This window comes from Sphaerochaeta halotolerans, assembly GCF_003429665.1.
GTDB classification, from domain to species: Bacteria; Spirochaetota; Spirochaetia; order Sphaerochaetales; family Sphaerochaetaceae; genus Sphaerochaeta; species Sphaerochaeta halotolerans.
This window is the reverse complement of sequence record NZ_QUWK01000005.1, coordinates 57,672-115,342: the sequence shown is the minus strand read 5'-3', so window position 1 is coordinate 115,342 and position 57,671 is coordinate 57,672. Positions and strand designations below refer to the sequence as shown.

Here is a 57,671-nt window from a genome sequence, read left to right as displayed (position 1 = left end):
CCAATTCCTGCTGGATGGACTTCAGTTCTTCACGTAAGAAATATTCTCTTTGATTCTTCTCAATCTTCTGGTTCACCCGGGCTTGGATTTTTGCCTGCACCTGGGCGATATTTTGTTCGTTCTTGATAAATACCAAGACCTTTTCGATACGTCGCCGTACCACCAGGGTTTCAAGAATTTCCTGTTGTTGTTTGCGTTCAACATTCAAGATACTGGCAATGAAATCAGCCAATTTTCCCGGATGATCGATATTGACCATGTTCAACCGCATCTCTTCACTGAAGAGTTGGTTGTTCTTGGTCAGTTGTTTCATTTCTGTGAGCAGAAGACGCGTCCATGCGCGCAACTCTTCTTGCTCGTCCTCGATATCTTCAAGGTACTGAACCTCTGCGACCAGATAGGGCCCGCTCGGGTAGTACTGTTTGGTCTCAAACCGCTTCAGCGTTGAGATGAAGATACTGATTCCTCCATCGGGGAGTTTGATTTTCTTAACGATTTTGGCAACTGTCCCTATCGTATAGAGATTTTTCTCTGAGTACTCTTCTTCGTCATTGTCTTCTTTGACAAGCAAAAGTCCAAGGAAACCACCGTGCTTGATAGCCTGATTGACGATTTCGACATCTTGGTTGTCGGTAATCATCAACGGGGTGAATAGTCCTGGGAAAACCGGATTTCCAGTAACCGGGAGTATAAAAAGATTATTGGGAAGCAGTTGCTCAATCGGCATCAGTTCCTGTTCTGACATAGCGCCTCCAATATAGCAAATGTGTTCAGACGAGTGTGTAATTCGTCTGAATCAAAGGTACTCAATCTTTTTCTCAAAGGAAAGTCACTACTTTTGTTTTGCCATCCATTTTACCCCGAGGTAACAGAGAGGGGTGTCAAAGAGGGCAAAGAGTACCTTGAAAAGCCAATAGGGGATGATCAGAGAAAACACATAGGCAGCGGTAAATTTGGGTGTAAGATGGTAAAATGCGATGAACATGAAAATGACCGTATCGATGAATTGGCTGGTCATGGTACTCAAATTATTCCTGAGCCAAAGCATTTTCCCTTTGCTCAGCTTCTTAAATTGCAGGAAGATTGAGATGTCAATTGTCTGACTGATGGCAAAACTGATGAGGCTCGCTAAGCTCATACGCATGCTCATACCGAAAATCTGTTGGTACTGACTCTGCAAATCCCATGTCTCATGTGGCTTTACTTGTACAAAAATACCTGTTACCACAAACAGGATGATTAGCATGATAATGGAGTATCTTACGAAGAGGGAAGCATGTTGGTGACCTTTCACCTCTCCTATGATATCCGTAACCAAGAAGAGTACAGGCATGAAAAAGATGCCTACAGAAACTCGTACCCCAATGAGACTGATGATTTTGCTTCCAACTGTGTTGACTAGAATCATTCCTGTGATGTACAGGGCGAATAAAAAAAACTCTTTTTTGTCCAATGCTATTGTCTGTGTTTCCATGGGTTCCTCACTTAACGTTGCGCAAGTGTATCGGAAAGAATGCCCATGGGTCAAATCCCCATGAGAGGGAAATTACCGTGTAAAGTTGTTGCAATTTGTTGCACTCGTGCTATGATAAGGTGTGAACCATAGTTCCACATTAGAAGGAAGGATTGCATATGGAAAGTAAATTAATCGTCATCGCCATCGGGGGAAACTCCCTGATCGAGGACCCCAAGCATGTAACAGTAGCAGCCCAGTATGAGGCAGCACGTAAGACTGCCTCTCATATCGCGAAGTTGGTCAAGGCAGGCCACCGCGTTGTCATAGCGCATGGAAATGGACCACAAGTAGGTTTTATCCTGCTTCGTTCTGAATTCTCCCGCTCCATCCTCCATACCGTTCCTCTTGATAGCTGCGTTGCCGATACCCAGGGGTCAATTGGGTATCAGTTGCAAATGGCTTTGAAGAACGAATTCAACCGTATTCAAATGAATCCTCAGGTTGCTACCGTTGTCACGCAAGTAGAAGTATCGGATGACGATCCGTCATTCCAGAAACCGACCAAGCCAATTGGTTCCTTCATGAGCAAAGAAGATGCTCAATACCATATGGAGAAGGATGGTTGGATTTGCACAGAAGATGCAGGACGTGGCTACCGGCGTGTCGTTGCAAGCCCCAAACCAAAAGCCATTGTTGAGATTGACACTATTCGTACCATGCTGGAGAACCGCATTATTGTCATCGCGGGAGGTGGCGGTGGAATCCCAGTCGTGCGTGATGAGGATGGATATCTTTCTGGACGAGAAGCGGTCATCGACAAGGATCTGGCAGCAGCGCTGATGGCAAAGGAATTGAAGGCTGACCTATTCGTTATCTCTACTGCTGTGGAGAAAGTTTGTCTGAACTTCGGAAAACCCAACCAGAAGACACTCGACACTATTACTACCAAGGAAGCAGATCAGTACATCAGTGAAGGCCACTTCGCTCCTGGAAGTATGCTTCCCAAGGTGCAGGCAATCGTTGATTTTGTCCGTTCTACGGGCAATGAAGGGCTCATCACCGATCCAGAACATCTCTATGGTGCCCTATATGAGGGCAAGGGAACCAGGATTGTCCGCTAAGAAGCCCTATTTCAAAGACCGCCGCAGTGCTGTAATCAGTATTGCGGTGGTTGCATTTCTCCTAATACTTGCAGTCTTGGGCATTGACAACAACAATGTCAGACGGCTAAGCGGGTATCAGAAGCAGGCATCTCTTTCCCGAGCAACGGTAGAATCACAGATTTCCGAACGCTTCAGGTATGCAGCAACGCTTGCCTCATTGCTTGAGGAACGTGATTCCCTGCAACGTGTACTATCTGCTTTTGAGAATGCCGATACAGTTGAAAGACAGAGTGAGCTGTATCGTGAGCTGGAGAAGGAATTGGCAGTGTTGCAGAAGGAGCTCTATGCCGACCCTGCATACAACCTCTATTCGCCGTATTTCGAGAAGATGTATGAGATTGAACGTCAATTAATAGAATCGATAGCTGACTACAATCTCCAAGCAGATTTCTTTAACCGGCAAATCAAGGCATTCCCTGCCAATTTGGTTGCGAAAAGGCTTGCCCTAGTGGAACTATCGTCCTACGCTGTTTCGTCTGCTTTGAAAAGTCGACCCTGAGTAGAAGATTGGCAAGAGCAAGAGGATGATCCTCAGGTTATCCTGTACGAAGATTGCAGGAAGGATGAGTCTCCCCACTAAAAGAGTCACCATTACTAAGACTGAGAAGGAGAGTACCTTTGAGGTCTCTTTTTTATGAAAGAGAAAGGTGAATGCCGGAATGAAAAGCAACGGATGGACGAAGAGGATGTTTAGATTGTAGTAGGTCATGTCCATGTCTGAGAAACTCATCATAAACAGCAGGAGTGAACCCAAAACCGCCATAACAAACAGTATAAGAGCAAGGAGCAATCCTTTGAACTTGGGATGTTTTCTTCCGAGAGCCAAGAGAAGAACCCCAATGGCAAGTCCACTGAGTCCGTATGCCCAGTCATAGGATACTGGATTTTCAGGTACCGTAAACCTAATTCCAAGATCTTTCGTGTCCTGCAGAATTTCCTCAGTGATGGCAAGCTTCGTACCATCGGGATACGTGAAATCAAGTACCGACTGATGCAGTGCTTCAGGAAGATACATCTCATCATAGCGATTCAGTCTTTCGTCAATGGTCTTCCCCTGCAAGAAATCGAGCGCCCAAAAGATCAGGGGGTTGTGAATCATGTTCTGCATCGCAGAATCTCTCAATGTGGTGTCTGTAGGGCTGTTTTCTGCCCAGCTCTGGAAGGCTCCCCCCGTTGCAGCATTGATGATGTCACGAATACGCGTGGAACAGTTGTCATAGTAGAAATGATAGAGATACGTTGAATACTCACTTTGAATGTTCTTCTGCAAGAAGGAGATGAGAGCAAACTTTGCCTCCTTGGGGAAGGAGAGCTCGATCAACTTGACATCACGAACCTCATCGATTGCTTCTTGGATCCTCCAGGTAGCCTCACTCGCTACCACATAGTAGTACATTCTTCCTAAAGCAAAGTTAAGGTAGAAGTGTGGTTGATCAGGATCAAAAATGCCCCAATCATACATGACCTTGCTTCCCGATGGCTGTGTGATGACCAATGCACTATGGCCGAACCAAGCGTACAGTGGGTCTCCCGGCCCAATCGTGAGCAGGTGTATCGTTGTCTGGTCGATCCAGGCTTCCTGATTCGGAGCAAGTTCCTTGGAAAAATCGACACCAGACAACTCCTCGACACTGTCAAAGGGTTGTTCAATTTCCCTTGGATGGATGCTCAATGCCATAAGAGGAACCAGCAGCACCAGGAGTATGAGGCAGAGGATGATTCGTTTCACTCGACAAATATACCACAGAGTGCCGACTCTTCCAACCAGTTGATTTTTTACCTTGTTCACTCTACTCTTGCCGATGGAGGGCCCATGGAGCGCAATGTATCGTCTTTGGCCATTGTGTTGCACAGTCAACGGTACGGCCAGTTGAATAGGCGGCTGAAATTATTGACGGTGGACTTTGGTATTATCGATGTGTTGAGTTATGGAGCTCAGAAGTCTCTCAAATCGGTTAAGGCTGAAGTATTTACCGATGGGCAGTTTTTTTTGTACTACAATCCAGTCAAAAAGGACTATACGCTCAAGGATGTCACCGTCCTTGCTACCCACGATGAACTGAGGGAGTCCCTGCACCCTACCTATGCGGCCTTGTTTTTCTGTGAATTACTCCTGAGAGTGCATGGTGGGGAGAGTACTGATGAATATCGATTGCTCTCTCAGGCGTTGGACCATCTGAGCAGCATGCCCCAGAAGACAGACCTCGTTATTATCCAGTTCGTACATCAGCTTAGCGATTTGGTTGGATTGCGTGCAGACTTCTCGCGGTGCCCCATCTGTGACCGACCCTATGGAAGTAACGAGGTTGTGAGCTTTTCAACGAGTCTGCTTGCTCATTGCTGTGAAGCTTGTGCCAGTCTCGATGCAGATCTATTACTCCCTCCTGGAGCCCGCAGGTATCTTGAGGTGACCTCATCCATGGGCTTCGAACAGAGTCTGCAGGTTCCGCTCAGCGATGCTGCCACGCTACGGATCAAGCGATATCTTTTGCGGTACGCGCAGATGATTGGCCAGGGGGTGCTCAAAACACTTGCTTCTCCCATTTTGTGGGAGGCGTCAAGTACCTGAATGTGTATACTTATGTGAAAGGTTGTTATATATGGTTTGGAAAAAATCTCCTATTTTGTCTCAGGACATCCGCCGTCTACATGAGCAGTATGGCTTGGATGTCATTAGTTCCTCAATTCTTGCTAGACGAGGCTTGACCGGCCGAGAGCAGATTAAGTTTTATTTGGAGAGTGAGCTCTCCTATCTCCATAATCCGTTCCTTTTCGATGATATGGAAGAGGTGGTGGATCGAATCAATGAAGCGGTTACTGAAGGAGAGAAGGTCTGTGTATTCGGGGATCGTGATGTTGATGGCATCACCAGCACAGCTTTGTTGGTGCAGGAGCTTCGTGCTTTGTCACTGGATGTCAGCTATAAGCTTCCCGATGGTGATGAGCCGTATGGGCTTACCATGGAAGGTGTAGACCTTGTTTCGCAACAGAATGTCACTCTGATCATCACCGTGGATTGTGGTATTTCAAATTTTGATGAGATTGCGTACGCACATAGTCTGGGAATCGATACAATTGTCCTTGATCACCACATCAGTGGGGAGAGATTACCTCCCGCACTGGCCATCATTGACCCGAAAGTTCCCGGTAGTGAATATCCCTTCGAGCATCTTGCAGGATGTGGTGTTGTTGCAAAAGTAATCTGGGCACTTAGATTCAGCAAGACTGATTTCTACCGAGAGGAGTGTATCTTGTTGCATGCGCAGCCTGGCCATGACACCGTAATTATCCAGGCTGTGAGAATTGAGAACCTTCTGGTAGTAGATCGCGTGATCGAAGAGATCAATCCTGGTCTGATTGATGTGGGCAAGAGCAAAGCTCTTGCATTCCTCTCATCGGCTCTTCCCATTATGGTGCTCGATGCTGCAGCAGAACTTGCCCAGCTCCGGCTGGCCTTCGGCAAAAAAATAGATATCCATCTTGTTGATATGCGCAGTGAAATGGAAGCAGTCCTTCCGGTGGTAAAAGGGAAGGGGCTGTTTGCCCTTTCCAATATCAGCAGGGCTGTACGCTATTCACCCCATGGAAAGGATGAGTTGCAGGTTCTCTACACACTCTTCATCGCATACTGTATGAAGCGATATCCTTCCCTTGATGCTGAGTATGAATCGGTACTTGATTTGGTAGCCATAGGTACGGTTGCAGACTTAATGCCGATGGAGAATGAAAACCGTATTCTTGTGAAGCGTGGGCTCAAGGTACTTGCGCAAGGTCGCAGGAAGAACCTGCTTCCGCTTTTTTCCATGCAGAACCTGATGGGAAAACAGCTCTCAACGAGCGATATCTCATGGCAGATCAGCCCGGTAATCAATGCATCTGGAAGGATGGGGAAGCCGACGGTTGCTTTGGAAATGTTGCTTGCAGAAGATTTGTACGAAGCAGAATCCTTGGCAGGAGAATTGATCAAACTGAACAAGGAACGACAAAAACTAGGGGAAGATGCTTGGGAGCGGATGAAAAGCAGTGCACAAGAGAGCTTTGAAGCATCGGGAAGCAAGTTGGTCTTGGTTGAGGACAGCACCCTTTCAAGGGGCATTACTGGTTTGATGGCAAGTCGTTTGCTCAGGCAGTACAATGCGCCAGCCATCGTCCTTGCAACAGTGGATGAGACGAGGGTTTCCGCTTCGATGCGCAGCCCTGATCATTTTGATGCTCGTGAGTTCCTCTCTCGTTTCAGTGATCTATTTCAGGACTTTGGAGGGCATACCTGTGCAGGTGGGTTTTCTATGGATGTCGAACATCTTGTGGAATTCAAGAAGCGTGTCGCTGATGAGATCGATACCATGGATTGCATGATCGATGAGACAGAAGATGAATTGGTCATCGATGTAACGCTACCAGATATCTATATGACACCCAATATCATCAAGGTAGTGGAATTCTTTGAGCCGTATGGCGAAAAGAACCCCCCACTGGTGTTGATGATGGAGGGAGCCCAAATAGAGGATATCCAATTCATGAACAACAAGGGTGGTAGTGTTCAGCATGTTAAGTTGACCCTGGCATTCGGGCAGTACAAATGGCCGGCATTGTTCTGGCGTGCTGGAGACCGTGTGGGAAGTGATTTCGACAAGGGAGACCGTGTCAATGTTGCGTTTCGATTGGGAAGAAATTATTTTCGAAATCAGGAAAGTCTGCAATTGACCATTTTGGACTTGAAGCGAACCGAATAATCTCTTGGGTGTACTTGACATGTACTGTATATTTATTGCAATCTACTCTACGTCAAGCTGAACCCAGTAATCGGGAAGGGGGGTGATTTTATATATGGCATTTGTAAAAGTAGATGACAATGAACCTCTTGAGAAATCCATCAAGCGTTTCAAGCGCATGGTTGAGAAAGAGGGGATTATCCGCGAATGGAAAAAGCGGGAGTACTTTGAGAAGCCCTCCACTATCCTCAACAGGAAAAAGAAAGCGCTTGCGCGCAAGCAGATGAAGAAGGTGCGGAAACTGCACGGCTCAAAGAACTACTAGAACACCAAACCGTCGGCATGCCCGGCGGTTTTTTCATATGACTATCGCTAATGAAAGGTATCAATACCCCAGGGCAAGCCCTGGACTCAGGAGGCGTTGCCTCCTTTACCGCCCCAAGGGACGGGGTATTTCACCTTGCTTTCCCGGCACTCGTTCGGGAGAGGGGCCATCATGCTGATTCCTTTCCTCTCGCTCCGTTGGGGAATAAAAACCTATATCAATTATAGAATTCTTTTAATTCTTCCTATTCAGAAAGATTTTATGGGAAATTTTCTTTATCCGTCAAAAAATGTAAATTAAATTAGACAAAATGGTGGTTTCTGGTGTACAATTCTTCTAGTAGAAAGTCACGGGGAGACGCAACCCCGAAAAATACGCTATAGAGAGAGGAACGTACAACTATGCTAATTCTCATTTCTGACGCCTTTGATGATGTGCTGGCAGAGAAACTGACCACATTTGGAGAGGTCACAACAGACAAGAGCCGCCTTGGAGAGGCGCATGTTGTTCTGGTACGGAGCAAGACCAAATGTACCAAGGACTATATTGATCAGGCACCTAACCTGAAGGTTATCATTCGCGGTGGTGTCGGTATAGACAACATCGACAAGGCATATGCAGAGAGCAAGGGCATTGTGGTTCGGAATACCCCAAAATCATCAGCAATTGCGGTTGCTGAATTGGCTTTTGCACTGATGCTCAGCACCCCCTGCAACCTTGTAGCCTATCATAATGGAATGAAGAATGGGCAATGGCTCAAGAGTATGAAGAGAACCGAGCTCTACGGAAAAACACTCTGTCTATTTGGTATCGGTAATATTGCTCGCAAGGTTGCTGAACGTGCGAAAGCATTCGGTATGAACGTAGTAGCCTATGACAAGTATGTAAAGGACAGCGACGCAGCGGAGATGAAAAAAACTCCCGAGGAAGCAGTGAAGGATGCTGATTACATCTCTCTGCATCTTCCTCTTACCGATGAGACTGAGGGCATGGTCTGCAGAACATTGCTAGCCCATTGTTCCAAAAAGCCAGTCATCATCAATACTGGCCGTGCAGGCTGTGTTCAGGAGGATGATATGGTTTCCATGCTTGAAGATGGAACGGTCAGTTGGTATTGCACAGATGTCTGGCCAACCGATCCTCCTGCAGAGGACTATCCCATTCTCAAGGCTGAACGTGTGACCCTTACCCCGCATGTCGGGGCCAATAGTGTGGAGAATCTTGCCCGTATTGGTGATGAAGCCTATGAAATTCTGGATGGATTGAAGAAGGAAGGAGTAATCTGATGGAACGGAAGAAAAACTATTTTGCAGGTCCCTCGGTAATGCCTGTAGAGGTATTGGAGAAACTCAAGGAAGATATGGTCGATTTCAAGGGACAAGGATTGTCTATGATCGAGGCCAGTCACCGTGGTGGTATGTTTGAAGAGATGTACGACCAGTGTCTTGCTCTTTTCAGGGAACTGCTGGGCATCAGTGATGAGTATGATGTGTATTTCCTGGGTGGTGGAGCTACCCTGCAGTTCACCATGATCCCCATGAACTTCCTGCGTCCAGGAAGTGTTGCCGATTACATCCGAAGTGGTACCTGGTCAAACAAGGCAGCTGATGATGCCGAGAAGCTTGGAAAGGTCAATTACTATTATGATGGAAAGGCTAACAATTATTCCAGTCTTCCTGATCCTAAAACAGTGAAGCCGAGCGAGAATTCCAGTTATCTCTATCTCTGCTCCAATGAGACGATTGGAGGAATTGAGTGGCAGGATTTCCCCGATACTGGTTCCGTACCCTTGATCGGCGATATGTCCAGCGATATTTTCAGTCGTCCAATTCCTGTTGATTCGTTTTCTATGATCTATGGAGGGGTGCAGAAGAATCTTGGTCCTGCAGGCGCTACCTTTATTATCATGAAAAAGTCCCTGCTGGAAAAGCAGAATTCCAACCTCACCGCATATATGGACTACAAACTGCATAGCAAGAACAAAGGGTTGTACAATACCCCTCCTGTGTTCTCCATCTGGGCAGTGAAGCTGGTTCTTGAGTGGATCAAGGCTAACGGTGGAACAGAAGGTATGTTGAAGCGTGCCATTGAAAAGAGCAGTATCATCTATGATACCATTGACAACTCCTCCTTCTTCCGTAGCCCTGTAGACGCTGCATACCGCTCCAGAATGAATATCGTTTTCCGTCTGCCCAATGAGGAGCTGGAAGCTAAGTTCGTCGAAGAATCAAAGAAGGAAGGCATGCTTGGCCTCAAGGGCCACCGTTCCGTTGGTGGGCTTAGGGCTAGTATTTACAATGCACTTCCTGTCGAAGATGTTGTGGCTCTTGCCCAGTTCATGAAGGAATTCGAAAGGAAAAACGGGTGACAGCATGAAAGTGAAAATGGATGAGACGAACAAAGCGATAATTAGACAGTTGCGTGATGGTAGAAAACCTTTTAGTGCTATTGCTGAAGAGTTGAGCATCACCGAGAATACGGTCCGTGCCCGTGTCAATAAGTTGATTGAAGAAGGGGTACTGGAGATTTCCGGCTTGGTGAATCCGGAAGTAATACCTGGGTTGCAGGTGGTCATGATGGGGGTGAAGCTAAAAACCCTTGACTTGGAGAGAAAAGCCAAAGAGTTTTCAGGCCTCCGAGGGATCATCTCTGCTTCTGTGGTTACCGGTCGCTATGATTTGATCGTCCATTTGGTACTGAGTGAGGATGAAGGATTGAGTCTCCTGGATTTCTTCAAGACTGAACTTGATAAGATTTCAGAGATTTCAGAGGTGGAGACCTTTGTGGTCTATCAGTCACATAATCTGAGAATCCCTTATATCCTGTAGTCCTTTGTGTAGAATACCTGTTGTAGGGTGCCTGAAAAGGCACCCTACAATATGTATGGCCAGTATTTACATACCCAACCTGTAGATGTTGATAAAACCCGTTGTAGGTTATAGAGAAACATGTTCTTTCATGCTATACTACCTCATGCTGTGTCAATGGCATGGATGATACGTACCACTTGAGGAGAGAAATAGTATGGCAGACCTGTCTACATCATATCTTGGATTGAAATTGAAGAACCCCTTGATTGCAGGGAGCAGCCCTCTTACATCATCATTGGATAACCTGAAACGTTGTGAAGATGCAGGATTGTCAGCAGTTGTTCTAAAATCCATATTCGAAGAACAGATAGACGTTGACAGTGAGTCAGCTGTAGATGAGTCAAATGCATATCTTACCCATGCTGATGCGTATGGGTTCATGAAACAAGCGAGCATGGAGCAGTCTATTGATGCGTATCTTACCCTGCTCGTGGATGCAAAACAGGCATTGGATATTCCTGTTATTGCCAGTATCAACTGCAGACAAAATGGAAGTTGGATTGAGTATGCAAAGCGTTTCATATCCTGTGGTGCTGATGCAATTGAGTTGAATCGCTATGTGGTCGCCGCAGACGTTGAGGTGGAGGGACCTGCCATTGAGAAGGAATATCTCTCTCTCGTGAAAAGTGCCAGAAAGCAACTCAAACTTCCAATCAGTTTGAAAATGGGGCCGGCATTCTCCTCATTGGCAAACATGCTCAGACGGCTTGATGAACTCTCCATTGATGGAGTAGTACTGTTCAACCGTTTCTATAGTCCTGACATTGACATCAACAAGCTTGCTTTGGTCCCTGCACAGATGATAAGTAGCAAGGACGAATATGCATTGAGTCTACGTTGGACTGCCTTGATGAGCGAGGAAGTCCGTTATGATATCTGTGCTGCTACCGGTATCCACAGTGGAAGCACTGTGGTGAAGCAGTTGCTTGCCGGAGCGAAGGCCGTCCAGTTGTGCTCCGTTTTGCTGAAGCAAGGACTCTCTTCAGTAGCAAAAATGGAGAAGGAGCTCTCCGATTGGATGGATTTACACGACTATTCCAGTATTCCTGACTTCAATGGCAAGTTGGCCCAAGAAAAGATGCCGGACCCCGCGAAATGGGAACGCGTCCAGTATATGAAGTCAATTCTGGAAGCTCAAAAGGGTTGAACCATGAATATAGAACAGTATAAAGACATAGCCCCCTATAGGGGGGAGGATGTTCGTAACGCAATCGATCGGGTTCTCAAGAATAAAGATGCTCTGTTGCGGATTCTCTCATCACTCGGACCTGTAGAGACGGAAGCAGAACGACAAAAGATTGAGACGTATGCAAAATCAATTTTTTCAAAGCTGGAAAAGGTAACGAGCTACAATGAATTCCAGGAGCATATTACCGCAGGTATATTCCTTCCTGCCATCATCGAGAAAAGTATAAACACCTTCTCCTTTGATGGGTTAGAGCAGATTGAAAAAGACAAAGCGTACTTGTTCATGAGTAATCATCGGGATATCGTGCTTGATTGCGCCTTGATTGACATTGCGCTCCAACGTGGAGGAAAGATGTTCTGTGAGATGGCAGTCGGAGATAATCTACTGACCGATCAGTTTGTCACCGATTTGTTCAAGCTTAATGGAGGGGTGACCGTCAAACGAACGCTTCCCATGCGAGAGAAATACTTGGAGTCCATTCGTCTTAGTGCCTATTTTGTTGAGTTGATCACTGAGGAAAACAAATCAATTTGGGTTGCTCAGAAGAGTGGAAGGGCAAAAGATGGAATCGATGTAACAACTCCAGCAATCATCAAGATGCTCCATCTCTCCCAGAAAAAGAAGGGAGTTACCTTCTCTGAAGTGGTGAACAGCTGTCGTATCGTTCCTGTTGCCATTAGCTATGAGTATGATCCCTGTGATTTGATCAAGGCAGGGGAGGAAGTGGCTCGTAAGGCAAAAGGCGAGCATTCCAAGAAACGATATGAAGATTTAATCTCCATCTCTCGTGGAATGAAAGGCTACAAGGGTAATGTGCATATCGCTTTTGGTACTCCGCTGGAAGGCGTGTGGGAGAATTCTGACCAGGTTGCCCAAGAGATAGACCGTCAGATTCATACCCTCTACAAGCTATGGCCAACCAATCTCTTTGCCTATGATTACCTTCATAACAGCACCCAGTTTCAGGAATCCTATAGAGATTTTGACAGCGAGGCTTTCCTGTATCGCTTCAAGGGTACCCGTGAGGAGGTACGTCAATTTGCACTCAACGCCTATGCGAATCCAGTTGTATCATACTTGGCTGCACAGAAAAAGTAGTATTCTTTGGCTCCTCTTCTGCATTCTGCTCCTTGCTTCCTGTAGCAAGGAGGAGATTGTTGTAGCCAATGTGGAGCATTCGATCAACCATGTAATTGACATCACTTCCGGGCAATTTTATGAGCATTTGTTGCTTTCATTCGACCTATTAGGGGAATCGCGACCGGTACAGGTGCGCCTCGCCTCATCAAACAATGTGTCCAGTTGGCTTGCCAGCGTACAAGGGGAAGGTACCGCTTCAGATACTGCACAGTATCAGGTGGGCCCGCTTACCATGGGAGAAGGAATTCCGCTTTCCTCCGGTATATATAATCTAACCATCATCAATGAGGATGGAATTATACGAAGTGAGCAACTCAAACTTTCCGCTTTCCCAAAAGAAAAATTACCGGTTGTAATACCACAGTATGAAAGTGAAACAGGAGTGCTTTCGTCACTCCCTGTTCCAAGTCAGATCCTTCGATATGACGAAACTGGCAAGTTGATATCCACAGTCTCCTTACGTGAGACATCCTATACGCTCCAGCAAGAGGATGCCTCACTGGCAATCCTTGCCGATGACATTACCTACCTCTTTCAGCGTTAGGTTCTCTGGACGGCCTTCATTAGTTCATCCTTGTTGAGCCTGATGACAAAGGTCCTTCCGTGCGGACAGGTCGGCTCTGCAAGAGCAAACACTTTTTCCAAAAGGGAGATGGCCATCATCCTGTCCATGGAATCCCCTGCCTTGATCGCCGCATGACATGCAACGATGGCGTATAATCCTTTTTCGACTTCTTCACTCTCCCCACTCATTGTCTGTATGAAGGAAACCAACTGTTTCTCGATCGAGCGATACATTGCAGGGATTGCATGGATTTCCCACAGGAGATCAGCACTGCGAACCAGTTTGATACCCAAGTTCAAATACACATCCAAATTTTGCTGCAGATAGGTATCGACATCTCGTTCAACCTCAAAGGAGAGAGGAATCATCAAGGATTGTACTTCCCTCTTCGCCCTCACCTCATCATACAGAATCCTTTCATGTGCAGCATGCTGGTCAACTAAGTAGAGATCATTCTCTTTCTCTGCAATGAGGAATAAGTTGAATGCTTGCCCTAGATAGGTAAAATTTTTGTTCTCGGCCTGCATATCCCAGATATTCTCTGTTTCCGTGGCTCTGGTTGTTTGCATACCATCGGATTGAAGAATCTCCTTCGCCTTTTGGAACCACTCAGGGTCGATGGGTTTTCTTGCTTCGCTCTGGTACTTTCCACTGTGTTCATGACTCGATGATTCCGCAGGTCTTTGATGAGTATACATTGCTTTAGGTGTTAATAACGGAGTCTGTTCGTCCTGGATTTCTTTTGCAACAATCCTTGGAATTGTGCGGCGAACTTGACTGGAAATCATTTCCACCACTTGATGATGTATCTCAGCTTTATTCCTGAGCTTTACCTCTCGTTTGGTTGGATGGATATTGAAATCGACCAGGGTAGGGTCAACATCAATGAAAAGATAGCAGTACGGAAAAGCTCCCCCATGCAACATCTCACCGTAGCCATAGGTTACTGCCTGTACCAAGGCGAACTCTTCGACCGGCCTGTTGTTCACGAAAATCTTGATATGCGATCGGTCACTCCTGTAAAGCGCTGGGGAAGAACACACAGCATACAGGTTGAAACGTCCCGCACTATCATAGAGCTCCAGCATTTCTGAGGGAACGATATTCTGGCTGATGGCCAGAACATCCAGAACGCGTTGCTTCTTGGTTGTGGCAGGGAGATCTACACGAACTTTACCGTCAGTGATGAACCGAAACGCCCGTTCAGGGAACGCAAGGGCCTTCTCTTGTAGGACATAACGACACATGGTTGCTTCAGTCGAAGGTCGTTTAAGGAATTGCCGTCTTGCTGGGAGTTCCTTGAACAGACCTTCTACCCTTACCGTTGTTCCTTCTCGCGGACCCCCCGGTTGTACCTGACCTTTACTTCCATTGTCCACGGTAATCTGATATGCATCCTGTCCTAGGTAACTGCTTGCAATGGTGACAGTAGAGACTGCGGCAATGCTATACAAGGCTTCGCCCCGGAAACCCATACTTTGTATGTGGAAAAGGTCTTCAAGGTCATGAACTTTGCTGGTAGCATGGCTTTCGCAAAGCAATGGAAGGTCTTCCTTCGCAATGCCCTCCCCATCATCGATCAACTTGATCGTTTCAAGTCCGCCGTCGGTAACACTGGCAACCAGTGTCTTGGCTCCTGCATCAAGTGCATTATCAAGCAATTCCCGAATGACCGAAGCTGGTCTATCAATAACCTCACCTGCAGCGATACGTTGCGCAACAAGCGGATCGAGCTTTTGTATTCTCATACCATGACTCTATCATAGAAGGCATAAAAGGGCAAAACCTCTCTCTAGAACTGTTTCTCAAGATTCAGGGAAACACTCACACTGAGTACAGGGTTGGTGTAGCTCGCCAACTGGGGAGGGTACTGAGCCTTCACAAGGAGTGTAAAGGGATCAAATGCATATTGGAGGGAGAGGAAACTCGTGCTGTACGGTCCTCTAAGTAAGGAGAGAGCATCCTCATTGCCTTCAAATACGTCAGTGATGTTGTTTATGAGGCCAAGCTGGGCAAATCCAAGGCTAAATTGAAGTCGTTCTTTTGTATAGGAAAGTGATAGCTGGCTGTAGTCAGCTTGGTGACTCCCTGAAACAGGCGATGTAAGATTTGTGATGGTAGTGACATCGGAGCTGAAGGGTATGTTGAACAACAACCTGGCTTGCAAGGCTTTTCCTTGGAAACGTACATCGCCGAGTACTTCAACGGTTGAAGTATAACTTGTAACTAGGAATGAGGCAAACTCATTGGCGATGAGCGGATGATTCTCACCTTTGGTCAGAGAGACCAGCACTTTAGAGAAGAACTGATCTCTCTTCAGTGAGAATCCACTTCCCAGTAGGTAGTTGGGGAAGAAGGTATCTACCGAAGTGTCTATAAAGGAGTCAGTATCGAGAGTGGGGTAGGTAGGAAGAAATCCACTTGCTTGCAAGAGGAACCTGAACTCGGTAGTCCTTGTGTTAATAACTGGGAACCCTAAACCAAGGAATGGATAGACATCAACACGCCAAGATGGAGAGCGGTCAACAACGGCAAGACCACCGAGTGCAACAGACATGCGATAACCACTGTTAGGGGTGAACTGGAGCAGGGAAGACCCAAATTGACGGTTGTTCTTGGAAAGTGCACCAAAATAGAGATCATCAAACGTAGTTACAAGGGTAACCGGCCCCGCTTTGACTTGATTCAATACCGCTAATTTCTGGTCAGAGATGAGCGATGGTGCATACAAACTGCTCAGTTCCGTAGTAATCGGGAATTTCCGATCCATAGTCAGATAGAACGTACTGCTGTTATAGCCGATTCTCAACTGATCAATGAATGAGAAAGCATAAGCCAGTTGTTCGAGATGGGGAGTTGGAACAGGGGAGAACGTGTTGCTGAATGAGGAAAAATCTTCGGTTTCCAGTGCGCCCTGCAACTTTATGCTGAACAATCCTTTTTCGAAATATGGCTTAAGGAAAAGTTGATGTTGCAATATATCTGCATTGCTTCCATCAAAGGTGAACCGATAGCCCAATTCCAGTCCAAAAGATCCCGTTGCTTTTGCCGCTTCTGCAGAGAACGTTAAGGCAGGTCGACTGGCTTCTGCTGGATAAGCAATGGTGCTCTCTCCCTCTTCAATGACTGGCTCCAGCACTGCTTCTTCCTCGGAAGTTACAGGGGCAGTTTCGATGGCTGGCTCTTGAATTCCTTGGATTTCCTCAGATTCCAACGCTTCCTCAACAACTGGAATCTGAGAGGAAACAGGTTCTTCATACTTTATCGCTGGTACCACATCTTCAATAATTTCCTCTGCTTCTATCGTCGCTTGAGGAGAAGAAGGATTGGTTGGAGTCTGAACATGCTGCGATACACGATAAATGGTGGGAACCTCCGGAATCATAGGACGAATAGTGATCTTGATCCTGTCCTTTGGTGGAGCAATGATGATGTTGCTGATCTGTTTCACATGCTCTGGAATCTTTAGTTCCTCAACTTCAACCTGAATGGTTTGCAAGGGTTTTGGAATAAACTCAGATTTCTCAGCTACAACAAGATTGGAAGGTTTCTCAGCCAAGGCATGGATGGTCACTCCTCCCATAAGGGGTGGGGTAAGTGTTATTCTGTCCACTTTTGCTTTCGGAGCAAGTGGTGTGGAGGGAGATGTCGTCTTTTCACTCAGTTCCTGTATGATCTGTTTTGCAAGCATCATATCAGGATACGTCGCATATGTAAGATAGTATCCTGCCTCGATATGCTTCAACCGTGCCATTCGTTCCTGCATGAACAATTTTTCAAAAGTCTTGACTTCCCGTTTAGCACCCGTAAGTACGTTATAAGAATCAACTGTACCAGTAAAGGTGGTGACACTCTCTTCTTCATCGGTGGTGATAACCAGCATTTCACCATTTCCATGTAATACAAAACGGGAGACAGGAGTAGTGACAGTAAGTGAACCGCCTTCCATATCATACGTATTGAAGGTAGCCTTTCCACTGACCAGATAGAGATCAGCTTCGCGGCCTACCAAGTCACCGGTAACCAACAGGGAATCCTCAAAGACATTGATGGTGCCACGAGGCGTAACGAGTAGAATTGGGGTATCAGGATTGTGTATAATCCATCCTTCTGCGATGTTCTGGGCTTGATCACTGGTTGCTTCAAGCCGGTTTCCCTGGCTATCATATAGATGTAGGGCGGCGATATCTCCATCACCGATAAATACCTCATCCTCTGCGAAGAGGGCTGTGGCGATTGTTAAAACCAACAGAAGGAGACCAATGCATCTCACCAATCGTTTCATAGAAACTCCCATCATGACGTTACAGTATTGATATCTTTACCAGTGTGTCCAGCGAATAGGTAGGTTCTGCATTTTCATCGAAGTGGACACGAAGGCCGATATCAAATGAATAGGGCTTGACCTTGATGACTGTTGTCGAAGAAAGCACCACATTTCGTAGTGTTTTCAAGCCTTCAAAGAAACCTTCTTCTGTATTCATAGGATAAAGCTTTTCATATTGCAAGTCCAGTGAAACAATATACATAAAGGGTTTATCGATTCTGGCATTTGCAACAAAACTGTAGTCGTGGAAATCACCATTTGTAAGATTGCTTTCCATATGGGTACTCAAGTAGAGACCACGGCGGGTAATGTTCAAGCCCATCATACCATCGAGATGAATCGTACCAAGCTCAAGACGGAGCTTTTCCGTCTCCTCAGGCTCTCTGGTTTCAAAATCAGAGGAGTAGTAATTTGTATAAAAACTCCCAAAAGTGGGAATGGTCAAGCTGGTGTTGAACACGAAGAAGCTTCTGGTGTGTCCCCATAATCCATACCGTAAGGCTGACCCAAACTGTTTGTTTTGTGTATCAGGAAACTGAAGCAGGAAATCGGTGAACACATCGAGACTCAGAAAATTACTTTCATATAACGGAAGAGAGAAATCGAGTGAAATCATCTCTTTGCCCAAGGGTGCCTGGTTTTCCTCTTGATAAGGGCTGCTTGCATGAGAGAGTCCAACTTCAAGTTTTGAGAATAAGGAAAGTTGCGGGTACTCATACAAGGGATGAGCATAGATGCGCCATGCACGTAATGTTGGTTCATAGAGGTCATTGGTTACGAATTCAAAACCAGCATTCGGGATGTTGAGCAAGGTACCATCGAGCATGACATCAAGTCCTGGTCGGCTCTCACGGTATCCGATACTGTAATCGAAATAACCATTGAGCAATGCACCATCTCCAAGGGTAATCCCCATCAGTTTTCCATACCGGATGTATAAGGACTCATAGCGCTGTCCCCACTGGATCGAGCGGATGAATGAACCATAATGCCTTGCTATCCTGAGCGCATAATCCTCAAAATTTTCTTCGTCTTCCCGCTGTGGTATCTCCCAGGGGGAGAAGTCGAGCGTGAGATTGAATGGGTCGAATGTGGCTTTGCCCTTAATTTTTAGGTCGAGTTGGAGGGAGAGGTTTCCAACGGAAAAGTCCGGTTTATAGGAGACGCTAAACGAACCATCTGAGGATGCTACACCTTCCAGCAGGCTGTCCGAGGTGCTTGGAGGATAGTATGTGGTATCACCAGGAGTAGTTTGTTCAAGGTCGGAGGGTGTGGACGAGTCAAGCAATCCATCAGGACTGCCTGTACTTTCCTCGTTCTGTGGTAGTGTGCTTGACTCCTCTGTGGCTGTAGCGTCATTCATTATTTGCACTTGTTGTACGGAAGAACTCAATTCCTCAGCAGAAAGTGGCAGTAAGACCGTCAGCAGCACCAAAAAGAAGAGCAAGCAGGCACGACAAAGCATTGTTTGCATCCCTCCTCCCTCACTACAATCATCACATGAACCCGGCATGGTTGTAAACAGGCTGGATGTGGACAAGTTACATTCTGGGCTCGAAGTGATGGGCTTTATACATGTGCTCTCGGCTTAGTTTATCTAGGAGCGACAATTCCTTGACGATTGGCTTGATGCGGGAGCGGATGTTCGTCTGGTCATAAGGGCAGACGGGCTTAACCACCGGAAGGTCGTATGCTTCTGCAAGTCTTTTGGTTACTGACTCGTGTACCTCTATCATTGGGCGTATCACATTGATCTTTCCATCGAAAAAGGGCTGTACTGGCTGCATGGTGGAAAAGTTGCCTCTCAGGCAGAGATTCATCAGGCTGGTCTCCACCAGATCATCGAGGTGGTGTCCCATAGCAACAAGATTCATCCCCTCTTCCTCACAACGGGTGAAGAGAATTCTCCTTCTATTCCTTGAGCAGAGATAGCAATTGAATTCACCCTTGAAAGATTCCGGGAATTGATGCTCATCCACTATTTGAAAATCGTACCCAAGGTCATTGAAGTAGGTGGCAAGCAATCCACGGAATTCCTCTGGAATCGGGTGTTCGATCCAGTTGATCATCAAGGCCTTTAGATTGTAGTGGATAGGTAGCCACTTCCTCCTGATAGAGAGGGCCAGGGCAAGGGCCAGGCTGTCCTTGCCCCCGCTTGCGGAGAGAAGCACGGTATCGTTCTCTCGAATCATAGAGTAGGTATTCACAGCCTTGCCGGTATGTTTGATAAAACGCATGACCCAAGGAGGGATATTTCCCTCAAGCAGTGTCCTATAGGATAATTTTTCCATGTAATCAGAACTCCAATGCTCTTCTCAATGCCTCTGAAGAGAGCGTATGTGGTGTGAAGATTCTGAATTTTCTCAAGCTTTTTGTAAAGACCCTCCCAATATCATTGGAGAATACGTAATCTACCTCGCCGAATCCGCTCAGTGATCCATTCTCGTGAAGGATGGGAAGGTTTGCCTCGAAGCTGATCGGTTCTGGAATATCCACAATAATTTCACTGGGATCACACCCAAGTTTTTTCGCAATGCTTCTCTCGAAGGAGAGCCGAGTGAAAAGATCATGGTTCATTTTCTCCAGCACACCTGCTTCTTCAAAGGGTTTCTCGAATTTTGCTGTGTACAGTTGATTATCACGCACCAAAGAGAAGAGGTTGCTGTAGGTGAAGTGCTTCTTTTGTGGCAGTGAGAAGAACTGCTCATCATCCAACCCATAGAGATCTTCTGCCAGCAACGATCCATCAGCCAAGGATGCAAGAACGGCTTTTTTGATCATTGCAGTGGCACTTCGGGTTGTGGTATGCCAATAGACATTGCGATACATCAGATACTTGCTGAACAGGAGGTGTTCCACCGAACCGAGAGCTTCCTCCTGCAAAGCCAGTCTGCCTTGTGCAATGACAAGTCGGTCAACGATGTAGGATACATCCTGGGTCCCATAGGGAACCCCACAGAAAAACGCATCCCGGTTGAGGTAGTCAAGCTTGTCTGGATCGAGTGTCCCAGAGAGGATGCTGCGATAAAGCAGGACCTCTTCATCATCACTCTCTTGGTGTTCATCGATGATGGAGCCAACTCGCTCAGGATCCAGTCCTGCCTGTTCAATCGCACTGTGTAAGATTTTGTCCTCCCTTATCATTGCAGAGGCAATTTCCTCATGACTGGTAAGAGGAAGTTCTTTGAGTGAATGGGCAAACGGGAAGTGTCCAATATCATGCAAGAGGCATGCACAGAGAAAGGTAAGGGCTCCCTCCTCTGTAATTGGAAGCTGTTGTTCGTGGCTACAGAGGCTTTGAAGGATGGAATACCCAAGATGATAGACACCAAGGCTATGGTCGAGCCGTGTATGCACAGCTCCTGGATAAAGGTGGAAGGTGGGTCCTAATTGTTTGATTCTTCCCAGTTTTTGTACTGTTGGAGTCAATACAATGGACTTGAAGGCTCTAGAAAGCTTTATATCCTTCCACAAGGGATCTCGAATCGTTGTTTCCTGTTGGCGATAGAGTGCAGCGAGCAACTCGGTATTGCGGTATTGCATACGGAGAGTGTAGAGCAGTGTTCACCTTGGTGTAAAGTACAAGATTATGGTAGAGTGAGAAGCCTTTCATCGGGTACACTGACAGAAAGCGAGGAATGTCCATGCATCATTACCTGATTATCGCCGATGATTTCACCGGTGCAAATGACAGTGGTCTACAACTCAAACGGAAAGGGCTCTCTACCCGTGTAACGATTGGTAGCTATTCCCCGAGAGATACGTTGGCTGATGCACTTGTGTTGGACACTGAGTCACGGAATACAAGCGAGCTAGAAGCCGCTTCCTTGGTTCATTCTGCACTACAAGGATTGGATGATAGAGCCTTTTCCGTAATCATGAAGAAAATTGATTCCACCCTGCGCGGCAATATTTGTACCGAAGTCATGGAGGTTGCAACGTTCTGTACTGCAGAACTGATCATAGTTTCTCCTGCTTTCCCAGATCAAGGAAGAACAGTACAGGGCGGAAGACTATTGGTTCATGGAAAACCGTTGCTGGAGAGTGATTATGGCAAGGATCCTAGAAAACCGGCAATGGAGGATGACCTGGTTTCTCTGTTTTCCCAGGGACAGAATACGTATAGAGTGGCGCACCATCTGAAGGGAACTGCATTCCCGGCCGTGGAAGGGAAAACCCTCCTAGTTTGTGATGCACTTACACAAGATGATCTGCTTCATCTTGCCAACTGGGCTGTCCAGCGGAAAGAACAGATATTGTATGTAGGGAGTGCGGGACTCGCTGATGCGCTCTGCAATGTACAATTTCCCTCTCGTGGAGTACTGGGAATGGTTGCAAGTCTTAGTGGGGTAACACGCGATCAGGTGATGTATGCAAAGAAACACGGTATAGTCACTGAAGAGGTTGCAGTGGAAACATTGCTTGAAGATGGGGATTTTTCCGTACTCATCCAACGAATTAAAGAGACAATACTAGGGCGAAAGCCGGTTCTGGTTGTTGTTTCCTCAGTTCTTGATGAGACTGCTTTCAATCGTTCTATTGAGAAAGGGGATAAAAAAGGCCTCTCTTCAGATGCAGTTGCTGCAAGGATCAGGGACTCCTTCAGCCTCTTGGGGAAGGATTTGGTTGAGCAGTGTGATGTGGGCGGTTTGTTGCTCACCGGTGGAGATACTGCGTTCGGCTTGTTGGAGGCTTTGGGAATCCATGAGGTGGAAATACTCAGGGAAGTACAAGGTGGTATTCCCCTCCTTGAGGTACCAACAGGGAATTATGCGTCGATGAGAATTGTCACCAAGGCAGGGGCTTTCGGAAATAAACAAGCAATTGCTTATGGAATGAGGGTTTTGCAAGAACGGTAGGAGCGTGTTATGGAAGGAAAGAAATTTGGGATTACACTTGGGGACCCCTGTGGTATTGGGCCTGAGATTACCCTCAAGGCTTTGCATGCCAAGATGGAGTACCAGAAGAGCGCATTGTTGTTTGGAACCCGTTCGCTTTTGGAGTATTACAACTCCCTTCTTGGATACGAAATGAGGTTCAATACAATCAAGAAGATTGAAGAGTGGGATGACTCAGCAATCAATGTGTATGACCCTCATCCGGTTGATATTTCCCAGATCCAGGTAGGAGTAGTAACCTCCCTTGGTGGTACCATAGCCTTTGAAAGCGTGCGTGCTGCAATCGAATTTGCATTGCGTAAGGATATTTCATCAGTGGTTACTGCTCCACTCAACAAGGAAGCACTCCACCTTGCAGGATTTCCCTACGCCGGCCATACCGAAATCTTTGGTGCATTTACCAAAGGGGAGCGGTATGCAATGTTGCTTTACAGTGAGAAATTGAAGGTCATCCATGTCTCAACCCATGTTTCGCTCAGAAAAGCCTGTGACCTCTGTAAGAAAAGCAGGGTCCTTGAAGTCATACATCTTGCACATGAGACACTCAAGAAGATTGGCTATGAGAATCCAAGGATTGCAGTGGCGGGCTTGAATCCACATGCAGGGGAAAATGGAATTTTTGGGGATGAGGAGATCAAGGAAATCATTCCCGCCATCGAGGAAGCGAAGGCAGAAGGATTGAATGTCAGTGGTCCAATCCCTCCTGATACGGTATTCTTGAAAGCGCTTCAAGGTTCTTGGGATATCGTGGTAGCAATGTACCATGATCAAGGGCATATTCCTTTGAAAATGCTCAGCTTCGAAAGCGGGGTTAACATCACTGTCGGTTTGGATGTCATCAGAACTTCCGTAGACCATGGCACTGCTTTTGATATCGCCGGTACATTGAAAGCAAGTGAAAAAAGCCTACTGAAAGCAATAGAGATCGGGGAAAAACTCTAGGAAAAGGAAAGAGGAGGCACTGCCTCCTCTTTCTCAATACTACATCCCTTATGGTTATCCTACATAGGGGATGGCATAGGGTCCATCACTCAGATAGAGAATCTTCAAGTCCTTTCTTTGCTCTCTCTTTTCTATATGCTGGATGACTTTCTTGACAACCTCGCTGTACTCAGTGCTATTGGTCAATGAGGAAGCATCGATTCCAGGGAGTCCGCTATTGTCCTCTCCCGCAATCTGGGGAGCATAGTAATAGTAGTGGTCCAAAGGAATCTTCTCAAATACGGAAGCCCATTTCTGTACCTGCCATTGGTCTGGCATGAACGGCCAATCCTTGCTGTGCAGGAGGGTCACCAGTTCTTGTGCGCTGGTAAGCGCCAAGATACTCAGTACAGTCTTGTACATCACCGAACCCACAACATCTTTCTTGTCCGTAAAGTTGGCAATGCTGATCAGATACCCGTCCTTCTTCAACGCACCGATTGCAGCAAAAGCTGCCTTCGCGCTCTGGTAGTGGTTAATCCCGACAAACCCAGCGTGCGTGATGACAATATCAGCCTCTTCGTTGATGGGAATCTTTGCATACCCTTTTACCATCTCAAAAGCTTTTTGATGTGCCACCTCCAAGTCTCCAGCAAACACTCCCGTGATGTTGAATGCATGGTCTAGGGTTACATTGATGATGAAATCCACTCCTGCCATCTTTGCGAATGCGAGAGATTCCTCGTGTACTGGATTACCATCCAAAAGCAGGTCACAGCTGTTTTGATGACCCATCAGGTCTGCTCCGTGGAACAGGAAGGTGCCATGTTCGCTGATTAGGCCTGGACAGACGGATTTGCGTCCACCACTGACCCCAGCCATAAAGTGGCTTTCCACCAATCCTGTGAGAATTTTCAAATCAGCCTTGCTATAGATGCTGTTGATCTTCACCTCGCTTCCCCGCTCGGTCCTGCCGAGGTAGGTGAGGTTGTCATCCTCTTTGCAATCATGATTTACGATGGCAATCTTATGTTCAAATACCCAAGGATCAATGATTCGTTCAATCTCATCATCGGTCATTGGACGGTGTGTACCAGTTGCAATAAGAACCGTAAGATTATCTTTTTCATACCCAGTTTCAAGAAGCACTTCCAGAAGAGGAACCAAGATGTTTCCTTCCCCCTTGTACGGTACTGGACGGGTATTGTCGGAGATGACAATTACGGCCTTTGCTTGTGGGTTTGCTGCAAGTTTGGCTTTCGCTATATGTTGGAAGCTATCGGATGCAATGGGATTGGCAAGTGCATCAGAAACCGCCTGTTTGGGATCACTGAGTGCCTTTGGCGCCTGCATTGCATACACTAGGGTATGTTCAGGTAATTCTAGTTTCTTTCCCTGGCTGTCTATTGGGTTATGTACCTGCATGGTTGACTCCTTGAGCAAAGAAAGACGAGCATGTGCCCGTCTTTCTTGATAATTGTATACAAAACGTGCATGTTCAGCTTATAGTTGCTGGCCTTTTGCGTCAACCGCAATTTCCGCGCTCGTGGTAGGATGCTCGTTCACAAGTCCACGCTTCAAATCCCACCTGTAGAAGAAATCAACCAGGAACGGGACAAGCAAGGCTGTCACAATGATGGAAGCAGCTACCTGTACGGTTGCTTTGTCTGCAAATGGAGCCCAAGCTGGGTCCACCAATGCAATAGCGGCTGGAGTGGCAATGGAGTTACCAGCAGAGGTACCGACAGCAGCACCTACGGCGGCAGTTCTTCTCGACTTCTTGGGAATCAGCCACTTGAAGATGAAGTAGGAAGGTACACCGGTGATGATAAGGGTCATGAGACCGAGGATGATACCAGGAATACCAGCTTCAATGATTGTCTGCAGACTCAGTCCTGCACCGAGTGGGAAGGCAAAGGTGAAGATTGCGATAAACATGCCAGGTTTGAGGAACTCTCTGATTCTCTCATCAAGGTTGCCCAGGATCATACCAACTATGATGGGCACGATGACAGCAACAAGACTCATGATAGGAATGTTTGCAACACCGGCAACACCCATGAAAGCCATCTCGAAGAAAGGACCATCATTGGAGGAGATAACTGCGATAGCTCCAACATCAGACTCATCACCATACTTGGAAGCCAGTGCGGTATAGAGTCCACCATTACTGTTGGACATTGCACTGATCATGGCAAGCGGTGTAACACCAAGGAATGCAGCTTCAGGTCCAGCAACCTTCGCAAAGATAACACCAAAAGCAACACCAAAGAGAACCTTGCTGAAATTGAGGACCACGCCTTTATAGAGCGACATACCAGCAGTTCTAAACTGAATCTGTGCTCCACTGCAGAAGAAGAGCAAGGCAATCAAGGTAAGTGAACCTGTCTTGAAAAATGCAGTGGTAAAACTGCCAATCATCAATGCTTCAGGAAAGAATGTGTTGGTCAATACCCCGAGTACCAAAGGCACTACCATCAATCCACCAGGAATCTTGTTGATTGTTTCGAGAATTGGAACTTTTCCCATCTTCATGTTGTGAGTCTCCTTTTGTTTGTTATAAACTTTTTAAACCTTACCATGGATGTACAGAAAGTCCAGAAAAAAAGAAATCATGTTGTAATACTTTGACATTGGGAAGAAAATGCATCATATACAAAGTATGAAAGAAATCTTTTTATTTCCGATTCTGCTATGTCTCTGCGTGGTTCCTCTTGCAGCTGATGAAACCAATTCGTTCCAAGAAGCATACGACGCACAACTTCCGACGGATGCAATGATTGGCCAAATTGTAAGAGGAGAGGCAGGGAGTGCTGAGGAGATAACCAAACAGGCTTTAAGAGAACCTTATGGGCCAGTATGGCTTGAACGCTATGTCAGTGAAATATTGAGAAAAGCGTTTGCCAATACCTATAACGAGCAATTGGTCTCCCTGCTTCCTGCAGAACAAGTGCAGGTGGGAAGAGCAATGGTTCGCTCTGGTCTCTATGAAGTGCCGTTCTGCTTCCATTCACCAATCTACCATTGGGGAACGATGGTTTGGACTTCTAATGAAAAAGATGAGTGGGAGCTTTTAGCTATAGAGGTAAAACCGTTACTCTGAATCAGTATCCACATCCTATTTCTTGATCACCAGGATATAGGAATCTTTTTCTTCTACGGTGAATGTCTGTTGTTGGGACTCTTGACCTCGAAGGTACTGCATCAGCACAGCAGAATCTACATCAAGATTCTCAAGATTGATGATATAGGCTTTCTGTTGGGGTTTTATGGTTATCTGGACATCTTCCATTTCTGTTCCATCAAGGAGTGGCCCTTCCCAGTGTTGCTCGTCAGGGTTTATGGCAGGAGTCTTGCTGTAGACACCACAACTGGAGACCAGTGTAATGGTACCCAAAAGCAAGCATATACATATAAACTGTACAATACGAGCGTGCAGTCTCATCAACCCCCTCCAGAGCAGAACCAGTGTATCCATAATAATAACAAAAGAAAAGGGTAAAGATTACAAAAGAATTCGAATGGAACATTTTGGGGAATGGTATAGAGTGCCTTCCAACATGGCATTGCACGAGCAGATCTGTACAGTAGCGCCTCTGGCAGTATCATTGTCTGCTACGATTGCAGTCTCAGTGAAGATAATCATCAGGTTTTCGAGGCTCTACGCGAAACCCATGACGTGGTCTATGACCAACACTCCGCTGGGCACACTTGGAAGTTCTGGGATAAAGCCTTGAAACGATTGCTTAGGTGGTTGTCTCTCTGATCAGGCTTTTTGTCCTACAATGGTAAAGGGTGTCTGGTAATCCACCCACCGGTCGTCCAAGGTGAATACGACGTCAGTGTCACAGAAGTTTGAGTAGGAGTACATCGCCTTTATCATCTCCAGCCGGATTGCATCCAGCTGTTTGACTGGTCGTTCTTCAGAGAGAAACACATAGATGACAACCATAAGGGAACGCCCACGTTTCAATGCATAGACTTCTGCCTTTCGAAATGCATGCTTTTTCACAAAACGATTGGTAATCTTCTCTAAAGAAGTCTGCACGGAAAGATTTGGTGCGGCTCCCAGCAGTTCCCGACTGTAGACCACCAAGTCCTTGATGAGCATAGGACTGAGACAAGCCAGGAAGAGAACAGTAAGTGCAGGATCAATGTAGGTGCTCAAGAAAGCAAAACGGGTTTGCTTGATCAAGCCGACCATCCCGATTGCAAGTACAGAGGCGAGGGAGAGGAAGGTGTCAAGCAACCATGCCTTACTCTCTGAGCGGAGGGTCGGACTGCTCAGTTTTTTAGCCTTTTTTGCAAGGGCAAGCCAAACAACAAAACAGACGACCAGTGAGAATACAGAGACGGGGAAAGCGATGGAGAAGGTGATGGCATAGCCACCTCGGGTCATTGCAATACCGGCCATAGTGCCAATGGTTACCACCATCGTAAGCAGGACCAGACTCCGCAAGACCAAAAAGAATGGTTCAAAGGCTCCGTACCCAAAGGGAAACCGGTCATCATCTTCTTTGAAGAGAAGGGTTACCACTCTCCCTGAGCCGATGATGAACATGCTCTGGATTAAGGAATACAGTCCATCGAGAAGCATTGAGTTTGAATTGGCTAGAATGGAGACAACCAAGCCGAGTATGCCGAATCCAAGGCAGACAAAGGTTGTCACCCGTAGTAACAGTAGTTCTTGTTTTTTATTACTCATATAAGATTATTTGTAATATCAATCATGGCGTTCATTCGCCCGGGACCACCGTTTATGGTCCTACGTATAGGACAGATACTGCGTATCAAATCAGGTGATATGTTGATATATATTGTAGTTAGTATACAGGAGTCCTGAAAAAACCGCAAGTAATCGCATTGCCTCACAATTATTCTAATCGAAACCCTTGCTAAGAATGCGCTAGCATCAGCAAAGAAAGTTTTAAAGCTTGCCTACGTAGAAGCCGAGGATACTGCAGCTTGCCGAGTATCAGTTACAAGAAGCCATACTTTCCAGTGAACGAATTAGATTCGATGCATCAATCACAGACCAGCTGTCGCTTGCGCAGAAGGAGCTGGATTGGTACCAAGCAGCGTTCACCGTAATCGGAACATCCTCTATCTGCAGATGAGCCTTCAGGGAATACTAGAATAGACTGCTCTCTTTGAGCAATCTCTTATGACGATACATTGCTTTGTCGGCAAGGGTGAATGCATCATCATAGGAAATGCCTTCATCATTGCTTGCAACTGCATACCCCCAAGCGACATCGAGGGGATGAGCAAGTTTTGTGTTGGTTTCCAATAACAGCATTTCAAAGTGTTCCATCTTGGGCCGCATCTTACTCTTCTTTGCCCTTGGAAGCAAGACACAGAACTCATCACCCCCAATCCTAAAAACATTCCCTTCAGGGGAGAATGCTTTGTTCAGCAAGTCTGCCAGGGTGGAGAGCAAGTAGTCTCCCTCCTGGTGTCCCCATGTATCATTGATTCTCTTTAGGTTGTTCATATCGAAGAGGATGAAGGCCAGATCTTGTCCTCTTTGTTGGGAGGATGCCAACATTCGCTCGAAAGCTATGCGGTTTCTTGCTTGGGTAGGCAAATCAAAATCAAATTTTGCTTCCTGCTCGATGAGATAGTACAGCAACAATGTTACAGCAATGGAACCGGTGATATAGGAATCCTCCAGATAGAAATACTGGAAGATGGTTGCAATGATCGGCAAGCAATAGACCAGAACAACTAGAAGCTTGCTTGGGGAAATCGTCACATGGCGCATTTTGAACAGTTGCATCAAGATAAGGACATAGTAGAAGTAGGAGACACCGGTGGTCAAATAGAAGAATGGTCCGCGGATATATTCATTGGAAGTATTGACTGAGAAGAACCAACCATTCTGTATGGAGAGGATTGTAAGGAGCGTGTTCAAGCCCAAAGGAATGAAGAGAATGCCCTTAACCATTGTCCCATATTCACTATACCCCAGGTACCAGAGGATGATGAGAGCAACTGCCGGAATAAGAATAAAATAGAGAGCATTTGCAAGCAGATGGGCTACAAAAGCAAAAGCAGTGGTTCGGCCTGCCATGCTGTAACCCAATACTTCCACTGCCAACAGCACAAGGGTTATGTAGGACGCAAGAATATAGTACCGATTCTGTTTGGATCCACTCAGATGTCGTTTAGCCAGATAGATAGTGAAGCACAATGGAACCATGCTGAAAATATCTATGATGATGAGTGGGTTCACAAATTGCTCCTTGGAACAGCCTTCACGCAAATGGTATACGTAAGAGAAGAATTTGCCTACAGAAAGCAGTAAGAAAACAAAAAAAAGTGCAGACATAAAAGCTCCTATGTAATAGAAGCAATATAGAAAGAAATTACATTTTTCCCGTTATACCTGCTGGTATGGATTCAAGCAACTATACCACAATCCAAATGTTTTGCTGCATAGAGCCCCAGAAGCATATAACAACTGGTAAGAATGAAGACCAGAGGAAAGCCTAGGTAGGGGAGTAAGAGACCTGCAAGCATAGGATAGAGAATATTCATCAAAGCACCAGCACCACCAATTCCAGTATAGATTGGTCGGTTCTCATCTGTGGAAATCTCTAGAAGAATTCCTACCGTAAGGATGTGATAGAGTGCGCTGGTGGCTCCTCCAAGCAGGAATGCGAGCGGATAGAGGGAAGGGATTGCTATCAGCAACAGGGCTACGAGCGGGGTGAATGCACCGAGGAAGATGAAGAAATAGAGCAGGGGACGATAGCGTTGCCCCTTGCTGAACAGGTTCGCCAAGATGGTTGCAATCAAGGATCCTGAAAGCTGGAACAGCAGGAAGGTTCCTGTTCTCCCCCCGTCCATTCCATAGTGTTGATTTGCCAGTACCACTAAAAAGGGCAGGGTAGAAAGAATAACGCCAGAGGTATTTACCAGCACAAGGTAGAGCATAACATTACGGTCCCCCTTGATGGCTTCGGCAAACATGCCAAGTTTATCAGCAAGACTTTGGCGCTTCCTCTCTGGAGGTTCTCCCTCCTTAAGCATCCAGAAGCCACTGGTTGCAAAGAGTAGCAACAGGCTTGCCATAAGGAACAGAAGGCTGTAGCTGTCTGGGTAGGAGAGGTAGGATAGAACAATCTTTACGACAACTGAACTGATAATCAAGCCAATACTGCTGATCAGTTGTTTCTGGGTAAGCAGCTTCTTTCTCAGAGGTTTTTCAATGGTGCTCCCAAGGATATCAGTGTATGCGATGTTTGCCCATGCACCGCTGAAGGAGAACACGGTTATCAAGAAGAGGATAAGCCAAATCTTCCAGGTAGCAGGCTCTCCAAGGTTGTGCAAGAATATTCCCAGGCTTGCAAGCGCTGCAACCCTGAAGTAGATACCCACCAAGAGAGCCGGTTTCTTATGCTTGAATCCCATGATGAAAGTCGCAAACAATAACTGCATGAAGCTGGCAAATCCCACCATGATTGCGGTAAGCAACCCGAGGTGGAACGTGGTAGCTCCACTCTCGGTGAGCATGGCAGGAGCAACGGTATTTACGTCTATGAAGCTCATGGTCAGCGAGAGGAACAGGGCATGGATCATGAAAGAACGATAGTTGGTGATGCGCATCAAAAACCTCCTCCTTACGTTGAATATAGCAACGTACCTCGGCTTTGGGTATCAAAATAATGAAGGAGGATTAAAGGTCAATCATGAAAAATACGATGAGAGGCTTGTAATACTTCCTCGGTTGCGGCATTGATTTTGGTGTACACCTCTTGATTGATTCTCTCATACAGTAGCACGTTTGCCTCATTAGGTTTGAAATTATCTCGAATTCTCACCATATGTTCGATAGCTGAAGACCTATCAGGATACACTCCCAAGGCAAGGGCAGTACAGATTGCAGCTCCCATACTGGCCGACTCATTTACCTCGTTCCGATGAGCAGGCACTCCAAATACATCGGCAAAGATCTGCATGAAAAGATCTCCATTGGACCCACCACCACTTACAATGAGATGATCTATTTTCTTGCCCATCTCATCGCACATCGCCTTCGCGTTATTCTTCATGGTCATTGCGATGCCTTCAAGTACGGAGCGAAACATATGCGGTCCCTTGTGTGAACCGTTGAACCCAATCATGATGCCTCGCTCCCATTGATGGGTGGGACGGGCAAGCCAGTGCAAGATAGTGTATAGTCCATCACATCCAGCAGGAACATCTTTTCCCAGTACATTCAAATATGCTTCCGGCGAAAGATTGTGGCCTTTTGCTTGTTCTTCCAAGCCAGAACCCATGAGGTCCTTGATCCAGGTAACGGTAGCCATCCCCCTACGAATCCCATTGCTCTCATAGAGAAATTCACCCGGTACAGCCCCAGGATTACTCCAATAGAACTCTGCATTTTCTTGGTATGTATCTCCTACCATCATGCTTGTGATGTATGTGCCTAGTGACACCAAGACGGTTCCAGAATCAGTCAAACCTGCACCTAGGCCTTCTACGGCTTTATCATTTGCAGTAGAAACAACGGGGATTCCTGCAGGAAGCCCGGTAGCTTTACTCGCTTGTTCTGTCACATAGCCCAGGACGGTAGCTGGGTCTACCAACTCAAAGAGCATGGACCGTGGTGTGGTATAGGAATCGAAGAGTTCACCATCCGGGTACCACTGTAATGTCTCCGGGTCGATAGGCCAGGGACCCACATAGTTTGATCGAGTATCCTTGGTCTCTCCTGTCAGTCGATGGGTCAGATACCCTGTAGCGGTGGTAACATACCTCACCTCAGCATCCTCATGTTCATAGGGATAGGAGAGACGGATATCCATCCAGCTTTGCACCGGGGAAGCCAAATTTCCATCTTCCTTGAGGAGGGCACGACAGCAACGGATGGAGCCCAAGCCGATGCCGATAATATCCTCTATGTTGCCTTGAAACGAACTAAGCATTCCTTTGCAAGCCTGTTGCAAAGTGTCCCACAGATCATCATCAGGGTGTTCAGCCCTTGAGTCTCCATACAGATGGATTTCCTTGAGCGGCACAGTATCTGAGCAAATCTCTCGGCCGAGGGTGTCAAATAGTGCCACTTTGGTACTCTGTGTACCACCATCGATTGCTACAATATACTTCTGTTTCATGGTTACTTCTTTATCTCTATGATTCCTATGATTTAGCGTATCAGGAATCCTCCATCAATAGTCAATACAGTTCCGTTCACATAGTTGGAAGCATCGCTGGACAGATACACGCAAGAACCCATCAAGTCGGTTGCTGTACCCCAACGATTTGCAGGAATATGAGATACAATTCCCTCATTCCGTTTCTGGTCGCTGCGGGTTTTCTCTGTCAACTTGGTTGCAAAGTACCCAGGGGCAATGGCATTGACCTGGATATTGAATTCTGCAAGCTCATCACTCATCGCCTTCGTCAATCCAACAATACCATGTTTTGATGCAGCATATGCTGGTGACCATCGCCCGCCGAGAAAAGCGTACAGCGATGCAATGTTGATGATTTTCCCACTTCTCTGTTTGAGCATGTGGGGGCTGGCTTCGTGTATCATCTCAAAGGCAGCGGTCAGGTTCACTGCAATCATCTTGTCCCAATCACTTCGATTGAATTCAGTAACATTCTCTTTGTTTATGCTGATACCTGCACAGTTGACCAGGATGTCAACGCTTCCCCAAGTATCGAGGCACGCATCTACGACACGTTTGCATTCACCCTCTTCGGTGATGTTGCTGTGGATATAGTGATACTCAACTCCACAATCTTCAACCCACTCTCTTGTCTGACCATCATCTTCCAAGATGCTCGCTACCATGACATTTGCTCCAGCCTTTGCCAATGCTACGGAGAACGGTTGCCCCAAACCGCTGTTCCCGCCGGTAACAATGGCGTTTTTCCCTTTCAAGGAAAAGAAGTCCATGGTGAAGTCAGGTATATTCATTTTCTCTCTCCTCTGTATTGATCGTGAATTGTTCCCTCATTTTCTAAGGCAATCCGTTGTAACAGCTTTTCTATAAAAATCTTTGCATCACCAACAACTACAACATCCGATATGCTGCAGATCGGCGCGTCTGAGTGGGTGTTCACTGAAAGTATCGTCTCTACATTACGTAATCCTTCCACATGTTGGATTGCCCCATCAATACCGATGGCAATATACAGTCTCGGGTTGACTATCTTCCCTGATTGTCCTACCTGGATGGTACGGTTGGCAATCCCTTGGTCAACAAGTTTCCGGCTTACAGAAACTTCGCCCCCCAAGGCTTTTGCCAGTGTTTCCAGGAGTGGATATGCTCTCTTTGCACCACCACCTCCGGAAACAAGCACTTTGCTGTCACGAATATCATAGGAAACAGAACGTTGCTTTCTTTTCAGACAGGTTAGGGACGATGGAGATTGTAGTTTCTTGGTATAGTTCTGGATTATGGTGTTCACTCCTGATTTTTGTTCCCAGGTAAATATTCCAGGTTTGATGCTCAGGATAATGGGAGGGCTACTTGTTATTGCAATACCGGAGAGAATATTCCCAGAGTAGGCTGTGCGTACAAACTCCAAGGCGTCATCACGTGTCTTCACATCATTTATTTCAGCGACCAATCCAACCTGTAACCGCTTTGCCAGTCGTGGTGCAACCATTCGTCCGATCCATGTACCAGGGATAAGGATGGCATCAAACGCATAGGTCGAGTGGAGATCCATAATGATTGCACAGATATATCGTGCATCTTCACAGATATTCCCCTCATCCTGGACTAGGATGATCCTCTCAAAGCCTTCTGGCAAGTTCTCTTGGTCAGGAGAGAAGGCAAGCAGCCAAGATTCATGCTTCTTCCCATCATAGATTCTATTGCTCACCTCAAGGAGATCATTGCTACGCTTGGGGAGTCCAGTGTCTCCAAGAATCAGGGTACGCTTCATGCTACACAAACCCCCTTTCCTTTAGATAGGAGAACACAAATTCAATTCCCTCATCATCTGCCTCCACCACCGTCTTTTCCCGTATGCGACTATTCGCTTCGTAGGTATGTACCACCTTGGTCAGGGAACCCTCCAAGCCGATATGTGTGGAATCTATTCCAAGTTCTTTGTTGGTGAGAATAGTAAGCTTGTCTGAGACGTCTTTCTGCAGATCTGCATAAGACGGATAGGGAAGTTTACAGGTGCTGCTCCTAGCAAGACTCAGTACTCCAGGAAGTTGCATGGACCAGGTGGTTGTTTCCTTCTCACCCTCAATGGAGAACACTGCATCTGTGCGAGAAGTCCTCCCAACATCAATATCGGTGATATCCAACATGTGATCAAAACCGAGCATCTGGGCAATCTGCCCGGGGATTTGGGATGTTGCTCCATCAAGCGATCGGCTTCCACTGAGAATTACATCAAACTCTTGGCTCTTGAGATAGGTGCCCAGCACCTCACTGGTTGCATAGGTGTCGCTCCCTGCAAAAAGAGGGTCAGAGATGAGCGTTCCCCTGTCCACAGGAAGCCTGAGAAGGTCATGCATGTGTGGTACTACAGAGGATGGAGCCATGGAGACTACATGGATCAAGGACTCAGGATGCTGCTCCTTCAGCTTGAAAGCGAAGGAGAGTGCACACTCATCATCTGGATTCAACACCATCCTGGTGTGTTCTCGTACCATGGCACTTGCATGATAATCATAGGTGAACCCAGTTATATCTGGAACGAATTTTACTAAGCAAATGATGTTCATAGGGACACCACTTTATTGGTACTTCTTACCTTCTTCCTGGGGGAAGATGGTACCAAAGTTCATGATGCCGTTCGGATCAAACGCTTCTTTCAGTTTCTCCAGCATGTAGTATGCGGAGCCATGTTCCATCTTGGTCCATTCATTACGGAACTTTCCAATTCCATGGTGGTGGCACATTGACCCCCCAAGTTTGAGGGTTTCCTCCACGATGATCCGTTGTAATGGGTGGTGGTACACCCTCATTTCATCCTCAGGAGCACAGTGGATGTCATAGTTGTACACGAAGTACATGTTGGTCCCATTGATATAACTATGAGAGGAGTGGCCTCCGAGCAGGGTCAAGTCATGGTAACGGGGATAGTCCTCTTTTATGCGCTTGATGACATTGTGGTAAATTTCTGTGATCGTGCTCCAATCGGCAGAAATTTCGGTGGTGAAGCCTGAGTGGCTGTCGTGCTCTTTCATTCCCTCAAATTCATCGTCAATGTCTTGCTGGGACCAATTGAGGTTGTTGAACCAGTTTTCTATATGCTTGCTGTCAACCTGTTCGATGATACCGTCCTTGAATTTCTCAACCGCCTGCTCGATTGCCTCACCTGTGGCTTTCACGATACCCTCAGGACCTTCTGCCATGAACAGCAGTACACACTTGTTCTTGTGGAAGTGATAGAAATGCTGTGCAGCATCCTCTTCACTGTAGGTACGGGCAACTGAGGGACGAAAACCGTTTACCATGACCTCTCGCAGGATCTTGATTCCTGTATCGATGTCCTTGATAAGGTATCCATAGAACGTATTGTTTTCAGGATAGATCTTGAATATCTTGACCGTTACTTCGGTGATGTAGCACAGCGTGCCTTCATTACCGATGACGATGTGTCGGATATCCGGTCCCCCTGAACGTCTTGGTACATTCTTGATTCTAGAAATATGTCCATCTGGAAAAACGCACTCCAGTCCGACAACCATATCTTCTATTGCCCCGTAGAGGGTGGAAAACTGCCCGATGCTCCGTGTTGCGACCAGTCCCCCAAGTTTTGCAACCGGTTTTGACTGAGGTGAATGCCCAGTGGTAAATCCATCTTTTCTCAAGGCATCTTCCAGCTCCTGTAAGGGAACACCGGCCTGTACGGTTGCTTGCATGTTGTAGGTATCAATGTTGATGATCCTGTCCAGATGCAGTGCATCTATGACGAGCGTCTGTTCCTTCCAGTTTTCAAGCCCACCCTCGGTAGCTGTTTTCCCCGCACGTGGGATTACGTTGACCTGGTTGGTGTTGCAGAACACAAGCAAATCCCGTACTTGCTCAGGGGAATCCGGGTAGACGATTGCTAACGGAGAAGGGACATCAAGTACCTTTCGTGCTTTAGCATATTTCTTGTATCTATCTGCTGATGCATCATAGAGATCTTCACTGTTGGTGTTGATCTGCGTTGGTTTCAGCACTGTTTTCAGTTGTTCAATAATCATTTCGTTGTTCACGGATTCCTCCAAAGTCTGGGTGACAAGTCCAAATAGGTATTTTACCCATTTGTCCTTATGGTAAGGGGCCATGTTTGTAATGTCAATAAATATGGAAAAATTTCTAAAAAAATAGAGTAATATAATTAAAATAGGAAAATTTTCCATTTTATGATTGCGTACCAAGCGATTTTACCTGTATACTTCCGTTGTCAGTGATTACACTGTCATCAGTTGCATGAATAAGGAAGGACATACTGTTTTGAATACCATTGATTTACGTACATTAAATCCCCTGGAGCGACATATCCATGAGGTTCTGCTTGCCCAAAAAGATACTTCTGGTACCTTGCGCATTACCCAGGCTGCTGAGGTATGCAATTGCTCAGTATCAAAGATTTCGAAGTTTGTGAGAAAGCTTGGGTTTCTTAATTATAAACAGTACAGAGCATTTTTGAATGGGAAGGATGTAATTGGATATACAGCAACAAATGAAATCCAACGTATACGAGCATTTCTTGATGCCTTTGATTCCCGCTTGGTGGATGACCTCTATGCCTTGATCGTGAACCACAAGAAGCTGGTTCTCTTCGGATATGGCCCGTCACTGCTTTGTGCTGAGTATTTTTCGTATCGGTTCAGGAATTGCACAGATATCACAACCATGGCCGTCTCAGACCCTGTGGCTGCAAAGAACATGGTTGACGAGGTGACTCTCTTGGTCATACTCACAGAAACCGGCCGTTTTCACTCCTTCCAGGATATCTATGCTTCAGCAAAGAAAAAGCAATGTGATGTGATTATCGTTTCAGAAGAGTTCAACACTGAGCTGGCCACCCAATGTGACAAGATTTTCTATCTGGCCCCACAACCGCAACCAAACCACTTACAGGCATATGAGAAGTCACGAACTACGTTCTTCATATTTCTGGAAGAAGTCATCCAGCGCTTTCTTAGTAAGAAGCCATGAATCCGATATTGATGCATTATCCCATCGATATTGGCAGGAGAAAGGTCCCATGCGTATGATACCCCCGATAATGAAAGCAGTAGTTACCACTGGAATGGGAGGCTATGAGCATTTGCAGTATCAAGATGTCCCGGTTCCAGAGGTGCTTCCTGGTACTGTGTTGTTGAAAGTGCTGTCTGCAGGAATAAATGCAACCGATATCAATACCCGTTTGGGATGGTATGATGCTTCGGTTACGAAAGGTACCCATGCAGTTTCCACCAATGATAGTAAGGCTATAACCGAAGGTGGATGGAACAAAAAGACTTCTTTCCCACTCATCCAAGGTACAGATTGTTGTGGATTGGTGGTTTCTGTTGGTTCCCCTGAAGATGAGGTTTTGCTTGCAAGGCGTGTGTTGGTACGTCCCTGCATGAGAACTTCTGGGTGGGGTTCTCTAGAGACTGCGTGGCTGGGTTCAGATTGTAATGGTGCATTTGCAGAGTATGTATGTGTTTCTTCTGGGGAAGTGTTCCCCATTGATTGTAATTGGAGTGATGTGGAGTTGGGCACTATTCCTTGTTCCTATGGTACCGCCGAGAATATGTTGCATCGATCATCAGTATCTGGGAACGATGTGGTGTTGGTACGAGGGGCTTCTGGTGGTGTTGGCTCTGCTGTGGTTCAGTTGGCCAAGCGCCGAGGTGCAAAGGTAATTGCAGTTACCAGTTGTGCTAAACAGAAAGATGTGGCCGCCCTTGGTGCAGACAGGGTGCTGACACGTGAAGAGGTTGTCTCTGGAGTTCTACCCGATACATCGGTAGATGTTGTAGTTGATACAGTGGCCGGTCCTGCATTTGGTGAAATGCTGAACCTTCTTAAGAGGGGCGGACGTTTGGTAACCTCCGGGGCTATCGCAGGAGCTCAGGTTTCCATTGATTTGCGCAGACTCTATCTCAAGGACTTGAAGCTCATAGGGTGCACTGCTTGGGATGAGCCTGTTTTCAGTAATCTTATATCATATATCGAACATGGGGAAATCCGACCTCTGCTTGCAGGGGTACATCCTTTGGAACATATCGTGGAAGCACAGAGAGCCTTTTCCCGCAAGCAACATATAGGGAAATTGGTATTGGTACCTCCCCAGGTAGGGTAATGCCAGTACAAAGCCAATGTTCTCTGCGTTCCCAAAAATCTTTACCAGGATGTATACACAGCCTTACTGTTGTTCATTGTTTGTTAAATCAGGTGTAGTAAGTGCCATTCAAGAAGATGATGGAGGATGCCTCATGAAACTAATCTGGGTTTTATTCCCGATCGAGCGGAGGGAAAGCAAGGTGAGATACCCCGTCCCTTGGGGTGGAAAAGGAGGCAACGCCTCCTGAGTCCAGGGCTTGCCATGAGGTATTGATACCTTTCATTGGCAGTTGCACTATTTTCCATTGTGTTTTTATGCTGTATTGAAGAATTGTGAACCAGCTGAATTTGCTACCAGACTCTCTATTGTAGATGCACTCAAGGCTATCGAGTCGGCTCTCAAAGAGCAAATTACCCCCTAACTACTTCACCTGTAACACTAAATCCCAGGCTGACCAGGAAAAAGATTGAGAATCGCTTTGGATTAGGGTATGCTTAAGTAAGAAAACAGTATATAGGTCCCTTCCTTGGGCAAGGATATGTAAATAGGAGAAGGTATGAATACAAACTCTGAGAAAGATCGTCTGAAAAAAACCACTATTATCTATCTAGTGGTCATGGTACTTATCGTTGTGTTGGTTCTGCTTGCTGTGCAGGATACACAGGTCAAGACTGTCGCCGTTATCCTGGTCCTGTTGGTGGGAGCAGCTGCAATCATTGTGCAATGGCTTTTACTGGGAAAGAAAGGTGAAGCAACAAAAGTGCAAGAGCCAGTGAAACCTGTACAGGAAAAGGTGAAACCAGCAAAGCCTACGCAGAAAGCTACGACCCCTATGCCTTCAAAACCGGAAGAGAAAAAGCAAGCAAAAGAAGAAGAGGTGGTCTCTACCCAAACCGGTGCCCAGTGTGAGACCGCCGGGGTCTATCACTGCTCAGAGCATCCTGACAAGACGGTTACCATGGAGGAGGGCAAGCGCTTTCCACCATGCAGAGGGGATGATAAAGGACATTCAGCTACCTGGGTTCTGGAATCATAACCAGTTTTTGCTAATACTAGATTACCGGAGAAATGTATGAACCCAATTCGCGCCGCATTATTGGGCGGAGGGAGCAGGGGTCGGTATGTGTATGCTGACTACGCAAAAAACCATCCGCAAGAGCTTCGTATAACTGCCATCGCAGAACCTGATACACGTAAGCGTTCTCTGATTGCTGAAGGACATGGCATACTCTCTTCGCTCGTAGTCTCAGATTGGAAGGAGTTGTTTCCCTCCTCTCATCAGGATTTTGATGTCGTCATCATTGCAACCCAGGATTCGATGCATCTGCAGCCGCTTCTCGCTGCAATTAATGGAGGTTATCCAGTGCTCTGCGAGAAGCCAGTAGTACCATCATTGGACGAATTGTCCCAAATTGCAGAGCGTGCCAAGCACACAAAGAGTCTGGTGAGCATTTCACACGTTTTGCGCCATACCCCATTCTTCACCAGGATTAAGCAACTCATCGATGATAGAACCATCGGAGATCTGGTTGGTCTCGAGCTTGATGAGAATGTAGGTCATATCCATATTTCCCACAGCTACGTTCGGGGAAACTGGAGCAAGAAGGAAACCTCCAGTCCTATGATTCTTGCCAAGAGTTGCCATGACATGGATATTCTGCATTATCTTGCAGGAAGCACCTGTGAGACGCTTTCCAGCTATGGTGATCTGTTTCATTTCAAACAAGAGAACGCTCCAAAGAATGCTCCATTACGCTGTACTGATGGTTGTCCTGCCTTTGATCAGTGTCCCTATGCAGCCCAGAAGATTTATCTGGGAGAAAACACGGGTTGGCCGGTGAACGTCATCACTACTGACCTCTCCTTTGAGGGGAGAGAGCGGGCGTTGAAAGAAGGCCCCTACGGAAGGTGCGTATATCACTGTGACAACAATGTGGTTGATCATCAGACAGTAAGTGCCCGGTTCTCCAATGGTGTCATCGCAAGCTTTACCATGTCAGGCTTTACCATGGAAACTCATAGGAATATTCGTGTGTTGGGCAGCAAGGCGGAGCTGAAAGGCGATATGGAGACAGGTGAGATTACCGTGGACTTTTTTGCGACGAAAGAACGAGTGACCTACCAACTTCATACAAAAAAGGATGGTCATGGGGGAGGGGACGAACACTTAATTGCTGATTTTATCAGCCGTGTTCGCTCCATGGATATACGCAGTACCAGTGACCTTTCATCATCGCTGGAAAGCCATTTCATGGCTCTGGCAGCTGAAGAAAGCCGTCTCTCTGGTGGCAAGGAAATAGACCTTGCCTCTTTTCAGGAACAAGGACGAATCCGTTTGCTCTCTTAAGCAATCTGTTTCTTGTGCTTCCCGTAGAACTGTAAGAGTACTACCAAAGAGAAACCGATTTTATCCTGTACCACGTCTGCGGAGATGAGGAGCATGGCTGGGATGGCATTCTCCTCTGATGGAACCAAGAGATCCGCTGGCACTGACTACTGCACTTGTGGGCCACCCATTTGAGCTTCCGGTGTAAAGATCACCAATGGCCAACCGAAAATTCATCTGCTTGTTTCCAATACCACCAGGATACAGATGGTTCCAGAGGCTCCCCTTCCGATTGATGAAATTGGAGTAATCCACCCACGTAGATGGCCAGGATTGCATATCATGAGTATTCACATACAAAATCAGCATACCGAAGGGTAATGCAAAATCTCCCAGTAAAGGGGAAAGCATGGAAAACATCCCAGAAAATCACTATAATTTCCGCATGACAACACGCCAGTTCCTTAATATTGTAGAGATGCGAACGAAGGTCATCAGCATGGGTACCTTTGCCTGTGCTTCTCTCTATGCAGTAAATGTACTGGATAGCATACCAATTGTTCCTTGGGTAATCATGGGGTTTGCAACCCTGTTTGTAGATATGGGTACTACAGGATTCAACACCTTTTTTGACTACTATCATGGCACGGATAATCTTACGTATACCAAAGAGAAAGAGAAGGTATTGGTGCATGAACAAGTAAATCCTCTCTCTGTCTTGATTGTCTCGTTTACTTTGTTTGTACTTGCCGCGTTACTGGGCCTTGCATTGGCATCCATTACAAGCTGGTATCTCATCCCTGTGGGAGGGCTGTGCATGCTGGTTGGTTTCTTCTATACAGCAGGGCCTTTACCCATCAGCAGAACACCGCTTGGGGAGGTGTTTGCTGGAGGTTTTCTTGGCAGTGCCCTGTTTCTGATCACACTTTTTGTTCTGGGTGTACCGCTTGGAGGGGTGGAGGTGGCTGCAACAGTTCCTTTTCTGTTGCTCATTGGTATGATTCTCTCGGTAAACAATGGCTGTGACCGCTTGGGAGATGAAGCAAATGGAAGAAAGACGCTCTCCATTGTGCTAGGCAAACGAGGAAGCATGCGTTTGGTTGCAACTGAGGGCCTTGTTGCCTATCTAGTCAGTGCGGTATTTGTTTTCATTGGAATCTATCCAATCTATTTCCTGCCTCTATTGGTATTCCTGGCCATCCGTTTTACAAACCAGTTCAACAAGGTAAAGAGAGAGGGGATGGATGAGGCACACAAAGCCCAGCATATGGGCTTTGCTTCCTCCACCTTCATCTGGTTCTCTCTAGGTTTTCTGATTGCATTCCTGATTAATAGAGTGTTCGGTTCTCCGGCTTTTTGATGGTTGCTGCAAATACAGAATTAGCCAATCCCAAGACCGCGGAGAGTGAGAACAGTACTTCGATTCCTAGGGTCTTCCAGATATATCCACCAAGCAAGGCAATCATGACGCTGATCAGGTGATTGACAGAAATGCCGGTTGTCAGGGTAGCGGTGAGTTCTTCACGGGAAGAGGAGAGGTCTCTCACATATACATTGGTTGCCATACTTGCAAGGCTGATGATTGAATCGAGCACAAAATTGACACACACTACTATGTAGGCAATGTTCATGGGAAAGATTCGATGTGCAAAACCATAGAACAAGCAAACTACAACAAGGATGATTGTGTCTGCGACCATGATGGTCTTATACCCTAGCTTGTCCACCAGAATACCGATGGCTGGACTGAGCAACATACCAAAAACAGCGCAGATTGCAAGCAACATTGCTATTACCGAGGTATCGGCTCCATAAAAGAGAATCAGGACATACGGCGCAAAGGTGAGGAAGATTTGCTTTCTTGCTCCATAGAACACCTCAAGCATGTAGTACTTTCCGAACTTTCGGTTGAAGTACAATCGGCTCCGTTTCACCGGCTTGCCACGGTCCCTCATCGTAAGTACGATCAACGCTGCCGAGAAGAGCAAGGTAGCAGAAAGGAAGAATATTATACGAAACCCTACAATTGAATCTCTTGCATACCCAAGACGACCCAGTACAAGAAACAAGATGGAGACAAGTACAAAGCCTACGATGTTGCCTCCATGGCTGATGGCTGAAGTCATCCCAAGGCTTGCTCCTCCCTTTTCACTCTTGGCAAAGGAGAGGGACATTGAGCTCTTGATTGGCATGATGATGTGTTCCCCACTGCTGAACACAACCATGAAGAGAATGACAACTACTTTGGATGAGCCAAGGAACAATAAACCGAGCAACCCTAAGAGCATGATGAGCGTTCCAACTTTGTAGACAGTACTCTCGCTGAATCGATACATGGAAGCGAGAATGAAAATAAGCAGGAGCCCTGGTATTTCCCTGAAAAATTCAACAATTCCGCGTTCGAATTCGGATATCTTTACAATCTCTGCAAGATAGTTGTCCTGAATTCCACGATACAACCCGTAGGCTAGACCGGTAAGCAGGATGGTGGTCAGGAATACCCTCACACTCGTATCGCCCCGGTAGATCGATTCTTTCTCTCTCGGCATGGTAGAGACTCCACTTGGCTTGAATTACCTGTGACTATGATTTGAATTGTAGAGGTTGTCAACAACTGAGAGCGAGAAAAGCATCTTGACGGTATCCTTACCTCGTCGTAGGCTACAGAATGAGTAAGGAGATACAAGTATGGAAGGGAAACGGTTTGATTCTACCTTGGAAGGGAAACTGGTGGTAGTAACCGGTGCAAGCAAGGGCATTGGTAGGGGGTTGGCTGAGATCATTGCCACTGAAGGGGCAAGAGTCGCAGTTGCAGCACGTGATCAAGAAGCACTGGAACACGTTGCCGCTGGCATCAACGACCAAGGGGGCGAATGCAAAGCATTCAAGCTTGACCTGAGACGTGTGGAAACAATCAAGGACTGTTTCTCCCGTATTGAAGATGAAATGGGTCCCATTGATGTACTGGTGAACAATGCAGGAATGGGAAATCCAATTCCTGCTGAGGAGATTACCGAGGAAGATTGGGACTGGATGATGGACTTGAACCTGAAAGGAACCTTCTTTTGTTGCCAGGAAGCAGGAAAGCGAATGTTGTCCAGAAAAAAAGGACGCATCGTAAATATTTCCAGCCAAGCATCTGTGGTTGCCATACCCCATGAGGCTGTCTATTGTGCTTCAAAGGGTGGGTTGAATATGCTCACCAAAGTATTGGCCGCGGAGTGGTCTCCTCGTAACGTAACGGTCAATGCCGTAGGGCCGACATTTGTCTACACCCCCGGTACCGCTGAGAGGTTGGATGACCCAGCTTTCTTGGAAGGTGTGCTGGACAAGATTCCCCGTGGAAGGGTCGCTACCATTGATGATGTAGCCTCTGCAGTGCTCTATCTGGCGAGTGACAATGCCGACATGGTAACCGGAACGCTGTTGCTCGTTGATGGTGGCTGGACAGCTCTATAACATGAAGAGTAGGTAAAGAATGAGAGGAGTGTCTTGTTTTTTGGAACTTGGACTTCTATCATCTAGCCATGATATATGTTGTAGAGGACAATCCCGCAATTGCTGAGACCATCCAGGCATATTTGCAGTTGGCCGGATACACCACCGAAGTATTCGGTAGGTGTGAAGGGGTTATGGAAAGCCTGGAATATAAGTACCCCCGTCTTTGCATCCTTGATGTGATGCTTCCTGACGGGGATGGATTTCTCTTGGCCAAACAGATCCATGCCTATGATTCAAGCATTCCCTTCATCTTCCTTACCGCTCGTGAATCGGAGAGTGACCGCATCACCGGCCTCGAACTCGGATCTGAGGACTATATTATAAAACCCTTCAGTCCTAAAGAATTGGTTCTGCGGGTGCAGGCAATCCTCAGAAGAGTGGAGCAAGGGGGAAAGCAACAAACCGAAGGGGAGACGTATACTTTGGATGGGCATACCCTAGAGCTAAATGAACACACCCACGAGGTTATTCTTGATGGGAAGTTGCTCTCCCTGACCGCACTCGAATGGAAGATGCTCCTCCTGCTTGCGGAGAATAGCCCCCAGTTAATTACCAGACAACGGTTGTTGGGAGAATGTCTGGGATATGTGCATGACGGATCAGACAGGACAATCAATACCCATATGAAGAATCTCCGTTCAAAGCTTGGATCTGTTGAATGGATCAAGACGGTTCGAGGGTTTGGGTACGCCTTTGCCGGGAAACGCAAGGATACCTAGAATGAAGCGAACGATCTCCCTGTCAACGTTGAACTTCCTCTTGGTATTGCTTAGCCTCCTTGTATTCATCTCCTTGCTTTCCCTGATGCTCTTCTTTGGGCTGGAAGCTACCCAGAACGACTGGTATACACAACAAACTACGACCTTGCAGAAACAGATTGAAGAGCGAGTGATGGAAGTATACGCACAAGATGGAGTGCTCAGCGAAGGATCACTCTCCACAGCTCTCAATGACCTGATGCAACAGCCAACGTATCTGATAATAACCGATTCAAAAAGAAACACACTGTATGCATACCACAAAGCAGATCGAAGCGCAGGCCGGGCACGGGGGTTTCAGTTTGGACAACTGGAGAACCAAAAGTGGATTCCCATCACTAGTGAAGATGGAAAAAGTATTGCCTACTATGCAATGCACCTTCCTACCTTCTCGGAGGTAGAGGCCAATGCAATGCTTGTCTCTGCTGCAAAGAATGTGCTTATCTGGGCTTTGCTCATTGCTCTTCTGGTGGCTGTGGTGCTCGCTTTTCTCTTCTTTCTTCCACTCAAGAGGCGGAGTCGGGAACTTACTGAAGGATTGACCAATATGGCTAACCGCCAGAGGGATGTTGTCCTCAAACAGAGCATGGTCAGTGAATTTGCAGACATCAGTGAAGCAGCAAAAAAGCTGCAGGAAAATCTCTTGTACGAAGAGAAGCTCCGCCGTCAGTGGGCTGCTGATATCGCCCATGATCTGAGAAGCCCGGTGACCGTGCTGAAAGGTCAGCTGGAAGGGGTGGCTGATGGAGTTTTGAAACTGGATGAGCATCGTATAGCACTTTTCTTGGCAGAAACACAGAAGCTGACCTATATGATCAACGACCTCTCCCTCCTGACGCATTTGGAATCGCCAGGCTACCAAGTACATACCGAGACAGTCTGGGTCGATGAAGTTATAGTGAATCTGCTCTCTCGTTTTGAAGTACAAGCAAAGGAAAGAGGAATGCAATTCTCCTATAACCCAATGTCCCTGCGATTACAAGCTGATAAAAACCTTTTTACCAGGCTCTTGGACAATTTGATTTCCAATGCAGTGAGATATGGAGAAGCATCTTCCCCTATTGTCATCCACGTTGAGGGGGACTCGGCGGGTAATGCCCTACAGCTAAGCATAGAGAACGAAGGCATCATTGAAGAGGCCTTCCTCCCAAGACTTTTTGATAGACTGAGCAGGGCTGAAACCTCGCGTTCCAGTGAAGGCACAGGGCTGGGCCTTTCCATTGTGAAAGCCATTGCAGAGGCACATGGTTGGAACATTGCAGTGACAAGCGAGAAAAAAACCCGATTTACCCTCTCCTTTACATAATCTTTATCCAGTGTTGAAACACTCTGGATACTACAGTGCGAAACTCTAGTCAAGACAAACAAATTGACTGGAGGTCAAAGAATGAAGAACAAAAAACGTATCGGGATGGTAGCCATCCTCCTTATCGTCGGTATTGCAGCACTGAGCGCAGCTCCTGCATTTGCACAAGGAAGAGCAGGGGTTGCAACAGCACCAAGAGCAAGTGTCCAGCAGAACCAGGCAGTGCAGCAGCGTGTAATGCAGATGGATTGTGCTTTGGAAGAATGTGTGTTTGATGAACTCCCCGCTGAATTGCAGGCACAGATTGCAGAGAGAAGGGCCGAGGCTGAATTGAGACAGGCTGCAGGTGGTCAGTTCCAGAGCGGCATGGCCGGAGCCCATAGTCAGAGAAGCAGATCATCCCAAGGTGGATATGGTCGTCGCTAAAGCGTAAAATCGTAATCTCCAAGAGGGCCTTCGGGCCCTCTTTTATTACGCTCGCAAGAACAAAGCAAAATATGATTGGTCGTAATATATAATCATATGAACTATATAAATGTATATGTTATAAAGAAAAATAAAAATAATTACCTTGTAAAGCAAAACCTCTGAGTGCATACTAATCATAGTAAAAGCAAGGAGAGCATATGAGAATCATTGACGTGTTGGTAATTGGAGGAGGAGCCTCAGGATTGCAGGCTGCAATCACCACGAAGACTACCTATCCAGAGAAAGAAGTGGTTTTGGTCCGCAAGGAAGAGCAGGTTCTGATCCCTTGTGGAATTCCTTATATTTTCGGAACGCTTAGTGACAGCAGCAAGGATATTCTTCCTGACAAGTTGCTCACTTCAGTAGGAGTTGAGATTATTGTAGATGAAATGTCAGAGATTAAGGTACAAGAACGCCAGTGTGCATTTGCCAGTGGCGAGACTATACAATACTCCAAGTTAATCCTTGCCCTAGGGAGTATTCCTACCAAGCCGGGTTGGCTCAAAGGAGGAGACCTCGAGCGGGTATACACCATCCCAAAGAACAAAGTATATCTTGACCAGATGCTTGAAGAGCTCAAAGGCCTTAAGGAGATTATCGTCATAGGTGCCGGTTTCATTGGCGTTGAAGTTTCTGATGAATTGAACAAGAAAGGGTACCATGTCACTCTGCTGGAAATTGAGAAAGTAATCCTCAATCGTGCATTTGATGATGAGTTTGGTGTTCTTGCACAAGAGCATCTTGAGGAACGCGGGGTGAATGTCATTACCGGCAAAGGTGCCAGTGAAATAAAGGGAAAGGATGGAAAAGTTAATGAGGTAGTTCTTACTAGTGGTGAGCATATCAAAGCCGATGCGGTAATTCTTTCGATAGGGTATGCCCCCAATACTGCAATTGCGAAAGCAGCAGGCATTGAACTCAACGAATTTGATTTTATAAAAACTTGTGAATACATGCGAGTGTTGCCCTGTACAAGCGATATTGTTGCAGTAGGGGACTGTGCAGAGAAACGGGATTTCGTGACTAGGAAACTCGACCGTACCATGCTTGCTTCCACGGCATGTGCTGAGGCTCGGACAGCTGGAATGAACCTTTACTCCTTGAGTCCTTGTAAACCATTTACGGGAACCATTGCCATCTACTCCACAGCAATCGGAAATCATGCCTTTGGTACTGCAGGTATTACTGAGGCCCGTGCCACGGCAGAGAATTTCTCTGTCATTTGCGGTAGCTTCACTGGTATGGATACCCATCCAGGAAATCTTGAACACTCCCATAAACAAATGGTAAAGCTCATTGTTGCCAGTGATTGTGGTATGATACTCGGTGCTGAAGTGTATGGCGGCACAAGTGTTGGTGAGTTGACCAATGCCATTGGATTCCTCATTCAGAATCGTGTAATGGTCAAGCAACTCCTGACGATGCAGATCGGTACACAGCCCTTGCTTACCGGTTCCCCTGCTGGCTATCCTTTGATCAAGGCAGCAGAGGTAGTTGTAAAGAAGATGCGTTGTTAGGCAGTACCTTTCATTCCCCAACGGAGCGAGAGGAAAGGAATCAGCATGATGCTTCCTCTCCCGAGCGAGTGCCGGGAAAGCAAGGTGAGATACCCCGTCCCTTGGGGCGGAAAAGGAGGCAACGCCTTCTGAGTCCATGGCTTGCCCTGGGGTATTGATACCTTTCATTTTTCTTTTGCCCTGTGTATTGTATAGGAGGCAGGGCAAAGGGTGATGCCCATCATCTATGCAGCCTGTTATGGAACGACCGGAGCTTGTGCAAATCTACTCAGCGATGCATTGCAAGGGAAAGTCACGGTACAGAATCTTGCAGAAAATCCAGCTGGTGACCTCACTGGGTTGGAGACTGTTGTTATAAGGAGTTCCGTCTATGCGGGAAGATTGAACAAGCGTTTGGGGTTCTTTACCTGTAATAGGGAAGAGGGAAGGCTCAAACAGTTGCATGCAGTGATGAAAAAAACAGTTAGTGGTTGCCAGCTTACTCAACAGCTAGGCTGTTCTTTCTTCGTAGCTGCCTTTCGCAAACGGTTGTTGATTGCAACCCCGATACCCTGTTCTGGCAAAAGGGAACAGACCATGAATCGTAGCCCCATGCCATCAAGCTTCCTGATCGCCCAGTAGAGCCGCATTGCCGCTGTTTCACTATCCTTGTCTTCACTGATGTAGGCAACAGGGCCTTGGAACGAAATGCCGATATCCTCAAACAACAAGACACCCACATCTTTACAGCTTTGGTATTGCCTGACATCATCAACCAGGTAGAGCGGGGTTGTTGGAGCATAATGCGACTCCAGCAATCCTGGGCTTTCCAGCTTTGTATCGGTGGGACCAGCTTGTTTTGCCAAGGCTACCTCCCCTAGCAGAGGTGAGAGTTCCTGAACGCCAATCTTCCCCGGTCTGAGTATGGTAGGAATCTTCGTATGCAAGGCAAGCACTGTTGATTCAATACCCACAGTACATGCCCCTCCGTCTAGAATTGCTGCAATCCTACCAGAGAGTTGTTCTCGTACGTGCTCTGCTGTAGTGGGGCTTGTGTAACCGAAGCGGTTTGCACTTGGGGCTGCAATCGGCTTCCCACTTGCCTTGATCAGTGCTAGGGCCAACGGGTTTGCAGGCATTCTCACAGCAATGGTCTCGCTTCCTGCTGTAACGATGTCGGCTACCTGTGGATGCTTTTTCATTACCAAGGTCAGAGGGCCGGGCCAAAATTGCTGCATCAGAACGTTTGCTTGCTCGCTTACTTCAGCAACCAGTCCATCCAGTTGTGATAATTCAGCAATATGTACGATTAGTGGGTCAAAGAAGGGCCGTTCCTTGGCTGCAAATATCCCCTTGACCGCTTCTTCATTGGTAGCGTCCCCACCCAGTCCATACACGGTCTCAGTCGGAAAAGCTACCAGTTTTCCATCAGCAAGCAGCTTTGCATACTCCTTGATCAAGCGTGGGAGGTCTTGCGCAGGATTGGGATAGGAACGGGTATAGGTACATGCATCCTCCAAGGTGTGGAAGAGGAAGGTAAGAAAGGGAGAATCAACTCCGTCAAGCGGACAGTAGCAGGTAAGGGTAAGATCTCTTCCCAGCAGATAAGACGCTTTGCCTTCTTCCAAGAGTGTGAGAGGATTTTCGGTTTCGAGAAATGGAAAGGCTGGATATAGCTTTTGGTAGTACTCTGCTTCCCCTCGTTCTTCTGGAGGGTATACCACCAGCATGGTTGCAGAAGCAGATTCGTCTGCAGTACAGTGTACTAGCATGGAAACAGGTACCAGAGTGGTGTGCATGATGAAAAAGCCCTCCCGAGTGCTCTTAGGTGAGCGTATCGCAAAGCGAGGGTTTCTTGCAAGTGAAGGAGTGATGGATGGAGGTCAGAGCGTATAGGGAAACCGATATTTCTGGGATGAGAGCCATCTGGAATGAGGTGGTTGAGGAGGGGAGAGCATTCCCCCAGACAGGTTGCTTGAGCGATGAAGAAGCAACCATATTCTTTGCGAGTCAGAGTTACTGTGGGGTTGCTGAGGAGCAGGGAATCATCAAGGGACTGTATATCCTCCATCCCAACAACATTGGACGTGTTGGTCATATTGCCAATGCCTCTTACGCTGTGGAAAAGAGATATCAAGGGCAGGGAGTGGGAAGGGCCTTGGTTCAAGACTCCCTCTCCCAGCTGCCCCGATTTGGGTTCCATATTATGCAATTCAATGCGGTAGTAGCATCAAACCATGGGGCGCTCCATCTCTATGAATCGCTCGGATTCCAAAGGCTCGGTACAATCCACGGCGGTTTTCTCATGCCTGACGGATCCTATGAGGACATTATACCCATGGTCTATTATGTTGAATCCTCTGCCTCTTATTAAGCTCTAAGGTAAAGGATTATTAAGCAATCCAAAGCATAAAAAACTGCAGCGAAAGCTGCAGCTGGATATTCTATTAAGGAAACCATAATCCCACCGGCTATACCGGTTGGTTTTTGATTAACCCTCAGTAGCCCATTCTTCTCTTACTTTACTCTTGGCCTTATCCCAAGCGTCAGTAATTATCTTGTTCAGATTTTTTTCAAGCTCTAATCTTTCTTCATCTGATTCAGCTAACAATTTTTCTGACATGGTGTTGAACCATTCCTCTCGAATTTGAGGTAATGCTGCTTCCCATCTGTTATTGGCAGCCAGCTCTTCATCCTCAATGGTCATGAGCAGTGCTCTTCCCTCAGCAGCTTCTTGAGAGCCTGGTTGGTTTTCGAACAATGTCGTAAGTGTCAATTTAGCTTTGCTGTAATTGCCACTCTCTGATTGTGCTTTAGCATCCTCAAGCAGTCTTGGTGCTTCATATCTTGATGTATCAAGTGCCTTAGCAAGCTCTACGTTATCAGCTTTGAGGTTGTTGACCACGGTGAAACTCATGATGGCATACACCAATAATGCTCCAAGAAGGAAAATGCCTACGCTCTTTGCAATTTTTACTATTTTTTCTTTTTGTTCCATTGAAACTCCCTTTGTGTTGGTAGTATAGAACACTTATAAGTAATTATAACAAAAAGAAATAAATATTCTTAAAAGAAACAAGTAAAAGTAAGCTTTTCTGCCATTCAAGCATTGAATGGCATAGTATTGTCAGATAACGTGTAATGATATATTTGCATATTCCTATATAAAATTCATATGTATTGAATGATTGGTGTTCAGAGTGAGAGTATTTCGTAAGCTAGATCAGTGATGATACCTTAATTATTTGTGCAAATCGTAGGACGCTATCGTCCTACTCAATATTTATTATTGATACTGATAAGGGCATGTTTCTCTTTCCATCAAACTCAAAGTAGAAGATTTTCTAATGCCTTCAGCGACTCTCCTGTTGGTATTTTTAGGTATAGTTCTATAAACATGGAGTAATACAATAGATTGTGCCCACAAAATAAAAAAATATTCTGTACAGTATATATTATAAAGTATATACTACTAATGAGGGTGCACCATGGGACGTACGATAATCAGCGATGATGGATGTTTTGAATGGGATGAAGAAAAGGCCATAGTAAACAGGAAAAAGCATGGGATTCACTTCGAAAAAGCCATGTTAGTTTTCTTTGATCCAAAAAGAATTGAATTTTGTGATGAATCACATTCCATTTTTGAGGATCGGTACATCACGGTAGGCAATGCATCTAGGAATATTGTGTTATTGGTTGTCATCTGTTCGACAGAAAAAAATGGTAGGATACGGTTGATTTCAGCGCGTCGTGCATCAAAGATTGAAGAAGGATTATGGTATGGCAGATAGAGAAGATTGGACAGAAAAAGAAATAGAGGAATTTAAAACCCGTGGAATTGACTTTTCAGATATTCCCGAACTTACTCCTGAATACATCGCTACTTTGCATCGAGTTGTGCCTAGGGATCATTATAAGGTGGTTCCTGTTAAGAAGGCCATCAGCATCAAGCTGGATGCTGATGTGCTGGAGTATTTTAAGTCAAAAGGGAAAGGGTATCAGACTAGGATAAACAAAGTACTACGACAGGAGATGCTCAGGGAGACCGCGCCTGTCTATGGTAAGGAGAACAAATCTAGCAATACCAACGAAGATTCCTAAGACTTATTCACCTATGATTTTGATCAGGGCATGTTTCTCTCTCTTCCCATCAAATTCAAAGTAGAAGATTTGCTCCCACGTTCCAAAGTCGAGTCTTCCGTTTGTAATGGCACACACCGTCTCTCGTCCCATAATGGTTCTCTTCAAGTGGGCATCTGCATTATCCTCAAATCCATTGTGATTATACTGGCTGTAGGGTTTTTCTGGAGCTAGTTTCTCAAGCCAACGTTCATAGTCCTGATGCAAGCCACGCTCATCATCGTTGATGAAGATACTGGCGGTGATATTCATGGCATTAATCAATACCAAGCCCTCCTTGATACCACTCTCATTAATGGCATCCTGGACATCACTGGTAATGTTTACCAATCCTCTTCTGGTAGGGATATGGAAAAACAGTTCTTTTCTATAGTGTTTCATGCATTCCTCCTTGTTACAGCATATGTAAAAACCCAAGTGAAGGTCAAATAGAAGAGATTAAATTTTAATCTACCTAAATTCACATAAAAAAGCAAATAAAGTAAAATAATACTCTTTATTGCATTTTAGTCGTAAATAAAACACCTTGCTTTTAGAGATTTGCTGGTTTAGAATAAACATGATCTTCTGGAACTGCTACTGCCATATTTAATGGTATTTGCAATACAAAGGGTGTGTCCCGTGTTTTTTTCCCAAGGAGGTCCTCATGAATGATCGAGCGAATGAGATCGCGGCGATTGTTTCCAAGCATAGAGAGCGTCATGGTGCACTTCTCTCCATACTTGAAGCAGTGCAACGCACGAATGAGCACAACTATCTCCCCAAACAAGAGCTGGTAATGGTGGCCAAAGAGTTGGGTGTACCGCTATCCCAAATCTATTCAGTTGTCACCTTCTATGCTTTTTTCAATCTGAAAGCACAAGGTGAACATGTAATCACAGTCTGTCGTGGAACGGCCTGTCATACAAGGGGATCCAAACCTTTGCTAGACAATGTGTTGCATATGTTGGGCATTGAATTGGACGAAGATGGGATGGCCACCACCCCTGATTATCGTTTTACCGTACATACTGTGGCTTGTTTTGGGCAGTGTGCACTTGCTCCGGTCATTGCAATCGATGAAGTGATTCACTCCATGGTGACCGAAGAGAAACTCGCTACCATGATAGAAGCCCTCTCAGCGCGAAAGGAGGGAGCATGAGCAGTATATTGGATCGCTTAGACAATGAAGGAAGAAAGACCCTCTATCCAGACATACCAGCAATTGCTGTAGGAATGGGCACTTGCGGAATCGGCAGTGGTGCAGATGTGCTCTTTGAAGCATTTTCAGCTCTTCAAAAGAAAAAGAAAGATGGATTTTTTCTTCGCTCAGTTGGTTGTTTTGGTTGTTGCAGTGAAGAACCACTTGTGTTGATTTCCATCCCCGGAAAGCCTATGGTGCTCCTGCACAAGGTAGGGGAGGCTGATTGTGCACCGATTGTAAAGGCGCTTCTTGAAGGTACATATTATTCGGAAAAAGCCTTCTGCAAGATCAGCAGATGGGACCATCATCTCTCCTTTCATGAGTATGGTGATGGATTTCCCGAACTTTTAGAATGGAATGAGATACCCTTTTTCCATCCACAGCTAAAACTGGTGCTCCGTGATGCTGGGATCATCGACCCGACCAACATCGCTGAGTATGTTTCTGTTGGTGGATATAGAGCACTGGAAAAAGCGCTCTTTTCCATGAACAGGGATGCTGTACTCGATGAAGTCAAATCATCAAAGCTTAGAGGCCGTGGGGGAGCCGGGTTCCCCACCGGACTCAAGTGGGAGTTGATGAAGAAAGAAGAGTCAGCGCAGAAGTACTTGATCTGCAATGCCGATGAGGGAGACCCCGGGGCATACATGAACCGTAATGAGATGGAGAGCGACCCTCATATGCTTATAGAAGGCATGTTGCTAGCCTCCTACGTTACCGGGGCAGAAGAGGGAATCATCTATGTCCGTGCTGAATACCCTCTTGCAGTGGAGCGGTTGCAAAAAGCAATTGCAGATGCCTATGCTAACAATCTGTTAGGGAAAGACATTCTTGGTGCCAACATGCGCTTCGACCTACAGGTTGTAGAAGGTGCCGGGGCCTTTGTCTGTGGAGAGGAAACAGCCCTGATTGCATCGCTGGAAGGAAGAGCTGGTCGTCCTCGCTCGAAACCACCATTCCCCAGTCAGAAAGGGTATCTTGGCTACCCAACAACCATCAATAATCTGGAGACCTGGTGCAACATTCCCCTTATCATTGGGAAGGGGAGTGATTGGTTTTTGAAATATGGAATTCCTTCCTCACCCGGAACGAAAGTATTTTCCTTGGTAGGTAAAGTAAAGCACACCGGACTGGTAGAACTCCCCTTGGGAGAGAAGCTAACCACCTTGGTGTATGGGGCAGGAGGAGGATCAGTCTCGAAGACCAAACGTATCAAGGCGGTACAGAGTGGAGGACCCTCAGGAGGCTGCATTCCCGCCCGTCTCTTTGACAAGAGCATCGATTATGAGAGCTTAGCTGCCCTCGGATCCATCATGGGGTCTGGAGGTATGGTTGTCATGGACAATGATAACTGCATGGTGGACTCTGCACGCTATTTCGTTGAATTTACCACCAAGGAGTCCTGTGGAAACTGTACCCCCTGTAGGGAAGGCCTCTCACAAGTATTTTCTATTCTTGACAGAATTACCAAAGGGGAAGGAAAGAAAGACGATCTGCAGATGTTGGAAACCTTGGGAGCCCATATCAGCGATACAGCAATGTGCGGGCTCGGGCAGTCTGCAACCAATCCAGTACTCACGACATTACGATATTTCCCTGAAGAATATGAAAGCCATATTTTAAGAAAGCGTTGTACAGCTGGAACGTGTGAAGCTTTGGTAGATGAGCTTTGTTCCAACTCCTGTCCACTTTCCATGCGGATTCCCACCTATATTGCACTGCTTAGGGAAAATCGTCTGGTAGAGGCATTTACCTCCACACTGGAAGACAATCCTCTCCCAGGTACCCTTGGGAGAATATGCCACTTCCACTGTCAGATGCGTTGCAGAAGGGATACCTTGGACGCTCCTGTCCATCAGGGTGAACTGCATCGCTATCTTGCAGATACGCTCTATAAGATGGGCAACGAACACGAAGTGTACCAAGAGATGGTTTCTAAGATTCCTGCTTCAACAGGCAAGAAGATTGGGATTGTCGGTGCAGGCCCAGCTGGTCTGAGTGCAGCATTCTATCTCGTACGTCTTGGGCATGAAGTGACCATCTACGATGAGCATAGTGAAGCTGGTGGTGTACTTCGCTATGGCATCCCAAGCTATAGACTACCGAGAGAAGTGCTTGCAAAGGAGTTGGAGCTCTTTGAACAGCTTCCCATCACCTTTGCTTTCAACAAGCGGCTTGGTAAGGACATGCAAATAGCTGATCTCAAGAGTGACTATGATGAAGTCATTCTTGCTCTTGGCTCTTACCATCATGCAACCCTACAGCTCGATGGTGCTGAGGGAGGGCAAGTGGTGCAGGGTACCGATGTACTCAATGCACTGGCCGAAGGAGAATCCCTTCCCGTTGGAAAGCGTGTTGTTATCATCGGGGGTGGTAATGTCGCCATCGATGTTGCCAGATCTCTCTGGCGAATGGGAATTGAAGTAACCATAGCCTATAGAAGAGATAAAGAGGACATGCCGGCCAATGAGAGTGAGATCGAGGAAGCTTTCAGTGAAGGTATCCCCTGTATCTTCAATGTAGCTCCCAAAAAGGTAACCAGAGATAAAAAGGGCCGACTGGAGGCTCTTGAGGTGGAGGAGCTAGAAATCGGGGAATATGATCTCAGCGGAAGAAGAATTCGACGGGGAACCGGCACTATCCGCTCTCTCGCTTGTGACACGGTCATTGTAGCCATAGGAGAGCGAGTTGATACAGAACTTCTGGAAACAGAAAAGCTTGCAGTTTCCAAGCGAGGCCATCTGGAGGTGAAACCATACCTGTATGAGACCAACCAGGAACATGTCTGGGCAATCGGGGATGTCATCAACGGTCCTTCCACAGCAGCCGAGGCGATGGGGCAGGGCAAGGAAGTTGCCCGCTTGATCGACCGCAGGTTGAGTGGAGAAGACCGGTTTGCACAGCTCTTTACTACCTTTAGCTATGAACAGACAGTGGGTAAAACCCTGTATGAAGGGAAAGCAATCAATGCTGAAAAACTTCCTGTCGCAGCAAGAAGTGGATCCTTTGAAGAGGTGAACAAGGGCTATACCGGGCGTCAGGCAAGAATGGAGGCAGGAAGATGTCTCAGGTGCGATGTCAAGTGTGAACAGGAGGTGCTCTATGGATAGGAAGATGATCACACTCTCCGTTGATGGAAAAACTGTCACAGTTCCAGAAGGGACGAGAATCTTGGATGCATGCAACGTTGCAGGAATCAAGGTTCCCTCTCTCTGTTACCTCGAAGATGTATCAGCACATGGGTCCTGCGGTATCTGCGTGGTTGAAATAGATGGGTACAAACGCTTGGTTCGCTCATGCTTGCATACCGTCAAGCAGGATATGGTCATCCATACTCATAGTAATCGTGTCATGAGCGCAAGGAAATTGAACCTTGAGTTGTTGCTTGCCAACCATCCACTGCTTTGCACCACCTGTGAGAGAAATCTCAACTGCGAATTGCAGGCACTTGCCCTGCAACTGGGAGTGAGAGAATCACGATTCGAAAGAACGAAGAAATCGATACGGCCAATCGACGACTCTTCTCCATCAATTGTTCGCGACCCTAATGCTTGCATTCTCTGCAATCGTTGCGTTGAGGTATGTGCAAATGTCCAAGAAGTGCATGCAATCGAGATGATGCAACGGGGACTCCGCACTACGGTGTCAACGTTCTTCGATGAGGGG

The 57,671-nt window shown here is 46.5% G+C and carries 55 protein-coding genes and 1 pseudogene (2 of these 56 cut by a window edge); 32 read left to right on the top strand and 24 right to left on the bottom strand.

Annotated elements, in window-relative coordinates:
* Window positions 1-745, bottom strand: the 5' portion of a protein-coding gene (lon, locus tag DYP60_RS05920) for an endopeptidase La (protein WP_117329970.1). Its footprint begins 1,718 nt before the window's first position; the window shows 745 of its 2,463 coding nt (coding positions 1-745); it begins with the start codon at window positions 743-745; the stop codon falls past the left edge of the window.
* An 87-nt stretch (window positions 746-832) separates the two neighbouring features.
* Window positions 833-1,474 (bottom strand): queuosine precursor transporter, encoded by a 642-nt coding sequence (locus DYP60_RS05915; protein WP_117329969.1) that lies wholly within the window; start codon window positions 1,472-1,474, stop codon window positions 833-835.
* Window positions 1,475-1,632: 158 nt separating this feature from the next.
* Between DYP60_RS05915 and arcC the strand changes: the two genes are divergently transcribed.
* Together arcC and DYP60_RS05905 are read left to right on the top strand one after the other, a co-directional pair.
* The gene (gene arcC / locus DYP60_RS05910) at window positions 1,633-2,577 is read left to right on the top strand and encodes a carbamate kinase (protein WP_117329968.1); all 945 of its coding nucleotides are present in this window, start codon (window positions 1,633-1,635) and stop codon (window positions 2,575-2,577) included.
* Window positions 2,546-3,118 carry a hypothetical protein gene (locus DYP60_RS05905; RefSeq protein WP_165849518.1) on the top strand — a complete coding sequence of 191 codons (573 nt, stop codon included), beginning with the start codon at window positions 2,546-2,548 and terminating at the stop codon, window positions 3,116-3,118. Before arcC ends, DYP60_RS05905 begins: the two co-directional genes overlap by 32 nt.
* On the opposite strand, the gene DYP60_RS05900 is transcribed toward DYP60_RS05905, so the two are convergent.
* Window positions 3,074-4,348 (bottom strand): Lnb N-terminal periplasmic domain-containing protein, encoded by a 1,275-nt coding sequence (locus DYP60_RS05900; protein ID WP_133299295.1) that lies wholly within the window; start codon window positions 4,346-4,348, stop codon window positions 3,074-3,076. The genes DYP60_RS05905 and DYP60_RS05900 overlap by 45 nt on opposite strands.
* Window positions 4,349-4,432: 84 nt before the next feature.
* Here DYP60_RS05900 and recO point away from each other — a divergent pair, with 84 nt between their 5' ends.
* From recO to DYP60_RS05855, 10 genes are all read left to right on the top strand, one after another.
* Window positions 4,433-5,188, top strand: coding sequence for a DNA repair protein RecO (gene recO, locus DYP60_RS05895; protein WP_117329965.1), 756 nt, complete (start codon window positions 4,433-4,435; stop codon window positions 5,186-5,188).
* Between the two features lie 31 nt (window positions 5,189-5,219).
* Window positions 5,220-7,352 (top strand): single-stranded-DNA-specific exonuclease RecJ, encoded by a 2,133-nt coding sequence (gene recJ, locus DYP60_RS05890; protein ID WP_117329964.1) that lies wholly within the window; start codon window positions 5,220-5,222, stop codon window positions 7,350-7,352.
* Window positions 7,353-7,446: 94 nt separating this feature from the next.
* The gene (gene rpsU / locus DYP60_RS05885; protein WP_117329963.1) at window positions 7,447-7,656 is read left to right on the top strand and encodes a 30S ribosomal protein S21; all 210 of its coding nucleotides are present in this window, start codon (window positions 7,447-7,449) and stop codon (window positions 7,654-7,656) included.
* A 50-nt stretch (window positions 7,657-7,706) separates the two neighbouring features.
* On the top strand, window positions 7,707-7,883 hold the full coding sequence (locus tag DYP60_RS14180; RefSeq protein ID WP_160525346.1) for a hypothetical protein: 177 nt from the start codon (window positions 7,707-7,709) through the stop codon (window positions 7,881-7,883).
* Between the two features lie 174 nt (window positions 7,884-8,057).
* Window positions 8,058-8,942: an NAD(P)-dependent oxidoreductase gene (locus tag DYP60_RS05880; RefSeq protein WP_117329962.1), complete on the top strand. Its 885-nt coding sequence runs from the start codon at window positions 8,058-8,060 to the stop codon at window positions 8,940-8,942.
* Complete coding sequence (gene serC, locus DYP60_RS05875; protein WP_117329961.1) at window positions 8,942-10,024, top strand: 3-phosphoserine/phosphohydroxythreonine transaminase; 1,083 nt, start codon at window positions 8,942-8,944, stop codon at window positions 10,022-10,024. Before DYP60_RS05880 ends, serC begins: the two co-directional genes overlap by 1 nt.
* 4 nt (window positions 10,025-10,028) lie before the next feature.
* The gene (locus tag DYP60_RS05870; RefSeq protein WP_202384354.1) at window positions 10,029-10,484 is read left to right on the top strand and encodes an Lrp/AsnC family transcriptional regulator; all 456 of its coding nucleotides are present in this window, start codon (window positions 10,029-10,031) and stop codon (window positions 10,482-10,484) included.
* 196 nt (window positions 10,485-10,680) lie between these two features.
* Entirely contained in the window at window positions 10,681-11,673 is a 993-nt protein-coding gene (locus DYP60_RS05865; RefSeq protein WP_117329960.1) for a dihydroorotate dehydrogenase-like protein, read from the top strand.
* A 3-nt stretch (window positions 11,674-11,676) separates the two neighbouring features.
* Complete coding sequence (locus DYP60_RS05860; RefSeq protein WP_117329959.1) at window positions 11,677-12,813, top strand: 1-acyl-sn-glycerol-3-phosphate acyltransferase; 1,137 nt, start codon at window positions 11,677-11,679, stop codon at window positions 12,811-12,813.
* Entirely contained in the window at window positions 12,770-13,399 is a 630-nt protein-coding gene (locus tag DYP60_RS05855) for a hypothetical protein (protein ID WP_117329958.1), read from the top strand. Before DYP60_RS05860 ends, DYP60_RS05855 begins: the two co-directional genes overlap by 44 nt.
* Here DYP60_RS05855 and mutL read toward each other — a convergent pair.
* The 5 genes from mutL to DYP60_RS05830 form a co-directional block, all read right to left on the bottom strand.
* Window positions 13,396-15,168, bottom strand: coding sequence for a DNA mismatch repair endonuclease MutL (mutL, locus tag DYP60_RS05850; protein WP_117329957.1), 1,773 nt, complete (start codon window positions 15,166-15,168; stop codon window positions 13,396-13,398). The genes DYP60_RS05855 and mutL overlap by 4 nt on opposite strands.
* 44 nt (window positions 15,169-15,212) lie before the next feature.
* Entirely contained in the window at window positions 15,213-17,705 is a 2,493-nt protein-coding gene (locus DYP60_RS05845; protein WP_117329956.1) for a hypothetical protein, read from the bottom strand.
* Window positions 17,706-17,724: 19 nt separating this feature from the next.
* Window positions 17,725-19,221, bottom strand: coding sequence for a hypothetical protein (locus DYP60_RS05840; RefSeq protein WP_133299294.1), 1,497 nt, complete (start codon window positions 19,219-19,221; stop codon window positions 17,725-17,727).
* 67 nt (window positions 19,222-19,288) lie between these two features.
* Complete coding sequence (locus tag DYP60_RS05835) at window positions 19,289-20,038, bottom strand: tRNA 2-thiocytidine biosynthesis TtcA family protein (RefSeq protein ID WP_117329954.1); 750 nt, start codon at window positions 20,036-20,038, stop codon at window positions 19,289-19,291.
* Window positions 20,039-20,042: 4 nt separating this feature from the next.
* On the bottom strand, window positions 20,043-21,290 hold the full coding sequence (locus tag DYP60_RS05830; protein WP_117329953.1) for an HD domain-containing protein: 1,248 nt from the start codon (window positions 21,288-21,290) through the stop codon (window positions 20,043-20,045).
* Window positions 21,291-21,391: 101 nt separating this feature from the next.
* Between DYP60_RS05830 and DYP60_RS05825 the strand changes: the two genes are divergently transcribed.
* Together DYP60_RS05825 and pdxA are read left to right on the top strand one after the other, a co-directional pair.
* Window positions 21,392-22,606: a four-carbon acid sugar kinase family protein gene (locus DYP60_RS05825; RefSeq protein ID WP_165849517.1), complete on the top strand. Its 1,215-nt coding sequence runs from the start codon at window positions 21,392-21,394 to the stop codon at window positions 22,604-22,606.
* Window positions 22,607-22,615: 9 nt separating this feature from the next.
* Entirely contained in the window at window positions 22,616-23,587 is a 972-nt protein-coding gene (gene pdxA, locus DYP60_RS05820; protein WP_117329951.1) for a 4-hydroxythreonine-4-phosphate dehydrogenase PdxA, read from the top strand.
* A 54-nt stretch (window positions 23,588-23,641) separates the two neighbouring features.
* Here the strand turns inward: pdxA and DYP60_RS05815 are convergent, their stop codons facing one another.
* Together DYP60_RS05815 and DYP60_RS05810 are read right to left on the bottom strand one after the other, a co-directional pair.
* Window positions 23,642-24,991: a lactate racemase domain-containing protein gene (locus tag DYP60_RS05815; RefSeq protein ID WP_117329950.1), complete on the bottom strand. Its 1,350-nt coding sequence runs from the start codon at window positions 24,989-24,991 to the stop codon at window positions 23,642-23,644.
* 78 nt (window positions 24,992-25,069) lie between these two features.
* Window positions 25,070-26,101 (bottom strand): 2-keto-3-deoxygluconate permease, encoded by a 1,032-nt coding sequence (locus DYP60_RS05810; RefSeq protein ID WP_117329949.1) that lies wholly within the window; start codon window positions 26,099-26,101, stop codon window positions 25,070-25,072.
* 127 nt (window positions 26,102-26,228) lie between these two features.
* Here DYP60_RS05810 and DYP60_RS05805 point away from each other — a divergent pair, with 127 nt between their 5' ends.
* Entirely contained in the window at window positions 26,229-26,669 is a 441-nt protein-coding gene (locus DYP60_RS05805) for a hypothetical protein (protein ID WP_133299293.1), read from the top strand.
* Window positions 26,670-26,684: 15 nt separating this feature from the next.
* Here DYP60_RS05805 and DYP60_RS05800 read toward each other — a convergent pair whose 3' ends face one another.
* The 9 genes from DYP60_RS05800 to DYP60_RS05760 all read right to left on the bottom strand — a co-directional run bounded on the left by DYP60_RS05800 (window position 26,685) and on the right by DYP60_RS05760 (window position 36,758).
* Entirely contained in the window at window positions 26,685-26,963 is a 279-nt protein-coding gene (locus tag DYP60_RS05800; protein WP_133299292.1) for a hypothetical protein, read from the bottom strand.
* 369 nt (window positions 26,964-27,332) lie between these two features.
* The gene (locus DYP60_RS05795) at window positions 27,333-28,271 is read right to left on the bottom strand and encodes a cation efflux transmembrane domain-containing protein (protein WP_117329946.1); all 939 of its coding nucleotides are present in this window, start codon (window positions 28,269-28,271) and stop codon (window positions 27,333-27,335) included.
* A 426-nt stretch (window positions 28,272-28,697) separates the two neighbouring features.
* Window positions 28,698-29,801 (bottom strand): GGDEF domain-containing protein, encoded by a 1,104-nt coding sequence (locus DYP60_RS05790; protein ID WP_165849516.1) that lies wholly within the window; start codon window positions 29,799-29,801, stop codon window positions 28,698-28,700.
* Window positions 29,802-29,968: 167 nt separating this feature from the next.
* A complete protein-coding gene (locus tag DYP60_RS05785) occupies window positions 29,969-31,177 on the bottom strand; it encodes an MFS transporter (protein WP_117329944.1) in 1,209 nt (402 codons plus the stop codon).
* Between the two features lie 77 nt (window positions 31,178-31,254).
* Window positions 31,255-32,691, bottom strand: coding sequence for an FGGY-family carbohydrate kinase (locus DYP60_RS05780; protein ID WP_117329943.1), 1,437 nt, complete (start codon window positions 32,689-32,691; stop codon window positions 31,255-31,257).
* 32 nt (window positions 32,692-32,723) lie between these two features.
* A complete protein-coding gene (locus DYP60_RS05775) occupies window positions 32,724-33,503 on the bottom strand; it encodes an SDR family oxidoreductase (RefSeq protein WP_117329942.1) in 780 nt (259 codons plus the stop codon).
* The gene (locus DYP60_RS05770) at window positions 33,500-34,480 is read right to left on the bottom strand and encodes an electron transfer flavoprotein subunit alpha/FixB family protein (RefSeq protein ID WP_117329941.1); all 981 of its coding nucleotides are present in this window, start codon (window positions 34,478-34,480) and stop codon (window positions 33,500-33,502) included. Before DYP60_RS05770 ends, DYP60_RS05775 begins: the two co-directional genes overlap by 4 nt.
* A gap of 1 nt (window position 34,481) precedes the next feature.
* A complete protein-coding gene (locus DYP60_RS05765) occupies window positions 34,482-35,276 on the bottom strand; it encodes an electron transfer flavoprotein subunit beta/FixA family protein (protein ID WP_117329940.1) in 795 nt (264 codons plus the stop codon).
* 12 nt (window positions 35,277-35,288) lie between these two features.
* Window positions 35,289-36,758, bottom strand: a complete 1,470-nt coding sequence (locus tag DYP60_RS05760) for an FAD-binding oxidoreductase (protein ID WP_240622832.1) — start codon at window positions 36,756-36,758, stop codon at window positions 35,289-35,291.
* A gap of 217 nt (window positions 36,759-36,975) precedes the next feature.
* Here DYP60_RS05760 and DYP60_RS05755 point away from each other — a divergent pair, with 217 nt between their 5' ends.
* From DYP60_RS05755 to DYP60_RS05740, 4 genes are all read left to right on the top strand, one after another.
* A complete protein-coding gene (locus DYP60_RS05755; RefSeq protein ID WP_206363112.1) occupies window positions 36,976-37,707 on the top strand; it encodes a MurR/RpiR family transcriptional regulator in 732 nt (243 codons plus the stop codon).
* Window positions 37,708-37,756: 49 nt separating this feature from the next.
* Complete coding sequence (locus DYP60_RS05750) at window positions 37,757-38,842, top strand: zinc-binding dehydrogenase (RefSeq protein ID WP_206363110.1); 1,086 nt, start codon at window positions 37,757-37,759, stop codon at window positions 38,840-38,842.
* Between the two features lie 538 nt (window positions 38,843-39,380).
* On the top strand, window positions 39,381-39,860 hold the full coding sequence (locus tag DYP60_RS05745) for a hypothetical protein (RefSeq protein WP_117329937.1): 480 nt from the start codon (window positions 39,381-39,383) through the stop codon (window positions 39,858-39,860).
* A gap of 36 nt (window positions 39,861-39,896) precedes the next feature.
* Window positions 39,897-41,171: a Gfo/Idh/MocA family protein gene (locus tag DYP60_RS05740; protein ID WP_117329936.1), complete on the top strand. Its 1,275-nt coding sequence runs from the start codon at window positions 39,897-39,899 to the stop codon at window positions 41,169-41,171.
* 60 nt (window positions 41,172-41,231) lie between these two features.
* On the opposite strand, the gene DYP60_RS05735 is transcribed toward DYP60_RS05740, so the two are convergent.
* The gene (locus DYP60_RS05735; RefSeq protein WP_165849515.1) at window positions 41,232-41,504 is read right to left on the bottom strand and encodes a hypothetical protein; all 273 of its coding nucleotides are present in this window, start codon (window positions 41,502-41,504) and stop codon (window positions 41,232-41,234) included.
* 91 nt (window positions 41,505-41,595) lie between these two features.
* On the opposite strand from DYP60_RS05735, the gene DYP60_RS05730 reads away from it, so the two are divergent.
* The gene (locus tag DYP60_RS05730) at window positions 41,596-42,510 is read left to right on the top strand and encodes a prenyltransferase (protein ID WP_165849514.1); all 915 of its coding nucleotides are present in this window, start codon (window positions 41,596-41,598) and stop codon (window positions 42,508-42,510) included.
* Here DYP60_RS05730 and DYP60_RS05725 read toward each other — a convergent pair.
* On the bottom strand, window positions 42,479-43,699 hold the full coding sequence (locus tag DYP60_RS05725) for an MFS transporter (RefSeq protein WP_117329933.1): 1,221 nt from the start codon (window positions 43,697-43,699) through the stop codon (window positions 42,479-42,481). The two genes, DYP60_RS05730 and DYP60_RS05725, sit on opposite strands and share 32 nt — an antisense overlap.
* 139 nt (window positions 43,700-43,838) lie before the next feature.
* Here DYP60_RS05725 and DYP60_RS05720 point away from each other — a divergent pair, with 139 nt between their 5' ends.
* The 6 genes and pseudogenes from DYP60_RS05720 to DYP60_RS14735 form a co-directional block, all read left to right on the top strand.
* Window positions 43,839-44,609 (top strand): SDR family NAD(P)-dependent oxidoreductase, encoded by a 771-nt coding sequence (locus DYP60_RS05720; protein WP_117329932.1) that lies wholly within the window; start codon window positions 43,839-43,841, stop codon window positions 44,607-44,609.
* Between the two features lie 68 nt (window positions 44,610-44,677).
* The gene (locus tag DYP60_RS05715) at window positions 44,678-45,370 is read left to right on the top strand and encodes a response regulator transcription factor (protein WP_117330064.1); all 693 of its coding nucleotides are present in this window, start codon (window positions 44,678-44,680) and stop codon (window positions 45,368-45,370) included.
* A 1-nt stretch (window position 45,371) separates the two neighbouring features.
* On the top strand, window positions 45,372-46,715 hold the full coding sequence (locus DYP60_RS05710) for a sensor histidine kinase (RefSeq protein WP_117329931.1): 1,344 nt from the start codon (window positions 45,372-45,374) through the stop codon (window positions 46,713-46,715).
* 81 nt (window positions 46,716-46,796) lie between these two features.
* Window positions 46,797-47,141 (top strand): hypothetical protein, encoded by a 345-nt coding sequence (locus DYP60_RS05705; RefSeq protein ID WP_117329930.1) that lies wholly within the window; start codon window positions 46,797-46,799, stop codon window positions 47,139-47,141.
* A gap of 200 nt (window positions 47,142-47,341) precedes the next feature.
* Entirely contained in the window at window positions 47,342-48,700 is a 1,359-nt protein-coding gene (locus DYP60_RS05700; protein ID WP_117329929.1) for an FAD-dependent oxidoreductase, read from the top strand.
* A 213-nt stretch (window positions 48,701-48,913) separates the two neighbouring features.
* Window positions 48,914-49,108, top strand: a pseudogene (locus DYP60_RS14735) (flavodoxin domain-containing protein); the annotation flags it as partial.
* A gap of 74 nt (window positions 49,109-49,182) precedes the next feature.
* On the opposite strand, the gene DYP60_RS05690 reads toward DYP60_RS14735, so the two are convergent.
* A complete protein-coding gene (locus tag DYP60_RS05690; protein WP_206363109.1) occupies window positions 49,183-50,478 on the bottom strand; it encodes an L-threonylcarbamoyladenylate synthase in 1,296 nt (431 codons plus the stop codon).
* 77 nt (window positions 50,479-50,555) lie between these two features.
* Between DYP60_RS05690 and DYP60_RS05685 the strand changes: the two genes are divergently transcribed.
* Entirely contained in the window at window positions 50,556-51,053 is a 498-nt protein-coding gene (locus DYP60_RS05685) for a GNAT family N-acetyltransferase (RefSeq protein ID WP_117329927.1), read from the top strand.
* Between the two features lie 117 nt (window positions 51,054-51,170).
* On the opposite strand, the gene DYP60_RS05680 is transcribed toward DYP60_RS05685, so the two are convergent.
* Window positions 51,171-51,677: a hypothetical protein gene (locus DYP60_RS05680; RefSeq protein ID WP_117329926.1), complete on the bottom strand. Its 507-nt coding sequence runs from the start codon at window positions 51,675-51,677 to the stop codon at window positions 51,171-51,173.
* 490 nt (window positions 51,678-52,167) lie between these two features.
* Between DYP60_RS05680 and DYP60_RS05675 the strand changes: the two genes are divergently transcribed.
* A complete protein-coding gene (locus DYP60_RS05675; protein WP_117329925.1) occupies window positions 52,168-52,473 on the top strand; it encodes a BrnT family toxin in 306 nt (101 codons plus the stop codon).
* Entirely contained in the window at window positions 52,463-52,783 is a 321-nt protein-coding gene (locus tag DYP60_RS05670) for a BrnA antitoxin family protein (protein WP_117329924.1), read from the top strand. The genes DYP60_RS05675 and DYP60_RS05670 overlap by 11 nt, the downstream gene beginning before the upstream one ends.
* Window positions 52,784-52,786: 3 nt before the next feature.
* Here the strand turns inward: DYP60_RS05670 and DYP60_RS05665 are convergent, their stop codons facing one another.
* Window positions 52,787-53,203 carry a secondary thiamine-phosphate synthase enzyme YjbQ gene (locus tag DYP60_RS05665; RefSeq protein WP_117329923.1) on the bottom strand — a complete coding sequence of 139 codons (417 nt, stop codon included), beginning with the start codon at window positions 53,201-53,203 and terminating at the stop codon, window positions 52,787-52,789.
* Window positions 53,204-53,468: 265 nt separating this feature from the next.
* Here DYP60_RS05665 and DYP60_RS05660 point away from each other — a divergent pair, with 265 nt between their 5' ends.
* The 3 genes in view from DYP60_RS05660 to DYP60_RS05650 are tightly spaced (each overlapping or abutting the next) and all read left to right on the top strand, a layout consistent with a single transcriptional unit that may run on beyond the window.
* A complete protein-coding gene (locus DYP60_RS05660; RefSeq protein ID WP_117329922.1) occupies window positions 53,469-53,963 on the top strand; it encodes an NADH-quinone oxidoreductase subunit NuoE family protein in 495 nt (164 codons plus the stop codon).
* Window positions 53,960-57,115 carry an FAD-dependent oxidoreductase gene (locus tag DYP60_RS05655; protein ID WP_117329921.1) on the top strand — a complete coding sequence of 1,052 codons (3,156 nt, stop codon included), beginning with the start codon at window positions 53,960-53,962 and terminating at the stop codon, window positions 57,113-57,115. Before DYP60_RS05660 ends, DYP60_RS05655 begins: the two co-directional genes overlap by 4 nt.
* Window positions 57,108-57,671 carry the beginning of an NADH-dependent [FeFe] hydrogenase, group A6 gene (locus DYP60_RS05650; protein WP_117329920.1) on the top strand. The gene runs 1,218 nt beyond the window's last position, so 564 of the gene's 1,782 nt are visible here — the first part of the coding sequence; the start codon lies at window positions 57,108-57,110; its stop codon lies beyond the right edge, outside the window. The genes DYP60_RS05655 and DYP60_RS05650 overlap by 8 nt, the downstream gene beginning before the upstream one ends.

Coding starts and splice junctions, on each gene's coding strand:
- DYP60_RS05915 (WP_117329969.1), bottom strand. CDS start 1,474: ATGGAAACACAGACAATAGCATTGGACAAAAAAGAGTTTTTTTTATTC.
- arcC (WP_117329968.1), top strand. CDS start 1,633: ATGGAAAGTAAATTAATCGTCATCGCCATCGGGGGAAACTCCCTGATC.
- DYP60_RS05905 (WP_165849518.1), top strand. CDS start 2,546: ATGAGGGCAAGGGAACCAGGATTGTCCGCTAAGAAGCCCTATTTCAAA.
- recO (WP_117329965.1), top strand. CDS start 4,433: ATGGAGCGCAATGTATCGTCTTTGGCCATTGTGTTGCACAGTCAACGG.
- recJ (WP_117329964.1), top strand. CDS start 5,220: ATGGTTTGGAAAAAATCTCCTATTTTGTCTCAGGACATCCGCCGTCTA.
- rpsU (WP_117329963.1), top strand. CDS start 7,447: ATGGCATTTGTAAAAGTAGATGACAATGAACCTCTTGAGAAATCCATC.
- DYP60_RS14180 (WP_160525346.1), top strand. CDS start 7,707: ATGAAAGGTATCAATACCCCAGGGCAAGCCCTGGACTCAGGAGGCGTT.
- DYP60_RS05880 (WP_117329962.1), top strand. CDS start 8,058: ATGCTAATTCTCATTTCTGACGCCTTTGATGATGTGCTGGCAGAGAAA.
- serC (WP_117329961.1), top strand. CDS start 8,942: ATGGAACGGAAGAAAAACTATTTTGCAGGTCCCTCGGTAATGCCTGTA.
- DYP60_RS05870 (WP_202384354.1), top strand. CDS start 10,029: ATGAAAGTGAAAATGGATGAGACGAACAAAGCGATAATTAGACAGTTG.
- DYP60_RS05865 (WP_117329960.1), top strand. CDS start 10,681: ATGGCAGACCTGTCTACATCATATCTTGGATTGAAATTGAAGAACCCC.
- DYP60_RS05860 (WP_117329959.1), top strand. CDS start 11,677: ATGAATATAGAACAGTATAAAGACATAGCCCCCTATAGGGGGGAGGAT.
- DYP60_RS05855 (WP_117329958.1), top strand. CDS start 12,770: ATGCGAATCCAGTTGTATCATACTTGGCTGCACAGAAAAAGTAGTATT.
- mutL (WP_117329957.1), bottom strand. CDS start 15,168: ATGAGAATACAAAAGCTCGATCCGCTTGTTGCGCAACGTATCGCTGCA.
- DYP60_RS05845 (WP_117329956.1), bottom strand. CDS start 17,705: ATGAAACGATTGGTGAGATGCATTGGTCTCCTTCTGTTGGTTTTAACA.
- DYP60_RS05840 (WP_133299294.1), bottom strand. CDS start 19,221: ATGCAAACAATGCTTTGTCGTGCCTGCTTGCTCTTCTTTTTGGTGCTG.
- DYP60_RS05835 (WP_117329954.1), bottom strand. CDS start 20,038: ATGGAAAAATTATCCTATAGGACACTGCTTGAGGGAAATATCCCTCCT.
- DYP60_RS05830 (WP_117329953.1), bottom strand. CDS start 21,290: ATGCAATACCGCAATACCGAGTTGCTCGCTGCACTCTATCGCCAACAG.
- DYP60_RS05825 (WP_165849517.1), top strand. CDS start 21,392: ATGCATCATTACCTGATTATCGCCGATGATTTCACCGGTGCAAATGAC.
- pdxA (WP_117329951.1), top strand. CDS start 22,616: ATGGAAGGAAAGAAATTTGGGATTACACTTGGGGACCCCTGTGGTATT.
- DYP60_RS05815 (WP_117329950.1), bottom strand. CDS start 24,991: ATGCAGGTACATAACCCAATAGACAGCCAGGGAAAGAAACTAGAATTA.
- DYP60_RS05810 (WP_117329949.1), bottom strand. CDS start 26,101: ATGAAGATGGGAAAAGTTCCAATTCTCGAAACAATCAACAAGATTCCT.
- DYP60_RS05805 (WP_133299293.1), top strand. CDS start 26,229: ATGAAAGAAATCTTTTTATTTCCGATTCTGCTATGTCTCTGCGTGGTT.
- DYP60_RS05795 (WP_117329946.1), bottom strand. CDS start 28,271: ATGAGTAATAAAAAACAAGAACTACTGTTACTACGGGTGACAACCTTT.
- DYP60_RS05785 (WP_117329944.1), bottom strand. CDS start 31,177: ATGCGCATCACCAACTATCGTTCTTTCATGATCCATGCCCTGTTCCTC.
- DYP60_RS05780 (WP_117329943.1), bottom strand. CDS start 32,691: ATGAAACAGAAGTATATTGTAGCAATCGATGGTGGTACACAGAGTACC.
- DYP60_RS05775 (WP_117329942.1), bottom strand. CDS start 33,503: ATGAATATACCTGACTTCACCATGGACTTCTTTTCCTTGAAAGGGAAA.
- DYP60_RS05770 (WP_117329941.1), bottom strand. CDS start 34,480: ATGAAGCGTACCCTGATTCTTGGAGACACTGGACTCCCCAAGCGTAGC.
- DYP60_RS05765 (WP_117329940.1), bottom strand. CDS start 35,276: ATGAACATCATTTGCTTAGTAAAATTCGTTCCAGATATAACTGGGTTC.
- DYP60_RS05755 (WP_206363112.1), top strand. CDS start 36,976: ATGAATAAGGAAGGACATACTGTTTTGAATACCATTGATTTACGTACA.
- DYP60_RS05750 (WP_206363110.1), top strand. CDS start 37,757: ATGCGTATGATACCCCCGATAATGAAAGCAGTAGTTACCACTGGAATG.
- DYP60_RS05745 (WP_117329937.1), top strand. CDS start 39,381: ATGAATACAAACTCTGAGAAAGATCGTCTGAAAAAAACCACTATTATC.
- DYP60_RS05740 (WP_117329936.1), top strand. CDS start 39,897: ATGAACCCAATTCGCGCCGCATTATTGGGCGGAGGGAGCAGGGGTCGG.
- DYP60_RS05730 (WP_165849514.1), top strand. CDS start 41,596: ATGACAACACGCCAGTTCCTTAATATTGTAGAGATGCGAACGAAGGTC.
- DYP60_RS05725 (WP_117329933.1), bottom strand. CDS start 43,699: ATGCCGAGAGAGAAAGAATCGATCTACCGGGGCGATACGAGTGTGAGG.
- DYP60_RS05720 (WP_117329932.1), top strand. CDS start 43,839: ATGGAAGGGAAACGGTTTGATTCTACCTTGGAAGGGAAACTGGTGGTA.
- DYP60_RS05715 (WP_117330064.1), top strand. CDS start 44,678: ATGATATATGTTGTAGAGGACAATCCCGCAATTGCTGAGACCATCCAG.
- DYP60_RS05710 (WP_117329931.1), top strand. CDS start 45,372: ATGAAGCGAACGATCTCCCTGTCAACGTTGAACTTCCTCTTGGTATTG.
- DYP60_RS05705 (WP_117329930.1), top strand. CDS start 46,797: ATGAAGAACAAAAAACGTATCGGGATGGTAGCCATCCTCCTTATCGTC.
- DYP60_RS05700 (WP_117329929.1), top strand. CDS start 47,342: ATGAGAATCATTGACGTGTTGGTAATTGGAGGAGGAGCCTCAGGATTG.
- DYP60_RS05690 (WP_206363109.1), bottom strand. CDS start 50,478: ATGCACACCACTCTGGTACCTGTTTCCATGCTAGTACACTGTACTGCA.
- DYP60_RS05685 (WP_117329927.1), top strand. CDS start 50,556: ATGGAGGTCAGAGCGTATAGGGAAACCGATATTTCTGGGATGAGAGCC.
- DYP60_RS05680 (WP_117329926.1), bottom strand. CDS start 51,677: ATGGAACAAAAAGAAAAAATAGTAAAAATTGCAAAGAGCGTAGGCATT.
- DYP60_RS05675 (WP_117329925.1), top strand. CDS start 52,168: ATGGGACGTACGATAATCAGCGATGATGGATGTTTTGAATGGGATGAA.
- DYP60_RS05670 (WP_117329924.1), top strand. CDS start 52,463: ATGGCAGATAGAGAAGATTGGACAGAAAAAGAAATAGAGGAATTTAAA.
- DYP60_RS05665 (WP_117329923.1), bottom strand. CDS start 53,203: ATGAAACACTATAGAAAAGAACTGTTTTTCCATATCCCTACCAGAAGA.
- DYP60_RS05660 (WP_117329922.1), top strand. CDS start 53,469: ATGAATGATCGAGCGAATGAGATCGCGGCGATTGTTTCCAAGCATAGA.
- DYP60_RS05655 (WP_117329921.1), top strand. CDS start 53,960: ATGAGCAGTATATTGGATCGCTTAGACAATGAAGGAAGAAAGACCCTC.